Genomic DNA, 56338 nt, shown 5'->3' with positions numbered 1-56338 from the left:
GATCCGACCCGTTCGAACCCCGTGCCGACCGTCTGTCCCGCCGAAAAGCGGGCGTGGATGCCCTCCGCGATGACAGCGAGCTTGAAACAGCCCAGTGCCTGGTAATACGGCAGGGCGCCGATGTCCCGTCCGGACTTCTCGGCGTATCGCTCGGCCAGGTCGCGCCCCGATCCGAAACCGGGGTTGGCCGTCGGCACGTGCCGCGCCCCGAGGACCGGTTCGCAGGTCCGGTCCCAGTACATGAGCAGCATTCCGAGGTCGGCGAGGGGATCACCGAGCGTGGCCATCTCCCAGTCGAGGACCGCGGCGATCCGTCCGAAGCCGGCGGGTGCCAGGATGACGTTGTCCAGACGGTAGTCGCCGTGCACGATGGTCGGGGCGCCGCTCGCGGGCAGCGAGCGGGCCAGTCTGCCGTGCAGTTCGTCGAGGTCGGGCAGGTTCCGCGTGGCGACCTTGTCCCACTGCCCGCGCCAGCGCCGCACCTGGCGCTCCAGATAGCCGTCGGGCCGGCCGAAGTCGCCGTGCCCGACGGCGGCGGCGTCCACCGAATGCAGCGTGACCAGGGTGTCCACCAGTGTGTCAGCGGCGCGCCGCGCGTCCTCCGGCGAGAGTACGGCGGCCTCGTCGCCGTCGCGCAGCACCGTGCCCTCCACGAAGTCGACGACGCAGAACGGCGCTCCGATCACCTCCGGGTCCGTGCACGACAGCACGGCCCGGGCGACCGGTACCCCGGTACCGGCGAGCGCGGCGACGACGCGGTATTCGCGGTCCATGTCGTGCGCGGTCGGTGTCAGCACCCCCAGCGGCGGGCGGCGCAGCACCCACCGGTGTGTCCCATCGGTCACCGCGTAGGTGAGGTTGGAGCGCCCGCCCTCCAGGAGCGTGACCTCGAGCGGGCCCGCGCACTCGGGCACGTGGCGTGCGAAATAGCGCTCCAGCGCGGCCACGTCGACCCCGGCCGGCGTCGTCCCGGGGAGGGTCACCGGGCGGCCCCCCGCTCCCGCGCCGCCCGTACCGCGCGCTTGGCGATGGCCCAGCGATGGGTCTCGGAAGGGCCGTCGTAGATACGGAACGGACGCACCTCCCGGTACAGCCGTGACAGCGGGGCGTCCCCCGAGATGCCGAGCGCACCGCATATCTGGACGGCCCGGTCGACCACCCGGTGCACCGCCTCGGAGACGTACGTCTTGGCGATGGAGGTGTGCTGGGCGGCCGGGCGGCCCTGGTCCAGCTCCCAGCAGGCCCGCCACAGCACCGCCCGGCTGGTCTCGATGTCGATCTCGGAGTCGGCCAGCATCTGCTGCACCATGCCCAGTTCGGCCAGCGGCTTGCCGAAGGCCGAACGGTCCGCCGCCCGTTCCAGGGCGATGTCCTGCGCACGCCGGGCCACTCCGAGCCAGCGCATGCAGTGGGTCATGCGGGCGGGCCCCAGGCGTACCTGGGCGTACGCGAAGCCCTGGTCCACCTCGCCCAGCACGGCCTCGTCCGCGACCTCGCAGCCTTCGAAGGCGATTTCGCTGTGGCCGCCGAAGAGGCCCCGGTCCAGCGTGTCGATATTCCGGACGATCTTCATGCCGGGGTTGTCGGCGGCGACGAGGAACATCGTCGCGCCGCCCGGGTCGCCGGGGCCGCCGCTGGTGCGGGCCATGCAGATGGCGAAGGCCGCCCCGTCGGCGCCGCTGATGAACCACTTGCGGCCGTCGATCCGCCAGCCGCCGTCGATCCTCGTCGCGGTCGTGGTGAGGGCGCGCGGATCGGAGCCGGCGCCCGGCGCCGGCTCGGTCATCGCGAAACACGAGCGTGTCTCACCGGCCGCCAGCGGGCGCAGGTACCGCTCCTTCTGCTCCTTCGTGGCCACCACCTCGAGCAGGTGGGTGTTGCCCTCGTCGGGTGCCGCGCAGTTGAGCGCGAGCGGTCCCAGCAGCGAGTACCCGGCCGCTTCGAACACCACCGCCTGCCCGCGCAGGTCCAGTCCGAGTCCGCCCCATTCGGCGTCGACATGCGGGGCGAACACCCCCGCCTCGCGGGCCGCCTCCTGAAGCCGGCGGCGCAGCGGTTCCGGCCCGGCGTGGACATCGCCGTCACACGCCCGTTCCTCGGGTATCACCACGTCCCGTATGAACTCGGTGGTGAGCCGCGCGATCTCCGCGACTCTTTCCTCGATCTCGAACCCGATGGGCACGTTGCACTCCCGAGCTTGGCTACTGCCTGCCTGTAGGTCTGAAGCGTGGACGCCGCACGCGGCCCGCCCGCTCCTATGAGTAAACCGAATCCAATTCAGATCCTCAACCGATCGGGTGTGGGTAGCTGTGGCGATCGCCCCGCGCGGCGCTCCGTCGTCGTCAGAGCCGCAGGTCGGACACCCTATGTACAGGGCCCTTCCGGTCTGCGCGGCTCATCGTGCCCACGGTGTCCGCCGGGTTCCCGGAGAAAACTCCTGTTCGATGGCTAGCTGTACTGAGTTCAGTTCTGTAGCGTCCCGGACGTCGGCAGGGGACCGGACCATGCCGCCAGGAAGGGAGCCGGATCATGAGCACCACACACCAGCCCGCGCCGCCGGGGGAGGAGTCGGCGTCGTACGATCCACGTACGGTGCGCCGTGCGATGCTCGCCGGGAGCATCGGCACGCTGATCGAGTACTACGACTTCAGCGTCTACGGCTATCTCGCCGTGGCGATCGCTCCGCAGTTCTTCCCGGGCGACGATCCAGCGGCCTCGACGCTGGCGGCGCTCGCGGTGTTCGCCACGGGCCTCGTGGTGCGGCCGGTCGGCGGTGTCTTCTTCGGATGGATCGGTGATCGCTGGGGGCGCCGCAAGGCGCTGGTCTCCTCGGTGCTGTGCATGGGGGTGGCCAGCAGCCTCACCGGACTGTTGCCGACCTTCAGCCAGATCGGCGTGTTCGCCGCGGTGCTCCTGTTCATCACCCGGCTGGCGCAGGGTGTCTCCTCGGGCGGTGAGTCGGTCGGCGCCTACACCTACATCTACGAGTCGGCGCCGCCCGAGCGCAGGGCGTTCCTCGGTTCCGTCACGCCCATCGGGTCCAATCTCGGGTTCATGTTCGCGGCGGCCACGGCCGGGGCGATCTCGGCCCTCACCACCAAGGACCAGATGGCCGACTGGGGCTGGCGGCTGCCCTTCCTGATGGCCGTGCCGCTCACCATCCTCTGCCTGTGGGCCCGGCTGCGGATCGAGGACACCCCGGAGTTCAAGAAGGCCGCACAGCGTGCCGACATCCCCACGGCTCCGATCCGAGAGGTCCTGGCCACTCACCGTACGGCGCTGCTCCAGTCCGTCGGCCTGGCCATGGCACAGGGCGGCGCCATCTTCCTCGGGCTGACGTACATCGGCATCTATCTGACCAGCAACCTGGGATACGACACCACGCTGGTGTACTGGCTGTCCGCGGGTGTCGTGCTCGTCACCGTGCTGCTCATGGTGCCTGCCGGTCGGCTCGCCGCCCGATTCGGCTGCCGGCGCGTCCTGATGGGCGGGCTGCTGGGCTTCCTGGTGACCGCCTACCCCGCGATGCTGCTGATGGGCCAGGACAGCCTGGCGCTGGCCGGCCTGGCGTATCTGCTCCTGATGCTGAGCAGTGCGTTCGTGCAGGTCCCGGCGGCGAGTTTGTGGCCGCATCTGTTCGAACGCCGGGTCCGCTACACCGGCATGGCGATCGGGTACAACGTCGGCACGGTCCTCGCGGGCGGCACGGCTCCGTACATCGCGGCCTTCCTCGTGGACAAGACCGGGAACCTGCTCTCCCCGGCGTTCTTCGTCATGCTGGTCTGCCTGATCGGAATCGGTTCCCTGCTGACCGTCCGTAAGGATGTATAGGGGGGTGTCGGCGTGGTGGCCGTAGGCCTCCACGCCGCGCTCTAGTCCGCGGCGGAGTGGCCGCCGAGACCGATGGTCTGGCCACCGTCGATGAGGAACTCCCCGCCAGTGGTGTAGGAGGCGTCGCCGCTCGCGAGGAAGAGCACCATGCGGGTGACCTCCTCGGGCTCCCCGATGCGCGTCACCGGCTGATGGGCGAAGAGTTCGGGTGAGGCGGTCTCACCCATGGGCGTACGGATGACCCCGGGGTGGACGGAGTTGATACGCACCCCACTGCCCGCCATGTCCAGTGCGGCGGCCTTGGTCATCCCGCGCACCCCCCACTTGCTCGCCACATAACCGATGCCATTGGCGAAACCCGTCATCCCGGCGGCCGAGGAGACGTTGACGACGGCCCCGCCACCGCGCTCGCGCATACCGGGCAGGACGGTGTGCATGCCGAGGAAGGCACCCACCAGATTGACGTCGATGATCCGGCGGAAGTGCTCGGGCGACTGCTCCTCCACACCGCCGTAAGTCATGATCCCCGCGTTGTTGACCAGGACGTCCACGGGACCGAGGGTGTCCTCGACCGTGCGGACGACGGAGCGCCACTGCGCCTCGTCGGTGACGTCGAGGTGGCAGTAGCGCGCGTGGCGGAGTTCCCCGGCCAGGGCCTCCCCCTCGTCGTCCAGCAGGTCGCAGACGGCGACCCGGGCGCCCTCCGCGACCAGCCCCCGTACATGCGTGGCACCCATGCCCCGGGCGCCGCCGGTGACGATCGCCACCTTTCCGTCGAAGCGCATGCTGGACTTCCCTTCCGCATCCATGGGCCCGGCATCCATGAGCCGGTGCCATCGGTTCACCGCGAATGTGATCAGTCGGGGACGAGCACGGTCCGGCCCCGAGCCGCGCCCCGGCGAAGCCGGTCGATCGCCTCCGGAGCGGCGGACAGCGGGAAGCGTTCCGTCTCGACGCGCAGCGCTCCCGAACGTGCCAGCGTGACGACCCCGGCCAATTCGTGGCGAGTTCCCCAGAAGGGCAGCGAGAGCCGGAAGCCGGCCGGGAGGACCCCGGGCTTGGACACCGTCAGGCTGCCGCCCCCGCTCCCGACGACGGCGAGTTCGCCACCGGGGCGCAGGACGCTGATCGCGAGCTCCAGCGTCTGTGCGGTGCCGACGAAGTCGAGCACGGCGTCCGCGCCCACGCCGCCGCTTCGCGCCCGCAGCGCGCGGGCGGTGTCCGGCCGCATCAGGGTGGCGAAGTCCGCGCCGGAGCGGTCCGCGAGGGCCAGCGCGTCCTCCCGGACGTCGACCGCCAGCACCCGGCTCTCGGTGGTGGCGCGGAGGATTTGGACGGCCAGGTGGCCGAGCCCGCCGACACCGATGACGACGGCGGTGGTGCCCTCGCCGAGTGCGGGCCGGAGCCCGGACACGGCGTGGTAGGAGGTCAGGCCCGCGTCGGAGAGCGGGGCGGCCTGGTCGGCCGGCAGGTCGCCGATCGGCACCAGGGGGCGGGCGGACGGGACGAGCAGATATTCGGCCATTCCGCCGTCCCGGCCCAGTCCCGCCCCGTGCCAGGCGAGGGTGTCACGCCGGTCGCAGTAGTTGTCGGAGCCCGCGGCGCAACGTGCGCAGGAGCCGCAGCCCCACGGCCCGTAGACCACCACGCGGTCACCCACCGCCACCCCGGCGGCGTCCGGCCCCAGGGCCGTGACCCACCCGGCGACCTCATGGCCGAGGGTGAACGGAAGCCGGTAGGGGAGCGCTCCCGGAGGAGCGTCGATGACGTGCAGATCGGAGCGGCACAGCCCGGCGGCTTCGACCCGTACCAGCACCTCGGTGCCGTGGGGGACGGGCCGCTCGGCCTCAGCCGGCGCCGGAGCCTCACCCCAGGCCGTCAGCCGCAGTGCCCTCATCTTCACCGTCTCGGGTCTTGTCAGTGCCACGGCTGCCACGGTAACAGAGGTGAAGTCGGTTCAATAGATGTCCTGGGCAACTGAAGGGAGCCGATATGGCGCGCGAGGATGTACCTACCGGGAGGTTCGCCGGCCAGGTCGCGATGGTGACGGGGGCCGCCTCCGGCATGGGTGCGGCGGTCGCCCGGCAGCTGGCCGCGGAAGGGGCGGAGGCCGTCGTCCTGGCGGACGTGAACGGCGAGGGCGCCGCGGCGGTCGCCGAGGAGCTGCCCGGCGCCACGGCGATCGCGCTCGACGTGGCGGACGCGGCGGCCGTCGACGGCGCCTTCCGGGACGTACCGCGCCGGTACGGGCGGCTCGACGTCCTGGTGCACGCGGCGGGGGTCGACGATCCGGAGGCGAAGCGGCGCATCGCGGACGCGACGGCCGAAGGGCGGCCGGTCGAGGTGACCGACTCCCTCGACGACGCCTCCTGGCGGCGGGTCATGGGCGTGAACCTGGACGGGACCTTCCATGTGCTGCGCGCCGCGGTGCGGGTCATGCGGCCCGCCGGGTCCGGGGCGATCGCGGTGATCGGATCGTCGTCGGCCTTCGACACGCCCGTCGGCTATCCCCATTACGCGGCCTCCAAGGCGGGTGTGCACGCGCTGGCCCAGGCCGTGGCCAAGGAGGTCATCGCGTCCGGGATCCGCGTGAACGTGGTGGCGCCGGGGCCGACCGAGACGGGGATGGCGGCCCGCACCCCCGCGGCGCTGCGGGCCGGATTCGCCGACCCGCGGGTGCGCCCGTACGCGACGGCCGAGGAGATCTCCGAGATCGCCCTCTTTCTGGTGAGCGACGCCGCGGCGAACCTGGTCGGGGCGGTGCTGCTCGCCAACGGCGGCCGGTTCACCGCCTGAGCGGGTCCGTGCGGAGCGGCGCGGGGTGCGGGTCTTGCCCGCCCGGGGTTCGGTGTCTACCGTCTTGAACTGAGTTCAATTCTTGTGTTTTCCGCCACCGCCCGCCATACGAGCACGATGGAGATCCCATGCACTCTCGCCGCCCCGAGATCGACCCCCAGCTGCTGTCCGAAACGGACGAACAGCGACAGCTGCGCACCGTCCTGCGGGACCTCTACGCCGAGGCGAGTGGCGTCGAGGACGTACGCGAACACCTGGCCGGCCCGCGCGGATACGACGAAGCGCTCTGGGCGCGGCTCGCGGGCGAGATCGGAGTCCATGGACTGGCCGTTCCGGAGGAGTACGGCGGGTCTGGTTTCACCTTCGCCGAACTGGCCGTGGCCCTGGAGGAATCCGGGCGCGCCCTGTACTGCGCGCCACTGCTGCCCACGGTGGTCCTGGCCGCCCACGCGCTGCTGCTCAGCGGTGACCGTACGGCATGCGAGCGCTATCTGCCCCGGATCGCCGACGGCACGCTCACCGCCACCGTGGCCGGTTTCGACGCCGACGAGCCCGGCGTCGTCGCGGAACGGGAGAACCGCGACGGCTGGGTACTGCGCGGACCCGCGGACTTCGTGCTCGACGGGGCCGGTGCGGATCTGCTCCTGGTGCGGGCCGGAACGCCCGCCGGGCCCCGGCTCTTCGCCTGCGAGCCCGCCCCCGACACCACCTGGCGTACTCCGCGCCGCGTCCTGGACGAGACGCGGCGCCAGGCGCTGGTGGAGTTCCGGGGCGCCCCGGCCACCGCCGTGGGGACGGCGGAGGAGGCCGAGAGCACGGTTTCGGCGACGTTGGACACGGGACGGGCCGCGCTGGCGGCCGAACAGCTCGGCGGCAGCGGGCACGCGCTCGACGCGACGGTTGAATTCGTGGCGCAGCGCCACCAGTTCGGGCGTCCCATCGGGTCCTTCCAGGCCGTCAAGCACCGGCTGGCCGATGCGCTGGTGGCGCTGGAGGCGGCGCGCTCTGCGTCCGCGTACGCGACCGCCTGCGTGGCCGTCGCCTCGCCGCAGCTGCCGGTGGCCGCCTGTGCCGCCGCTGTGGTCTGCTCCGAGACCTTCCGCCTGGCGACGGCCGAGTACGTCCAGCTGCACGGCGGCATCGGCTTCACCTGGGAGCACCCGGCCCATCTGTACGTACGCCGGGCGCGCGCCGCCGAGGTGCTGTTCGGCACGGCGGACCAGCACCGGGCCCGGCTCGCCGAACGCGTCGGCCTCGCCTCCCGTGGCGCTGCCTGAGCGCGGCTCAGGGGCCTTGGCCGATTCGGCGACGGCCACAGGACTGAATCAGATTCGATTGGCTCGATCAAGGGGTTGACAGGGAGGAGGCGATCTTCCAGAGTTGCAGTGAATTCAGTTCAGTTTGGAAGGGGCGAGGGATGACAACGGAAGACGAGATCCAGTTCGAGCGCGACGGCCACGTCGCCCGGGTGTGGCTCAACCGACCGTGGAAGAAGAACTGCGTCACCGTGCCGATCCTGGACCGGCTCGACGAGATCATCACCGAGGTGGACGAGGACCCCGAGCTGCGGGTCCTGGTCGTGCGCGGGCGTGGCGGCACCTTCTGCTCGGGGTTCGACCTCGACAGTCTGAAGGCCGACTACGTGGGCAAGTCGAACGCGATCGACGTCGCGGTGAAGTCCGCGAAGGTGTGCGACCGGCTGTACTCGATGAAAACCCCCTCGGTCGCGGTCCTGGAGGGCTACGTCACCGCCGGCGGCTTCGAGATCATGATTTCCTGCGACTTCGCCATCGCCGCGGACGACGCCAAGATCGGGGACTTCCACATCCGCCGCGCGCTGTTCGGCGGGGCCGGCCCGATCTACCGGGTGCCGCGCATGATCGGCATCCGTAAGACCAAGGAGCTGATGCTCACCGGCAAGCTGCTCTCCGGCGTCGAGGCCACCGAGTTCGGGCTCATCAACAAGTCCGCCCCGGCCGACGAGCTGGACGCGACGGTCGAGGACTTCATCGGGGACCTCACCGACAAGAGCCCCTTCATGATGTGGCTCACGAAGATGACGATCGACCGCAGCCTGGACGCCGACACCCAGTCGCTGATGGTGATGGAGCACCTCGCCGTGGGCGTCGCGCTCAACTCCGAGGACGCCAACGAGGGCGTCTCGGCCTTCCTGGAGAAGCGCGAACCCAAGTGGCAGGGGCGCTGATCCCGATGACCACGGATCCGCGGAGCCAGGCCACCGCCGGGCTCCAGGGCGCACGCTGCTCCGGCTGCTCGGTGACGGTCTACCCCGCGGAGGACGCCTGCCCGCGCTGCGGAGGGCCCGCCGATCCGGTGGCCCTCCAGGGCACGGGCACGCTGTGGACCTGGACGGTGCAGCGGTACGCCCCCAAGTCGCCGCCGTACGAGCCCCCGCCCGGAGGCTTCGTGCCGTTCGCCCTCGGCTACGTCGAACTGGCGGAGGACGTGCGGGTGGCCGCCGTCCTGGACCTCGACGACCTCGACGACATCCGCATCGGCATGCCCCTCTCCGTGACCGCGGGCCCCGGGGTGCCCCGGGCCAGGCCCACCACCCCGGCTGAGGAGCGCTCATGAGCAGTGCCGACGTCCTGATCTGCGGTGCCGGGCGCACCCCGTTCGGGCGGTGGTCGGAGACGACCGGCCGGCAGTTGGCCGTCTCGGCCGTGAACGCCGCGCTGGCGGACGCCGGGATCCCGTGGTCGCGGGTGGGGGCCGCGTTCGGCGGCAGCGACAGCGCGGGCCTCGCGGACACCCTGGTGGCCCAACTCGGCCTCACCGGCCTGCCGTTCGTCAATGTGAAGAACGGCTGTGCCACTGGTGGCAGTGCGCTGGTCTCGGCCGTGAACGCCATCCGCTCCGGCATGGCCGACGTCGTCCTCGCCGTCGGCTTCGACAAACACCCGCGTGGCGCCTTCGACCCGAGGCCCGAGGACTGGGGCCTGGGAGCGGAGTACGGCAGCGACGGGCTGATGGTGACCACGCAGTTCTTCGGCATGAAGATCCAGCGCTATATGCACGACCACGGCATCACCCCGCGGACCCTCGCCCTGGTGGCCGAGAAGGCGTACCGCAACGGCGCTCTGACCCCCGAGGCATGGCGCCGAAAGCCGATGTCCGCCGAGGAGATCCTGGAGTCCGGCATGGTCAGCGACCCGCTGACCCGATACATGTTCTGCTCCCCGGGAGCCGGCGCGGCGGCGCTGGTCCTCTGTTCGCCCAAAGCCGCCCGCGCGCTGAACGGCCCGCCGGTCACCCTGCGCTCGGCGGTCGTACGCACCCGGCGCTTCGGCTCGTTCGAGGTCTTCAGCCCGTGGATCCCCGGGGGCGAGCTGACCAGCGTCAGCCGTGCCGCCTCGGCCGCCGCCTTCGAGGAGGCGGGGCTCGGCCCCGGCGACGTGGACGTCTGCCAGTTGCAGGACACCGAGAGCGGTGCCGAGGTGATGCACATGGCCGAGTGCGGCTTCTGCGCGGACGGCGAACAGGAGCGGCTGGTCGCCTCCGGTGCCACCGGGATCGGCGGAACGCTGCCGGTCAACACCGACGGCGGCTGCATCGCCAACGGCGAACCCATCGGCGCCTCGGGGCTGCGCCAGGTCTACGAGATCGTCCGTCAGCTGCGCGGACAGGCAGGCGAGCGCCAGGTCCCGGACGAGCCCAGGATCGGCTTCACCCATGTGTACGGCGCCCCCGGCGTGAGCGCCTGCACGGTCCTGTCCCGCTGAGACATCCGCTGAAAGGAGGTGGCAGGGAAGATGAGCGGTGTCCCGGAACCCGAGGAGTTCCGCGCCGCGGCCCGGCGGTGGCTCACCGGAGCCGCCCGGCCCCGCGCCGCCGACGGGGAGTGGGGCAGTGGCTCCGACTCCGTCGCCGTGTTCGACAACTGGACCGAGGAGCAGGAGCGCGACCACACCGCCCGCGTCCAGGGGTGGGAACGCACCCGCTACGACCAGGGCTGGTCCGCGTTCAACTGGCCGCGGGAGTACGGAGGGCGGGGGTTGCCCGCGTACTACGAGCAGCTCTACCGCGCCGAGGAGGCGGCCTTCGACATACCCCACCGCCCCGAGATCTTCCCCGTGACACAGGCACTCGTCGCCCCCGCGATCGGCCTGTGGGGCACCGAGGAGCAGAAGCGGCGCTGGCTGGTGCCCCTGCTGCGCACCGACGAGCTGGCCTGCCAGCTGTTCTCGGAGACCGAGGCGGGCTCCGACCTCGCCGCGGTACGCACCAGAGCGGTGCGCGAGGGCGAGGGCTGGGTGCTGACCGGGCACAAGGTGTGGACCTCCGGTGCCCGCGTCGCGACCTGGGGCGTGGCGGTGTGCCGCACCGACGGGACCGTCCGCAAACACGCCGGTATCACGGTCTTCATGGTGCGCATGGACGCGCCGGGCGTCACCGTACGGCCCATCCGGCAGATGACCGGTGGCACCAGCTTCAACGAGGTCTACCTCGACGGTGTGCGGGTGCCGGACACCGACCGGCTCGGGCCGGTCGGCGAGGGCTGGCGGGTCACGCTCAGCGTGCTGGCCGCCGAACGGCTCGACTCCGGCGGCCTCGGCCTGGACAACGCCGACCGGGCGCTGGACCTGGCCGGGCACCTGCCGCGCCCCCTCACCGGCGCCGAGCGGCAGCGCGCCGCCGACCTCCACATCCGCACCCTCGTCCAGCGGCTCATGGGGCTGCGGGTGACCGCCGCCCTCGTCGCGGGGCGCGAGCCCGGCGCGGAGGCGTCGGTCGGCAAGCTGTACGCCACCGAGACCATGCGGCGCACCAGCGACCTGGTGTCCGAGCTGCTGGGGCCGAGCCTGGTGGCGGACACCGGGGAGTGGGGCACGTACGCCTGGACCGAGCATCTGCTGGGCGCCCCCGGCTACAGCATCGCGGGCGGCACCGACGAGATCCAGCGCACCATCCTCGCCGAACGCGTCCTCGGCCTGCCCAAGGAGCCCGTCCGATGAACATGGCCACCGAGGTATCGGAGCTGGCCGCCCGGGTCCGCGACCGGCTCGCCCGCCACCACCCGGGCGCGGCCATCGGCGAGCTGGCGGTGCTGCCGGGCGGCCACTCCGGGCTGACGTACGAGGTCACGGCGGGCGACGCCCGGTATGTCGTCAAGGCCGTGCCACCGGGGCAGCGGCCCGTCGGACGCAACGACGTGCTGCGCCAGGCACGGGTGCTGGGCGCGCTGGCCGGGTCCGCGGTGCCGGTACCGGGCGTGGTGGCCGTCGACGAGACCCAACCCGCCTGGTTCGCCATGGAGTTCGCCGACGGGGAGGCCGTCGAGCCGGTGCTGGACGACCACGAGCTGCCCGCCACCACGGCCCGCGCCCGGATGCTGGAGATCGCGTCCGTCCTGCGGCGGCTGCACGGCACCGATGTGCGCACGCCCGGGCTCGACGCGCCCGCACCGCTCGACCCCTCCGGCGAGCTGGACCGCTGGAGCCGCACCCTGCGTGCCGTTCCCCCCGAACTGCGGCCCGGCGGTGAGGAGTTGCTGGTACGCCTCGCCGATGGCGTACCGCGCGGCCTGCCGCCGGTGCTGCTGCACGGGGACTTCCGGCTCGGCAATGTGCTGTGCGCGGACGAGCGGGCGGTGGCCGTCGTGGACTGGGAGATCTGGAGCGTCGGCGATCCCCGCATCGACCTGGGCTGGTTCCTGCTCTTCGCCGACCACCGCAACTTCCCCCGGCTGGGACACGCGGTGCCCGGCCTGCCCGGCGAGGCGGAACTGCTGGACGGCTACGGCGACGGCGGGCCCGCGCTGCCCGCGATGGACTGGTTCCGGGCGCTCGGCCGCATGAAGATGGCCGCGATCATGGGCCACAACCTGCGCCGCCACCGCGAGGGCAAACACCACGACCCGGATCAGGAGCGCCTGCCGCCCACCATCGCCGCGATGATCCGCACCGCCCGCGACATCCTCGGCTGACCCGGCAGCGGTCCGACCCCCACCGAACAGGAGCACTCGTGGATTTCGGATACTCGCCACGGGCGAGTGAACTCCAAGACCGCATGCGGTCGTTCATGGACGAGCACGTCTTCCCCGCGGAAGCGGTGTACGACCGGCAGCTGGCCGAAGGGGACGACCCGCACGCCCTGCCGCCGGTCATGGCCGAACTGAAGGAGAAGGCCCGCGCCGAGGGTCTGTGGAACCTCTTCATGGCGCACGGCGACTGGGGCGCGGGGCTCAGCAACCTCGAGTACGCGCCGCTGATGGAGCTGGCGGGCCGCTCCATCATCGGCCCCGAGGTGTTCAACTGCTCGGCGCCCGACACCGGCAACATGGAGCTGCTCGCGCTGTACGGCACGCCCGAGCAGCGGGAACGCTGGCTGCGCCCCCTGCTCGACGCGGAGATCCGCTCGTGTTTCGCCATGACCGAGCCGGAGGTCGCCAGCTCCGACGCCCGCAACATCCGCACCCGCATCACCCGCGACGGCGACACCTACGTCGTCAATGGCCGCAAGTGGTACACCTCCGGGATCCTCGACCCCGACTGCCGGCTCATCATCCTGATGGGCAAGACCGACCCGGAGGCGCCCACCTACCGGCAGCAGTCCATGCTGCTCGTCCCCAGGAACACTCCGGGCATCACCATCCTGCGTGACCTGCCGATGTTCGGCTACAGCGACCGGCTCGGACACGGCGATGTGCTCTTCGAGAACGTCCGCGTACCGGTGGCGAACATCCTCGGTGGCGAGGGCCAGGGCTTCGCGCTCGCCCAGGGACGGCTCGGCCCGGGGCGGATGCACTACGCGATGCGCGCCATCGGATTCGCCGAGCGCGCCCTGCGACTGATGTGCGAACGCGTCACCGAACGCACCGCCTTCGGCGGACCCCTCGCCGACCAGGGCGTGGTCCGGGAGTGGATCGCCCGCAGCCGCATCGAGATCGAGCAGGTGCGCCTCCTCGTCCTCAAATCGGCCTGGCTGATGGACACCGTCGGCAACGCCGCCGCCCGTATGGAGGTCGCCGCCATCAAGGTCGCCGCGTTGGAGGTCGCCCACAAGGTGGTCGACCGCGCGGTGCAGGCCCACGGCGCGGCGGGGGTCAGCGACGACACCGTACTGGGCCGGCTGTACGCCATCACCCGGGCGCTGCGCATCGCCGACGGCCCCGACGAAGTCCATCTGCGGACGGTGGCCCGCCAGGAACTCGCCCCATACAAGAAGAAGACCGACCCGACAACGGGGGCAGCGTGAACGCCAACGGCCTCGACGGCAAGGTGGCCGTCATCACGGGCGGATCCCGCGGCATCGGCCTCGGCATCGCCACCGCCTACCGGGCGGCCGGTGCCCATGTGGTGATCGCGGCCCGCAAACCGGCCGGACTCGCCGAGGCGCGCGAGGAGTTGCTGCGCGTCAAGGGCGACGGCGAAGTGCACACGGTGGTGGCGAACGCCGGTGAGCCGGAGCAGGCCGAGCGGTGCGTCGAGGAGACCATGGACCGCTTCGGCCGGGTCGACGTCCTCGTCAACAACGCGGCGACCAACCCGTACCACGGCGATCTGCTCGACCTGGACCTGCCGCGCGCTGAGAAGACCGCCCGGGTCAACCAGTACGGCATGATCGCCTGGACCCGGTGCGCCTGGCGGGCCTGGATGGCCGAGCACGGGGGAGCGGTGGTCAACATCGCCTCCGTCGGCGGGCTCGTCGTCGATCCGCACATCGGCTACTACAACGCCACCAAGGCCGCCATGCTGCACATGACCCGTCAGCTCGCCTACGAACTCGGGCCGCGCGCCCGCGTCAACGCCATCGCCCCCGGACTCATCAAGACCGAGCTGGCACGGGCGGTGTGGGAGGTCCGGGAGCCGATCCTCACCGCCAAGCTGCCACTGCGGCGCCTCGGCACGGTCGAGGACGTGGCACATGCGGCGCTGTTCCTGGCCACCGACGCCTCCTCCTGGATGACCGGCCAGACCCTGGTCCTCGACGGCGGCGCGACCGCCCTGCCGATCGGGGTGGAGGGATGACCGCGGGTGGAGAGATGACCGAGACACCCAACGTGCCCCGGCCCGCCGCCGAGCTGTTCTCGCTCCGGGGCAGGACGGCCCTGGTCACCGGCGCCTCCGCGGGGCTCGGCGCACGCTTCGCGGCCGTCCTCGCACAGGCCGGGGCCACCGTGTTCGCCGCCGCCCGGCGGATCGAGAAGCTGCACGAACTCGCCGACTCCGACACCCGCATCCACCCGGTCGCCTGCGATGTCTCGCTCGCCGCCGACCGCGCGCGGCTGGCCGGGACGGCGCGCGCCGCCACCGGCCGCATCGACATCCTGGTCAACAACGCGGCCACATCCGGCGAGACCCGCGCCGAGGACGAATCCCCGGACGCCTTCGCCGACGTCCTCGGCGTCAACCTCACCGCCCCCTTCCACCTGGCGCGCCTGGTGGCGGAGGCACCCGCCGTGGACGGCGACCCGCCCCGCAGCGTCATCAACGTCTCCTCCATCCTCGGCCTGGTCACCGCCGCCCCGCTGGGCGGCGCGAGCTACGCGGCGTCCAAGGCCGGGCTGATCGGGCTGACCCGGGAGCTGGCCGGGCAGTGGGGCGGGAGCGGAACCCGCGTCAACGCGCTCGCCCCGGGCTGGTTCCGCACCGAGATGACCGCGGACCTCTTCGGCGACGAGCGCTCCAGCCGCTGGGTCGAGCGCAACACCCTGCTGCGGCGCGGCGGCGGCGCCCATGAACTCGACGGCGCGCTGCTGTTCCTCGCCTCGGACGCCTCCTCGTACTGCACCGGCCAGGTGCTGACCGTCGACGGCGGATGGACCGCGCGATGAGCGTCGGCATCGAGATCGACGACGGCCTGGCCCGCGTCACCCTGCGCCGGGGCGCGGCGGGCAACGCCATCGGCCTGGACATGGCGCGCGGACTGCTGGACGCGGCGCGGACCTGCGCCGACGAGTCCGTCCGGGCCGTGCTGCTGACCGGCGAGGGGAAGTCCTTCTGCGTCGGCGGCGACCTCGGGGAGTTCTCCCGGCTCTCCGGAGAGCCACTGGAGCGGCACCTCATCGCGGTGACCGGCGCGCTCCACGACGCGCTGCGCACGTTCGCGGCGGGCGACGCGCCCGTGGTGGCCGCCGTGCAGGGAGCCGTGGCCGGTGCGGGAATCGGCCTGGCGGCGTCCGCCGATGTGACTCTCGCCGCCGACGACGCCTCGTTCACCACCGCGTACACCCGGATCGGCTACTCACCGGACGCCGGAGTGAGCTGGTTCCTGCCCCGGCTCGTCGGCCCCAAGCGGGCCCTTGACCTGCTGCTGACCAACCGCCGTATCGCGGCGGCGGAAGCCGAGGACATCGGACTGGTGAGCCGGGTCGTCGCCGCCGACCGGCTGGCCGCCGAGGCGCTGCGCACGGCCGAGGCCCTGCGCGACGGGCCCACCGCCGCCTTCGGCGCCACCCGGCGTCTCGTCGCCGCCGGACAGACCGCCGACCTCGGTACGCACCTGGACCGCGAGGCCCGTGCGATCGCCGCAGCGGCCGCCTCCGCCGGGGGCCGTGAGGGCGTCGCCGCCTTCCTGGACAAACGGACGCCCGACTTCACACCCGCCGCCCCCAGCCCCTGACTCCTCCCCGAAACCCTGGAGCCCCACCGTGTCGGAAGCATTCATCGTCGGAGCCGTCCGCACCCCCGTCGGCCGCCGCAAGGGCGCGCTCAGCGGCGTCCACCCCGCCGATCTCGGCGCTCACGCACTGCGCGCCCTGCTGGAGCGCACCGGGGCCGACCCGGGCGCCGTCGACGACGTGTACTTCGGCTGCGTCAGCCAACTCGGCGCGCAGACCGGCAACGTCGCCCGTACCGCATGGCTGTCCGCCGGGCTGCCCCAGCACGTCCCCGGCACCACCATCGACCGCCAGTGCGGCTCATCCCAGCAGGCCGTGCACTTCGCCGCCCAGGCGGTCGGCTCCGGGGCCGCCGATCTGGTGGTCGCCGGCGGGGTTGAGGTGATGAGCCTGGTGCCCATCGCCAGCCCCATGTACGTCGGAGAACAGGCCGGCATGGGCAGCCCGTACGCGGGGGACGGCTGGCGCGAGCGCTTCGGGGACCAGGAGGTCTCCCAGTTCCGAGGGGCCGAGCTGATCGCCGAGAAATGGGGCATCTCCCGCTCGGAGATGGAGGAGTTCGCGCTCACCAGCCACCAGCGGGCCCTCGCCGCCCAGGCCGACGCCGCCTTCGACGACGAGATCACCCCGGCCTTCGGGCTCACCGCCGACGAGGGGCCTCGCGCCGACACCACGCTGGAGAAGATGGCCGGGTTGAAGAGCCTCACCGAGGACGGCCGGCTGACCGCCGCCGTCTCCAGCCAGATCTCCGACGGCGCCGCCGCCCTGCTGATCGCCTCCGAGGAGGCGGTGCGCCGCCACGGACTGACCCCGCTCGCGCGGGTGCACACCATGGCCGTCGTCGGCTCCGATCCGATCCACATGCTGACCGGTCCGATCCCCGCCACCGAGAAGGTCCTGGACAGGGCCGGGCTGGCGATCGGCGACATCGATCTGGTGGAGATCAACGAGGCGTTCGCCTCCGTCGTCCTTGCCTGGCAGAAGGAGATCGGCGCCGACCCGGAGCGGGTCAACGCCTTCGGCGGTGCCATCGCGCTCGGACACCCGCTCGGCGCCACCGGCGCCCGGCTCATGACCACGCTCGTCCACCAACTGCGCAGGACCGGCGGACGCTACGGTCTACAGACGATGTGCGAGGGCGGCGGCATGGCGAACGCGACGGTTTTGGAACGCCTTTGAGCACGGCCCATTCACGTCGATTGGCAACTGAGTTCAGCTTGGGGCTACTCTCGGGTACGGACAAGGTGGACTTCGGCCAGGAGACGAGGCATGGCGACGAGAATCGTTGAACCGGAAGCGGGACCGAGGTCCAAGCGCGCCGCCATCCTGGCGGCCGCCGTCGACTGCTTCGGCGAGACGGGGTTCGAGGCCACCAAGTGGTCCACCGTGGCTGAGCGGGTCGGCATCGGGCAGACGGCGCTGTACCACTACTTCGAGTCCAAGACGCACTGCCTGCTCACCATCATGCGGCTGGAGCTCCAGCGCTCCCACGACAAGTTCACGGAGGCGACCGAGGGCGTCGAGGAGCCGACCGAGGCGCTCCGGGCGGCCGTCCGCGCGGCCTACGACGTCTCGGACCACGAGGTCCTCCAGATGCGGATCCTCCACAATCACATGGACCTGCTCTCCGGCACGCGCAAGTCCAAGCGGGAGGAGGCCGAGCGCGTCGAGGCCCGCAAGCTGGTCCAGCTGGTCGAACGGGACTGGACGAACCTGCTGGTGCGGGGCATGTCCATGGGGGTGTTCCCGCTCCGGGACGCGCAGCTGCTGGGTTCCAGTGTGCTCGGCCTGATCGTCAGCGTCTGGCGGTGGTACCGGCCGTCGGGGCCGACGCCGCTGTCGGAGGTCAGTGAACTGATCGAGGGCGCGTGCGTGCGTATGGTCGCCACGTGATCCCCTGAGCGGCCCCCTGTCGCTTCCGGCCCCCGGCGGATATCCGCCGGGGGCCGTTTCGCGTGCTACGGGCTCTTGTCAGCCATGTTTCCCCGGGATTAGCATCCACACTGAATTGAACTGAACTCAGGTTGATCCGGGGGTCCGCTGAGGCGGCCCCGGGTCCCGGGGCGCTCGGCCGCCGATCGAAAGGGCGCAGTCATGTCGTTGCGCACGTATATGGCCAGTATGGACAGCGACCGTCCGGAACGGACGCTGGACCTGCTCGAACCCGACTTCCGCTTCCTCATCGCCCTGCCGGGCAGTGAGGTCACCGGTGAGTCCAGGGAGGACTTCGCCGCCTACATCGCCGGCCGGAATCCCAAGGACCGGTCCCATGAGATCCTGCGCCACAGCCGGGACGGCGACGTCGAGACCGTGTACGGGGTGGTGACGGAGGGCGGGCGGTACACCGGCTCCTTCCTCTCGGCCGCGGTGATCTCGCCCGGCGGGCTCATCGCGCGCTACCAGTCCTTCTTCACCACCTCGTTCGAACTGGTCGACTGGGCCCGGCAGGGCGCCGAACAGGGCGACGGGAGCCGGGCATGACGGACACCCCGGCCGCGGCCCCGTTCCTCACCGCGTGGTTCGAGATCCTCGACGGCGACGAGCCGTCCCGTATCCTCGACCTGATCAGCGACGACTTCTCGCTCTCCATCCTGTTCTCCACCGGCGACGGCAACGCCACCGACTTCGCCGGTGACCGCGCCGCCCTGGTGGGCTATCTCGAACAGCGGGAGAAGGGCACCCGCACCCACCATCTGCTCTCGGCGACCACGCTCGGCCAGGACGAGCTCTTCCTGGGCGAGGTACGGCGCTCGGGTGTCCCCGAGGCCACCTTCGTCGCCGCCGGGCGGGTGAACGGCGAAGGCCGGCTTCAGCGCCTGCTGATCGGGCGCTCGTCCGAGATCCGCTTCACCTGACCTCGACCCCATGGAGAACACCGTCATGTACAACCTGGTCCTGCTGGCAGCCCGGCCTCCGGAGTGGACGCACGAGCAGTTCATCACCTGGTGGCGCGGCGACCACGCGGAGCTGACCTACCGCCTGCCCGGGCTGCGGGCCTGGCGCCACACCGACATCGACACCGCTCTGGAGCCGCGCTCCGAGGGCTGGGACGGGATCTCCGTGCTCAGCTTCGACTCCCCGGAGGACCTGAAGAAGGCCCTCGCGAGCCCCGAGTGGGCCGAGGCCGTCGCCCAGGTCGGCGACATGAAGGGCCGCCGGATCGCGGTCATGGGGCACGAGGCGGAGATGTTCGCCGCCTGAGGTTTCGGGCCGCCCGGCCCGGTCCAGCGGCAGGGCGAGCACCACAGAGTTCGGCAAACGGAGTTCGGCACAGCGCAACGAGGGGCAGGATGCGACAGGTAGCGCGGGAGTTCCAGCAGAAGGCGGTCGAAGCCGACTTCATCGCCGTGATCGACGACGCCGGCAGCCATACGGCCAGGGAGCTGCTCGACGAGGCCGTACGGCTGGCCGAGGCACTGTCCGCCGGGGAGTCGGTGGGCACCGTCCTGGTCCAGGCCGACAACTCATGGCGTACCGTCGCCGCCACGCTCGCCGTGGGCCTGCGGGGCGGGGTTCTCGCGGTGGTCAACCGGCACACCACACCCGTCGAGTTCGCCGCCGCATGGGAGGACATCCGGCCCGACGCGGTCATCGCCGAGCCCTCGGCGATGGACGAGTGGGCCGTCCACACCCGGCTCCCCGGCCCGGCTCGGACCGTCCTCGACGGCTGGACCTGCCGGTCCGCACCCCACGAGCGCGAGGTGGACCGGTGGTCGGGCGGCGTCCTCATCGGCCTGACCTCCGGCTCCACCGGGCGGCCCAAGGGCGTCGTACAGTCCGAGCGGGCCCTGCGGTACGCCGCCACGAGCACCATCGCCGCCAACGGCCTGGCGCCGGGTGACGCCATCGCCGCGATCGTGCCGCTGTCGTCCACGGCGGCGTACTGCTTCGGGGTCTATCTCTCCCTCGTGCTGCGCGGGCCGCTCGTCCTCACGGGCAAGTGGGACCGGGCGGTCGCACTGCGGCGGATGGCCGACGCGGGCGTCCGCTGGACCATGTGCGTACCGACCATGGCGTTGCAGATGGGCGCGGAAGCGGCCGGATCCGGCATCCTCCGGGGCGTCCGGTCGATCACCGTGGGCGGCGGGCCCATGGACCGTGGGGCGCTGGCCCGCGCCGAGCGGTCGCTGGGCACGAGGATCCTCCGCGTCTTCGGGATGTCCGAGTGCCTGGGCCACACCACGCCGAGCCCCGACGACCCCGAGGAGATCCGGCTCGGCAGGGACGGCCGCCCCTTCCCGGGTACGGACGTGCGCGCACTGACCGCCGAAGGGGAGGTGGCCGGTCCAGGGGTGGTCGGCCGGGCCCAGGTCCGCGGCCCTTCCCTCTTCCTCGGCTACGCCCGCGAGGGCAGAACCGATCCACCGGCGCTGACGGAGGACGGCTACCTGCCCACAGGCGACCTGCTGGTGGCTCACGAGGACGGCACCATCAGCATCATGGGCCGCGAGAAGGACATCATCATCCGGGGCGGCCGCAACATCGACATCACCGAGATAGAGCGCGCGGTCGCCAGTCACCCGCGCGTGGCCAGGGCCTGTGTCACGCCGGTCCCCGACGACGTCCTCGGCGAACGCGTGGCGCTGCTCGTCGTCGCCGAGGACGGTGGCGGCGTCGAACTGGCCGAGGTGACCGGCCATCTGGAGAGCGTGGGTCTGTCCAAGACCAAGTGGCCCGAGTACGTCTACGACGTCGAGGAACTGCCCCAGACGAAGGTCGGCAAGCTGGACCGGAGCGGGGCCCGGGACCTGGCCGTCAGGCTGCACACCCGCGAAGGAGGATCATGACAGCGCGGTTCGACCAGGCTCCATGGGCGACGGCCGGAATCCAGACCGTACAGCCCGGGGTGCACCGCGTGCCGCTGCCGCTGCCCAACGACGGCCTGCACGCCGTGAATGTCTACCTCCTGGAGGATCTGGACGACGACGGTGGCATCGTCATGATCGACGGGGGCTGGGCGATCCCCGAGGCGCGCAAGGCGCTCGAGGAGGCCCTGGCCGCCATCGACCGGGACCCCGGCGACATCAGCCACATCCTGGTCACCCATATCCACCGCGACCACTACACACAGGCGGTGGAGCTGCGCCGGCTGCTCGGCTCGCGCGTCTACCTCGGCGCGGGGGAGCGCCCGGGCCTGGAGATGCTCGACCGACTCCGCAGCGACCGGCCCGTGGGTTCGCTGCGGACCTTGCGCGCGGCGGGCGCCGGGGAACTGGCCGACCGCATCGAGACGATGGAGCACGGCGGCTACGACCCGAGTGTCTGGGAGGCCCCCGATCACTGGCTCGGCGCGGAGACGCTGCGCTTCGGCGAGCGCGAGCTGCGGGTCGTGCCCACTCCCGGACACACCAAGGGCCACGTGGTCTTCCTGGACGAACGGCGGAGGCTGGTGTTCTCCGGGGACCACGTCCTGCCGCACATCACCCCGTCCATCGGCTTCGAACTCGCCGAGCCCGGCGGCCACCCACTCGCCGACTACCTGGACTCGCTGCGGCTGATGACCCGCTACGCCGACGCCCGCCTGCTGCCCGCCCACGGACCGGTCGCCGACTCCACCCACACCCGGGTCGGCGAACTGCTCGCCCACCACGACGACCGGCTGGGCAGGAGTCTGGCCGCGCTGGGCGAGGACACGCTCGACGCCCACGCGGTGGCGCGAAAGCTCGCCTGGACACGCCGGGCGGTGCCGTTCGGGGAGTTGAGCGCCTTCAACCAGATGCTGGCGATCAACGAGACGGCCGCGCACCTGGATGTCCTCGTGCTGCGGGGCCGGGTGACGGTGGCCCGCGCCGACGGTGTGCATCGGTACACGCGGGTGCGCTGACGACACCGTACCTACGCCCATTGAATAGATCCGATGACAGTGAGGTAGCGAGCGGCTAATCCCCGGCAGTTTGGCGTTCTCTCTCGACAGTCGGACTGGAATTGCGTATCAATTCATCCGACCACTGAACCGTCGAGAGAAGGAAAGCCGCATCATGCAGAGACCGGGCTTATCCGCACGCGCCCTCGGCCTCCTGGCCGCGACCGCCGCCGCCCTCGGGGCCTTCGTGGCCACCGGAACCGAGTCCTACGCCGCCCAGTCCGCCGCCCAGCCCACGCCACCTCCCGCCCCGCGCTCCTCCGTCGTCACCTGGGCCTCCAGCGCGTACCCGGCGGGAACCGCCGCCCAGGACCTGACCTACCGGTTCGTCGTCCACACCAGCGTCGGCGGCCGGGACCTGCGCATCCGGCTCTCCAACGCCTACGGCGACCAGCCGGTGACCTTCGGCCACGCCTACGCCGGCGTACGCGATTCCGGGGCGGCGGTCGTGCCCGGGAGCAACGGACGGCTGACCTTCCGCGGCGCGTCGTCGGTGACCGTACCGGCGGGCGGCGTCGTCTACAGCGATCCGCTGCCGGGCCGCGTCCAGCCCCAGTCGGACCTCGCGATCAGCCTCTATGTGCGCAGCGCGGGCACCCTCGCGACCGGCCACAAGGGGGCCCGTGCGACCCAGTACGTCGCACCGGCCGGCGACCACGCCGCGGAGGAGGGCGCCGCCGCCTACTCGCAAGCGATCACCTCCTGGTACTACCTGGACGCCGCCGTCGTACGGCCCCCGCGCGGCACCGGCGCCGTCGTCGCCTTCGGCGACTCGATCACCGATGGCTCCGCCTCCACCCAGGACACCAACCGCCGCTGGCCGGACTTCCTCGCCGGACGGCTGCTCGCCGACCCCCGATCCCGGCTCAAGGGCGTCGCCAACGAAGGAATCTCCGGCAACAGGGTCCTCGCCGACGGCTCGGCCGAGAGCGCGCTGAAGCGACTCGACCGCGATGTGCTCTCCCAGGCCGGAGTGCGCACGACGATCCTGCTGGAGGGCATCAACGACATCAAGGCCACGCCGGGCCCCACCGCCGACGACCTCATCGCCGGCTACCGGGAGATCATCGCCAGGTCCCACGCGCGCGGCACCTGCGTGGTCGGGGCGACCGTCATGCCGTACGAGGGCTGGCGGGAGTACGAGGCCGTCGACGAGGCGGTCCGCCAACAGGTCAACGCCTTCATCCGCACCAGCGGCGAATTCGACGCGGTCGTCGATTTCGACAAGGCCGTCCGGGACCCCGCGGCGCCCACCCGGATGCTCCCCGCCTACGACGGCGGCGACCACCTCCACCCCAATGACACCGGTATGCGCGTGATGAGCGACGCCATCCCCCTTCGCGCCCTCAACTGCGACCGCTGACCGCCTGCCCCTCACCACCCCGGGCCGTGGCCTTGCGGTACCGGCCCGGGGTGGTACCGAACTCCCGCTGGAAGGCGTGGGAGAGTGCGTACGGGCTGCCGTAGCCGACCCGGCCGGCGATGGCGGCCAGGGTGTCCGAGGTGTCCCGGAGCAGGGTGGCGGTGAGAATGACGCGCCACCAGGTGAGGTACGCCATCGGGGGGCGCCCGACCAGGGTGGTGAACCGGCGCGCCAGGGTGGGGCGGGAGACGTTCACCTCCGCGGCCAGGCGCTCGATGGTCCACGGGGCGGCCGGATCCGAGTGCAGGGCCCGCAGCGCGGCGGCCGTCACCGGATCGCCCAGGACGCGGGGCCAGGCTCCGCTGGTGGCCTCGGCCATCCAGGAGCGGATCATGTAGACGAGGAGCAGGTCGAGCAGGTTCGGCAGCGCCACGCAGGAACCGGGCCGGGTCTCGTCCAGTTCACCGGCGAGCAGGTCGATCGCGGCGCGCAGCTCGAGGTGGCCGCCCACCCGGCTGGGCAGGTGGACGACCCGGGGCAGCTCCGCGAGAAGCGGGTGGATGCGGCTACAGTCGAGCCGGTACTGGCCGCAGAGGATCTCCGTATCGCCCGGGGAGTCGGCGAGCACATGGCCCGTGCCATGGGGGAGCAGCACCGCGTCACCCACGCCGAGGGACACCGGGTCACCGTCGTCGGGCAGCAGCCGGCAACCGCCCTTGAGCACCACATGGAAGCCCGCGCCCCCGAACGGATGAAGCCGCGTGCGTTCAACGCCGTCCATCCGCAACCGGTGGGACGAGGGGTGCCCCAGCCGCATGGCGGAGATCGCGTCGCTCACCACATCCACCCATGCAGGGTATCTTGCGTATGACGCATGAGACGGACGCGTATCCCAGTGAGCCGGATGCGCATTGAGAGGCTCTTGCGGCCTTCCTAGGGTCGAGTGCATGACGAACGAGAGTGTGCACCGCTTCGTGCTGGGCGATGTCGAGGTCATCCGGGTCGTGGAATGGCAGGGCCCGTTCGTGCCGGTCTCCGGCCTGGTCGCGGAGACCGCCGGCGAGGTGTGGAAGGACCATGAGGACTGGCTGGTGCCGGACCACTGGGAACCGGATACCGACCGGCTGGTGATCGCGTTGCAGACCTGGGTGCTGCGCAGCGGCGGGCGGACCGTCCTGGTCGACACCGGAGTGGGCAAGGGGCGCGAACGGCCGGGCTCGCCGCCGTTCCACCACTGGCAGGGCGATCTTCTCGGCTGCCTGGCGAAGGCGGGTGTCCGCCCGCGGGACGTCGACGTCGTCGTCAACACCCATCTGCACATCGACCATGTCGGCGGGAACACCGTCGAGGCGGACGGGGAGTGGATACCGGCGTTCCCCAATGCCCAGTACCTCATCCCGGCCGCCGACGACTTCCACTTCGGTCCGGACGGCGGATACGGCGACGGCTCGCAGGCGGACGGCCGCCTGATCTACGAGGACAGCGTCGCGCCCGTCCACCGGGCCGGACAGGCCGTGCGGTGGGACGGCCGCCACCGCATCGACGAGCACCTCACCCTGGAGTCCGCGCCCGGCCACACCCCCGGCTCGTCCGTGCTGCGGCTCGCCTCCGGCGGCGACCGGGCCGTCTTCGTCGGAGATCTGCTGCACAGCCCGGTGCAGATCCTCCAGCCCTGCTGCAACAGCAACGCCTGCCTGGACTCGGAACAAGCGGTGGCGAGCCGACTGCGCGTTCTCCACCGCGCGGCCGATCAAAGGGAGTTGCTCGTTCCTGCGCACTTCGCCGGTGCCACGGGCGCCGTGGAGGTCCGGCGGGGAGGCGGCGGGTTCACCTTGAACCCTCGACCGACTGGCTGAGATCTCCATGCGGGCGCTGTGAGATCGCAATTGCGCTAAGGTGGCAGCGTGAAGTACCTGCCGGCCATCCTCAGCGAAGATCATCCGAGCCTCAGCGCCACCGAGCGCGCATACGCCACCATCAAGCGCCAGATCATCGAGCTCGAACTGGAGCCTGGCGCCCATGTCACCAAGTCGACTCTCGCGCGCCGGGCCGGCGCCAGTACGATGCCCGCCCGGGAGGCCCTGACCCGGCTCCAGAGGGACGGTCTGGTGCAGGCGCTGCCCCGCTCGGGCTACCGCATCCTGCCGGTCACCCTCAAGGGAACCCGTGATCTCTGTGCCTTCCGCCGGCTGCTGGAGGTCGAGGCGGCGGGTCTCGCGGCGGAGATCGGCTGCCCCGAGCGCGATCTCGCCCGGATGGCGGAACTCCTGTCGGTCACGTACGAGACGGGGGATCCGGCCAGCCTCGACGCGTTCCTCCGCGCCAACCTCGAGTTCGACGCGATCATCGCCAACCGGTGCGGCAATGACATGCTGGCCCAGGCGGTCATCCGGGTCTTCGACGAGCTGGAGCGAGTCCTGCGGATCACGCTCAAGTCCCTGCCCTTCTCGGAGCCGGCCGCGCATGAGCGGCGGGAGATCCTCGAGGCCATCCGGGACCGTGACCCGGCCGCGGCCCGCGCGGCCATGGACGCCAGAACGCGAACCGCCCAGGAGCAGATCATCGACCAGCTCGTGTCCCACGCGTCGCTCGCCGAGGTCAGCATCAGCGTCACCTGATCCCAGGGACCGGGTTCCTTTTCGCGTTCCCCAGGGGTTGAAGTGGTTTTCCGGGCAGCTGTAAGATCTCAGTAGAGATATCTAAGATCCTAGATGGGGGGTGGAATTCCAGACTCCCGCCCACCGCCACATCGAGATGATCACTATGAACGCCACAGCGCTCTGCCGGACCGACCGGACATTCTCTCTGCCGCCTTCCGCCGCCGATGTGCCCGGGGTCCGGAGTGCCCTGGTGGAGACCCTCCTCGAGTGGGGAGTCCCCGAGGACGGTGAGCTGGTCCACACCGTCGGCCTCATCGCCTCGGAGCTGGTGACCAACGCCGTGAACCACGCCGGCGTGTTCACGCCGTGCATCGTCGTCACTCTCCGGATCGGCGAGGACGGAACGCTGGAACTCGGTGTCCGCGACAACTCGCGCGACGTTCCGAGGCCGACGGCCGCCTCGCCGGAGGCCACCCATGGCCGTGGAACGGCGATCGTCGACGCACTGCTCACCGAATTCGGCGGGGGTCTCACGGCCGAACGGCATCCCGATGGCAAGACCGTCTGGGCCCGGCTGCCCGGCCGCCCGGCGCACCAAGATCCGTGAAGGGAACCTGATGAAGCTGGAACGTCTGCCGGCTCTCGAACTCGCCGACCGTGCCCGGACGGTGCCGCCGAACCATGCGGCCATGGTCCCCTTCCGCGGTGTGCCGGTGCTGCCCATGCCGGAACACGTCGTGGAGGCGGTGCGGACCGCCGCGGGTGAGGTGTTCCCCCGGAGCAGCCGCGGTTCCGAAGAGCTCCGCCAGGCGATCGCTTCGCGGCTGGAGGCCGCGTACGGGCTCGCCGTGGACCCGGGGCGCGAACTGCTGATCACCCACGGCGCCCAGCACGGGATGAGCGTGGCGCTGAGAGCTCTGCTGTCCCCGGGCGACGACGTCGTGATCCCCGCTCCGAGCTATTTCTTCGAGGGCATGATCCGCCTGGCGGGAGCCCGGCCGGTGTACGTACCGTCCGACGAGAGCCGCGGCTGGGACCACGTCCCGGCGGCCGTCGAGGCCGCGATCACTCCGGCCACCCGGGCGCTGCTGATCTGCAACCCCAACAACCCGACCGGTTATGTGCCCAGCCGGGAGCGGCTTGGCCAGCTTCTGGACATCGCCGCGCGCCGCGGTCTGACCGTCTTCTCCGACGAGTCCTACGAGCGGTACGTATGGGACGGGCCCGGCTATGTGCCGCAAATGCTGCTGCGCGATCACCATCCGGACCTGGTCACCGTGACCAGCCTCAGCAAGAACTACGCCTTCACCAGCTGGCGGGTCGGCTATGTGCACGCCCCCGCCCACCTGCTGGAGCCGATACACCACGCCTTCGAATGGGACGCCATCAACGTCGGCGACGTGGCCCAGGCCGCGGCGTACGCCGTCATGACCGGCCCGCAACACTGGATCGAACAAGAGTTCGCCACCATGCGGGCCCGGCGTGACATTCTCCGCGGCGGACTGGAGGGCGCCGGCCTCGCTTCGGTCCGGCCCGACGCGGGCGTCTTCGTCTTCGTCGACTGCGCCCCACTCGGATGCCGTGGGCGACGGTTGGAGCGGCTGCTGCTGGATCACGGCATGACGGCCATCGCGGGGGACGCCTTCGCGGGGCCGGATACCCATGTCCGCATGGTGTACGGGGGATCCGCCGCCGACCTCGAGGAAGTGGGGCGGCGGCTGGGGGAGTTGAGGCGGGGGAGCGGGGCCCGCCTGTCTGTCGCGGAGTGACGGGAACGGAAGCCGACGCACGCGGTACGACGAGGTGCCGCGCAGGCAATGAAGAGATCCTACGTGCTCATTGCTGAGATCTCAGATCTGCCTTATGGTCATCGCAACTGCCGGAGGGGTGGCACGAGGGAGCCCCTCCAGGGCCGCCTTCCAAGGAGCCGAACATGCCAGGACCCGCTTTGACCGATGCCGACGGAAGCTGGCGCGTCGCCGCCGACATCGGTGGGACCTTCACCGATGTCATCGCCCTGGGCCCGGAGGGCCGGGTCGTCCCCGTGAAGGTCCTCTCCACACCGCCGGACTTCGGCAGCGGCGTCCTCGGCGGAACCCGGGCCGCGCTCTCCGCGGCGGACGCGCTCCCGCGCCAGGTCACGGCGATGCTGCACGCCACCACGGTGGCCACCAACGCCATCCTGGAGATGCGGGGAGCACGTACCGCCCTGGTGACCACGCGGGGATTCCGGGACGTACTGGAACTCGGGCGACTGCGCCGCCCCCTGCTGTACGACCTCTCCTGGCAGCGGCCGACCCCGCTCGTTCCCCGGCGCCACCGCTACGAGATCAACCAGCGCATCACCGCCGACGGCCACCTCGAACCCCCGGCGGACTCCGCCGAACTGGCCCGGGTGGCAGGCGAGATCCGGGCCGCGGGCATCGAGGCGGTGGCGGTGTGTCTGATCAACTCCTATGTCTGTCCCGAGGAGGAGCGCCGAGTCGCCGCCGAACTGCGCGCCCTCCTGCCCGGCACCTATGTGACCGCCTCCGTCGACATCACGCCTCAGATGCAGGAGTACGAGCGCACCAGCACCGCGGTCGTCAACAGCTATGTGGGCCCCCAGGTCCATGACTACGTCACGGCGCTCGGCGAGGGGCTGCGGGAAGCGGGCGTCTCGGCGCCCTTGATGATCATGCAGTCCAGCGGAGGCCTCCTCGACGCCCCCTCGGTGGTGGGGCGCCCGGTGCAGATCATCGAATCGGGGCCCGCCGCCGGCGTCATCGCCGTGCGGAAACTCTCCCAGCTCATGGGGATCGACTCGGTGGTCGCCTTCGACATGGGCGGCACCACGGCCAAGGCGTCCCTCATCGAGCACGGGGAACCGTTCGTCGCCGGTGACTACGAGGTCGGCGGGGGCATGAACATCACCCGTGGCATGGGCAAGGGGGCGGGATACGCGCTGCGCGTGCCCTCCATCGACATCGCCGAAGTGGGTGCGGGCGGGGGCAGCGTCATCTCCACCGACGTCGCCGGATCCCTGCGGGTCGGACCGGAGAGCGCCGGCTCCCGGCCCGGTCCCGCCTGCTACGGCAACGGAGGGACCAGCCCCACGCTGACCGATGCCAACGTGGCCCTGGGCTACCTCAGCTCGCAGGCCCTGGCGGGCGGGCGGGTGGCCATCAAACCGGACCTCGCCCGGCAGGCCATCGCCCCGGTGGCCCAGGACCTGGGCGTCGACATTCCGGCGGCCGCGCGCGGAGCCTACGAAGTCGCCGTGTCCAGCATGACCAAGGCCGTCAAGGCCGTCACCAGCGAACGCGGCCGCGATCCGCGGGACGCGGTCATGGTGGCCTTCGGCGGTGCCGGGCCCCTCTACGGCGCGGCCATCGCCCGGGAGCTCGGTATCGACACCGTCATCGTCCCCGTGCACACCGGGCTGTTCAGCAGTCTGGGGCTCCTCGTCGCCGACACCGAACGGCAGGCGGTGGTGCCCCACCGGGCGGACCTCGACGCCCTCGACCTGCTCGGCGCGGAGTTCGACCGCATGGCCAAGGAGGTCACCGAGGCCCTGCGGGAGGCAGCTCCCTCGGCACCCGCCGAGGTACAGCGGATCTTCGACATGCGCTACCGCGGTCAGCGATTCGAGCTGTCCGTCACCGTCCCCGACGGGACGCTGGACTCCGGCCTGATGGCCTCCGTACGGCAGCGGTTCCACACCGAGCACCACCGCACCTACGGCCGGGCCGGCACCGACGAGCTCGTGGAGATCGTCAACCTCCGCGTCCGCGGGCGGGTGCGCAACCCCGTCGGCGTCGAGCGACTCCTGAGCCTGCCGCCGTCGGCGCCCGGGGCCGAAACGACCCGGGAGTGCCGGTTCGACCGGACCGAGCCGACCCCGGTCATCCCCCGCGCCGCACTGTCACCGGAGCCCCGGCAAGGCCCCCTCGTCATCGAGGACATGGACTCCACCACCCTCGTACCGCCGGCGGCCACCGCCCACCGCGACCGCTTCAACAACATCGTCATCAGCTGGACCACTGTCCCGGAGGCAACCTCATGAGCCCGCGCCCGATCAGCGACGCCGCCACGTTCGAGGTCTACCGGAACGCGGTGACCGGACTCGCGGACGAAATGGCGATCACCATTCTGCGCACCGCGCACTCCCAGATCGTCGCCTCCAGCATGGACTTCTCGGCCGCGCTGTGCGACGCCTCGGGACGGGTGATCGCGCAGGCCAACACCTGTCCGGTGCACCTCGGCTCCATTCCCGAAGCCATGAGCGCCGTGCTCACGGCCTTCGGCGACTCCGTCCGCCCGGGCGACGTCTACCTGCTCAACGATCCCGACCTGGGCGGTATGCACCTGCCCGACATCTTCGCGATCGCCCCGGTGTTCACCGCCGGGACCGCCGGGCAGGAGCCGCTCGGCTACTCGGTCACCGTCGTCAACCACGTGGACGTGGGAGGCTGGGCCGCGGGATCCATGGCGGTGCAGTCCACCAGCATCTTCGCGGAGGGCGTGCAGATACCGCCGTCCCGGCTGTACGACGCGGGCACGCTCAACGAGACCTTCCTCGCACTCGTCCTCCGCAACGTACGCGAGCCGGAACTGCTCCGTGGCGACCTGGAAGCACAGCTCGCCGCCTGCCACGCGGGCGGGGAAGGGCTGAAGGAACTGGCCGAACGCCACGGCCCCGACGGGCTGGCCGCACTCAACGAGGAACTCCTCGCCTACTCCGAGACCCTGCTGCGCGCGGCGCTCGCCGAGGCACCCGACGGTGCCTACGCGTTCGAGGACTTCATCGACGACGACGGCATGGGCTCACCGCCCATCCCCTTCCGCGTCACCGTCACCATCACCGGGGACACCCTGCACGTGGACTTCACCGGGTCCTCCCCCCAGGTCGCCTCGGCCCTCAACGCCACCGAGTCCTTCACCCGGTCCGCCTCCTACGCGGCCATCCAGGGCGCCCTGGGGTCCGACATCCCGGCCAACAGCGGCTTCTACCGGCCCCTCACCTTCACGATCCCCGAGGCCTCCATCCTCAACGGCCGAAGGCCCGCGGCCCGCGGCGCCCGAGGCCTGGTCGCCTACCGCATCATCGACACCGTCCTCGGAGCGCTGGCTCCCGTCTTCCCCGACCGGGTCCCGGCCGCGGGCGACGGCGGCCCGGACTCCGTGGCCATCGGCATCACCGGGGAGAACGGGACCACCAACGTCCTGTGGGACATCCTGTGCGGGGCCTGGGGAGCCCGTCCCGATCGCGACGGTGTGGACGGCGTCAGCCCGCTCGGCGCCAACCTGGCCAACGTACCGGTGGAGGAACTCGAGCAGTCCGGCCATGTGCGCATCGACGGCTACGGCTATCTGCCCGACACCGGCGGCCCCGGCCGGTGGCGCGGCGGCCTGTCGACCTTCCGCGACATGACGGTTCTCGCCCCCGCGGTCTCGGTGCAGATCCGCTCCGACCGGCGCACCCACCTGCCCTACGGCCTCCAGGGCGGAGCCCAGGGCACGCCGTCGTCCAACATCCTCAACCCCGGCACCCCAGGGGAGCGGACACTCCCCGCCAAGGTCGTCCAGCTCCTCGCCGCTGGTGAACGCCACCGGCACGTCACCGCCGGCGGAGGTGGCCACGGGGACCCCTTCACCCGGGATCCCGACCGTGTCCTGCGAGACGTACTCGACGGGAAGGTCACCGCCTCCGGCGCGATCCGCGACTACGGGGTCGTCGTCACCCCCGACGGCGCGGTCGACACGGCGGCGACACGGCGACGGCGCGCCACCGGGCCCCGCTAGCACCGCCCCCGCCCCCGACGCACGCCCCTGCCCAACTCACCATCCTCGGACCCCGCTCACCGAGAGGACCCCGTCATGGCCGAGGTCACCGCCCCGACAAAGACAGACGATGACATGCGCCGTGTATGGCGCAAAGTCGGTGTCCGCATCATCCCGCTCATCGGCCTCGCCTACGTGATGAGCTACATCGACCGTGCCAATCTCGGCTACGTGGCACGGTCGCTCAACAAGAGCCTCGGCATCACCGCCGGACAGCTGGGCCTGGCGTCCGGCCTGTTCTTCATCGGCTACATTCTCGTGGAAATCCCCAGCAATATGCTGCTGCGCCGGTTCGGAGCGCGGAAATGGATCACCCGAATCCTGGTCTCCTGGGGCCTCGTCACCATGGGCACCGCGGCCGTGCAGAGCGTTGCCCAGCTCTACGTCATGCGCGTCCTGCTCGGTTTCGCGGAGGCCGGGCTGGCCGCCGGAATCCTGCTGTACATGACCTTCTGGTTCCCCAGGAGACAGCGGGCATGGGCCATGTCCATCTTCTTCATCATGATTCCGCTGTCCGGCATCGTCGGATCGCCCCTCGCCGCCGCCATGCTGTCCTGGGGCGAACAGCTCACCGGGTACGCCGGGTGGCGGTCGTTGTTCTTCACCGAGGGCCTCGTCACCATCCTGTCCGGAACCCTGATCTACGGCCTGCTGCCGGACCGGCCCGCCGACGCGAAGTGGCTGACACCCCAGGAGAAGGACGCCATCCAGCGACGACTCACCCTGGAAACCGCCCAGCAGAACGCGCACGGCGCGCTCACCGGGATGCGTCAGGCGCTTTCCAGCGGACGCGTGTGGATGCTCTCCCTCGCCTTCTTCGCTATCGTCTTCGGCCTGTACCCCATCGCGTTCTTCCTCCCGACGATGATCTCGGCTCTCACCGGGAACGCGTCCACGACCTCGGATGTCAGCAGCGTGCTGCTGGCCGGTATCCCATCGGCCATCGCCATCGTCGCCATGCTCGCCTGGGCCAGGGTGGCGGCGCGCCGGTCCGTGGTGTTCTCCACGGCGGTACCCCTGGCCTTCGGTGCCGTGGGCCTGCTGCTGGCCACCTTCACCCACGACGACGTCCTGTTCATCGGGGCGTTCTGCGTCAGCGTCTCCGGCGTCTTCACCGCCATGCCGCAGTTCTGGCGACTGCCGCCGCTGTGCCTGACCGGTGCCGCCGCCGCCTCGGGCATCGCGCTGATCAACTCGGTGAGCAACGTCAGTGGCTTCATCGGCCCCTATATGACCGGCGCCATCGCGGACGCGACCGGCGACTTCACCTACGCACTCCTGGCCATCGCCCTCATGCTCGCCGCCGGATTGGTGATCCTGCTGACGGCCGGGCGAAAGGCGGAACAATCGACCGCGCAGGATCCACTGCCCCAGTCCCACGACACGGAGAAGATCGGATGACCAGCCGCACCGACACCGCACTCATCATCGGCGATATGCAGACGGGCATCCTGGCCAACTATCCGTTCAGCCGAGCACCCGTTTCCCCGATGCGGGAGTTGGTACGCGCGGCTCGCGCGCACGGCGTCCTCGTCGTCCTCGTGCGCACGGAGCTGCGGGCATCGGGAGTCGATGTCTCCGAGAACAACACCGTGCTCACCGCGTTTCACCAAGCCGGGTCACTGTTTCACGAGGGGGCCGGGGGGACGGACATCATTCCGGAACTGGCGCCGCGACCCGAGGACGTCGTCATCACCAAGCGCCGCACCAGCGCATTCGTCGGAACGGAACTCGAATTGGTGCTGCGTGCCCACCGTGTGGAATCGATCGCGCTGACAGGCGTGGCGACCGGCGCGATGGTCGCGGCAACGCTCTACGACGCCCTGGACCGCGACTACAGGGTCACCGTCCTGAGCGACGCCTGCGCGGACGCCGAGACGGACGTCCATGACTTCTTCGTGGAGCGGGTCTTCCCCGGACGAGGCGCGCGGATCATGACGGCGGAGTCCTGGCTCGGAGAACTGTGAACCGCTTCCACGCTCATCGTCGGACGCCGGGGGCCACTCGCCCCCGGCGCACGACGCCGAGGGGCTACGACACGACAACGCCACCGGCGGGCTGCTCGTTGCTCTCCGGCTCCTGTGGCGGATGGCTGAGCTGTTCGCGCACGTAGTTCCAGGCCACCGCGATCAGCGCGGCCACCGGTACGGCGAGCAGGCTGCCCACGATCCCGGCCAGGCTGCTGCCCAGTGTCACCGCCAGCAGGACGACCGCCGCGTGCAGGCCCAGTCCGCGGCTCTGGATCATGGGCTGGAACACATTGCCCTCGAGCTGCTGCACCACGATGATGATCGCCAGCGCGATCAGCGCGTCCGTCGGACCGTTGAACACCAGCGCGATGAGCACCGCGACCACACCCGCGAACAAGGCCCCCACGACGGGAATGAACGCGGAGATGAAGGTCAGGACCGCCAGCGGCAGCACCAGCGGCACTCCCAGGGCCCACAGTCCGAGCCCGATCAGGACGGCGTCGAGCAGGCCCACCAGCGCCTGGGAACGCACGAAGGCGCCGAGGGTGTCCCAACTGCGCTCGGCCACGGCGGGGATGTCGATGGCGAGCCGGCCGGGGAGCTGACGGGCGAGCCACGGCAGGAACCGCGGGCCGTCCTTGAGGAAGAAGAACATCAAGAAGAGCGCCAGGACAGCGGTGATCACACCGTCGACCACAGTGCTCACTCCCGCGACGACGGCGCTGACCAGGCTGCCCGCACTGCTCTGCAACCGGGCGGCCGCGCTGTCGGTGGCCTGCGCGATCTGCGCATCGTCGATGTTCAGCGGCGGCCCGGCGGCCCATTCACGCACCCGTTGGATGCCTTCGGTCACCCCGTCGGCCAGTTCACCGGACTGGGACGCCACCGGCACCGCGATCAGCGCCACGATACCCGTGGCGACCAGGAGGAACAGCAGGGTCACGACCGAGGCGGCCAGCGCGGGAGGCCACCCCCACCCGCGCAGAAGGCGGGCCAGGGGCCAGGTCAGCGTCGTGAGGAGCAGGCCGACCACGAGCGGCCAGATGACCGACCACATCTGGCCCAGGGCCCACAGGACCGCCGCCGCCATGACGAGGATCAAAAGCAATTCGAGGGAGATACGCGACGATACGCGGAGCGCGGCGCGGGTTTTCGTTGAACTCAACGTGCGAGACATGGGGCCACCGGTACCTCATGAGTGCTTCCCGGCGCTGCTTTTCAGCCGCACCCTAGCCAAAGTCCCAGTGTCCTCGCCCTTTCCGCGGGTTGCGGCGGCGGCCGAAGCGAGAACTCCCGGCGCTCGAAGCTCCGCCGCCCCCGCCCTTGACTGCCCGGCCAGGAGGGCTGGTTCAGGTTCCGGCCGCCTCGAAGTGGGCCGCGGCGAGCACCAGGTCTTCCCAGGCCATGCCTACGCTCTTGAAGAAGCGCGGTCGGTCCGGGGGGATCTGGTGTCCGCCCGATACGACATCGGCCAGGCCCACCAGCTCGCCGGGGTCGACGGCGCCCGCCTGGACCGCCTGGATCACGTCGCCGGCTTCGCGCAGCGCGGCGGAGACCGCTTCGACGATCACTGTGGACCGGGCGACCGCCGTTTCGTCCACCTCCCGGGCGTCGGGCTCGTGCGAGCCGACGGCCACGATGGTCGCCGACGCCGGTAGCAGGGCGCCGTCGAACAGCGGGGTGCGTGCCGTCGTGCAGCACGCGACGATATCCGCGTGCGCGATGTCGTCCACGGTGCCGACGCGCGCTCCGACCTCGGCCGCGAAGGCGCGGGCGGCTTCGGGGTTCCGGCCGACGACTACGACGTCCTGGATCGGGCGGATGCGGCTGAGGGCCTCCAGGTGGGACCGGGCCTGCGGTCCCGTTCCGAACAGGACGAGTCGGCTCGCGTCCGGCCCGGCCAGCGCGTCGGCGGCCACCGCCGACACGGCGGCGGTGCGTACGGATGTGAGGGCGATCCCGTCCAGCAGGGCCAGCGGGGTGAGGGTCTCGCCGTCCAGGAGCAGGTAGTTGCCCTGGATGCGGGGGAGGCCACGGGCCGCGTTGCCCGGTGCCGCGGTCACCATCTTCACCCCGGCGTAGCTCCCCCAGTGCGCGGGCATGAGCAGGAGCTGGCCGGTTGGCACCGGGACGACGGAGCGCGGTGGCCCGGACTCCGGGTCCAGTCCGTCGAGCAGGCTCTTGCGCAGGACATCGATGGCGGCCGCCATGGGCGGGGCGCCTTCCAGAACGGGGATCACAGGTAGCAGCCCTCCGGGAACGGGTCCTCCGGATCGAGGAAGAACTGCGCGGTTCCGGTCAACCACGCACGATCGGTGATCGTAGTGATGACGGCAGGGAGCGGGGCAACAGCCGTGACGGGCTCCTGGGCCCGGGAACGGGCCCAGGAGCGGTGGCGGCCTACCGGGACGCGTCGGGGTACGCGGCGGTCGCGCGGATCTCGACGAGGAGTCCCGGGCTGGCGAGACCGCTGACCCCGATGATCGTCCAGGTCGGGTAGGGCGCCTTGACGAGGCGCTGTTTGGCCTCGATGAAGCCGGGCAAGTGCCGGCGGATGTCGACGTGGTAGCTGGTGACGTCGACGAGGGCGGACAGGTCGAGGTGCTCCAGTCGAAGGATCTCCTCGATCTTCCGGATGGCGATCTCGGTCTGTTCCTCGATGGTGTCCGGGATGGTTCCGTCGGCGCGGCGACCGATCGTTCCGGCGATGAACAGGAGGCCGTGCGCGCGAACCGCGGCGGAATAGCCGAAGCCCGCGAAGGCGCTGGTGGTTTGCCCGAAGACTGCGTTGTCCTCGGGGACCTCGACGGTGTGGACGGTCATTGCGGTGCTTCCTTTTCCTTGGTGAGGGGGTCGTGGTGTGCCGTGGGGTCAGTTGGGGTCAGTGGGGTCAGTTGGAGTCAGTTGCCCCAGCGGGACGAACGGCAGGCGTGCTCCAGCCGGGTCCGGCCGAAGGTCTCGCGTTCGCGGAGGAATTCGCCGGGGATCGCGTACCGGGGTGCGTTCGCCGGGTTCTTCGCGGCCTGCGCCACGATCGCGTCGGTGAGCGAGCGGATCATGTCCAGCCGTGGATACGCGGCGTGCACGGCGTCGGCCTGCTCATCGGTGACGGCGTCGATGTGGCCGGCACCCAGTGCGCCGCCGAAGTCGAGGCCGACGCCTTCGCGGACGAGTACGCACAGCGTGCCGCGGCGTTCCGCGATCCCCGGGGAGGTGTGCAGGGCGATGGCCTGCCAGACCTGGTCGGCGTCGGCCGCGGTCACTCCGCGGTCGAGGAGGAACTCGGCGGCCCGGTCGGCGCCTTCGACCTCGAACCGCTGGTTGTGCGGGCCGTCCGACGCCACGCCGAGGTCGTGCATCGCGCACGCGGCGAACAACAGGTCGTCCTGGTAGTCGTGGCCGACGGCCAGGCCGAGGCGGTCGGCCACCAGCCGGGCGAACAGATAGCTGCGGATGCTGTGGTTGAACACGGACGGCGTTTCCACCGGCCGGATGAGATCCATGACGGCGTCGGCAAGCGGTGTGCCGGGCAGCGTGATCAGGTCGGCGGTCGCCTCGCGGGTAGGTCCGGTCATGTCTTCAGCCTGGCCGCGACCGCCCTGACCTGGCGAGAGGCAAAATTCCCCCACTTCGATAGAATCTTGCCATGGCAGTGCATCGAGTCGCGGTCCTGGCGCTGGACGGGGTCACCCCGCTCGACCTGGCGATCCCGACGCAGATCTTCACCAGCCGGCCGGAAACCCCCTACGAGATGACCCTGTGCGCGCTGGACGCGAAGGTGGCCACCACCGCGGGTTTCGCCCTGGTCGCCGCCGGGGGCCTGGAGCAGGTGCGCGGCGCCGACACCGTGATCGTGCCGGGATTCGAACCGATCCTCCAGCTGCCGGACGCCGTGCTCGGCACGCTGGCCGAGGCCCGCGACCGAGGCAAACGTGTGGTGTCGATCTGCACGGGCGCCTTCGCGCTGGCCGCGGCGGGTGTGCTGGACGGGCTGCACGCCACGACCCACTGGAAGCACATCGACGAGTTCGAGCGGGACTTCCCGGCCGTCATGATCGACCGCGATGTGCTCTATGTCGACGAGGGCGACGTGCTCACCTCGGCCGGGGTGTGCTGCGGCATCGACCTGTGTCTGCACCTCGTACGCCGCGACCTGGGGTCGGCGGTGGCCAACGAGATCGCCCGCGGTCTGGTGGCCGCCCCGCACCGGGACGGCGGGCAGGCCCAGTACGTGCCGGCTCCCGTCGCCGTGGCCGGTGAGGCGTCGCTGTCCGGTACCCGCGGATGGGCGCTGGAACGGCTCGGCGAGCCACTCACGCTGCGGGTGCTCGCCCGGCACGCGGGTCTCTCACAGCGCACTTTCATGCGCCGGTTCACCGAGGAGACGGGCACGACCCCGTTGCAGTGGTTGCTCAACGCCCGCCTCGGCAGGGCGCGGGAGCTGCTGGAAACCACGGACCACTCGGTGGATCGGGTGGCGCGGGACTGCGGACTGGGCACACCGGCCAACCTGCGGCTGCACTTCCGGCGCGCACTGGACACCACCCCCACCGCCTACCGCCGCGCCTTCGGACGCTCGACCTCGCCCGGTGCGGCCCGTTCACAAGCAGGCCCGCGCTCGGGCTGAATGTGGCCACCACGACGCCGCGGTCGGCCCGCGGGCGGGCCGGCCGCTGTGCGCCCAGGTCGCGGTGCCGGGGCAGGCACCGCGACCTGATGGCACACCGCCGGCAGGTCGTCCTGATGACCCCCGAACTCGCCGTCGGCCTGCTCCGCGGGTGCCGGCACCGGGTCAGGCGCCCAGACCTCCCGCACAGGCTGCGGCGACGTAGCCCTTGCGACCGTTGTAGTTCACGGCGACGTAGTACCTGTCCTGGGGCTCGCCCACGGCGCACCGATAGGTCCCGCCGAGTTCTTCGCCGCACCTGTCCCACACGGGCAGACGGGTGCCGGTGTACTTCTTGATCAGGCCTGCCGTGGCGGACTTGGCCGTCCGCACGTTGTAGTAACCGCGGCTGTCATCTACGTAGAGGTAGCAGGCCACGGCGGTCCTTTGGGGCGCGGCGGGGTGTGCGGGCGCGGTCGTAGTCGCGCTGGCCGCCGGAGCAATGGCGCCGGTTGCTGCTGCCGCGAGCGCCGCAGTAGTGATCGCTGCTCGGCGAAGTTTCATTGGTCCCCCTTGGGATCGGCGAGATCTCTCCGCCGGAGCTGCTGCTCCGGCTCAGCGAAATCTTGGCGGCATGGACGGATCAGGGGAACGGATATTTTCTGTCCCGGACAGCCCGGATCATGTCCAGCCTGGTCAGCCCCTTGTCCGGAGCTGTCCGGGACACCGCCTGTCGCCGTGCGCTGGAAGGCGTACTCACCACCCGCACCTACTCGCCGCGGGCCCTGGGGGCGGCCGTGCCGGCTACCGGAGCTCGCCTACGGTAATGGGGAAGCGCTGTTCCATCTGCCGGGCCGGCTCGGCCCCGCAAGCACGGGCCGGTCATCGAGCTGATCGAGCGGGCCGGCCAGGGCGGCTGACCACCCACCGCACGTATTGGCCTCGGATCATGGGCCAGCGGCCCGGTCGCGCGCGGGAGGGGTGAGAGAGACGGCCGTCAAGTCGAGGGTGCGGCTGGTGAGGGCCTGGGCGGTCTCGGTCAGGCGGACTTGGTGCCGTTCCGCGTAGGCGCGCAGACGGCGGGCCGCCTCGCCGATGGAGACGCCCGCGTGCTGCGCGACCATGCCCTTGGCGGTCTCCAGGACGGCCTTGGCCGCGAGGGCGCTCTGGACCCGGGTGACGAGCTCGTCATTGCCGGTGGGCTCCTTGGACCAGTGCATGAGGGCGAGCGCGGCCACGTCCGCCAGCGCCTGCGCCACCTGCTCCTCATCGCTCGAGAGCTCGCCCACGCCGTGCCGGAAGAGGTTGACGGCGCCGATCACCCGCTCGTGGAGACGCAGCGGCACGGTGAGCAACGAGTGATAGCCGGCCTTGAGAGCCGGGCGCACGAACGCGGGCCAGCGCGCCTCCTCACGGGAGAGGTCGCGGGCCTTCATGGCCTGACCGCTGTGGAAGCTGTCCACGCACGGTCCCGATCCGCTCTGTAGCTGGAGCAGTTCGAGGAACGTGGCGTCCTCGCTGGAGGAGGCCATGATCCGCAGCCCGCCGCGGGCGTCGGCCATCATCACCGCCGCGGCGTCCGCGTCCAGGAAGGTGACGCAGTCGCCGACCAGGCGGTGGAACAGCGTCAAGGGGTCGAAGTCGTCCGAGAGGGTGTCCGACAAGCTCACGAACGCCCTGGCCAACTGCTGTTCGCGGCTCATGGTCGCCTCCTCGGCGGTGCTGTCGGAGCCCGCCCGCGCTTCAGTCATGATCGGTGATGTCCAGAGTCCGGTTGACGACGGCGCGGGCCACCTCGGTCGCGGTCCTGCCCTCCACGAACGCGCGTGCACGCAGGCGGGCCAGGGCCTCCTCGGCGTCCACGCTCAGCCGCACCATGATCATTCCAATCGCCTGATGGACCTCGTCCCGGTCCGCTTCGGCCCCCTCCAGCCACGCTACGACTTTGTCGGAGTCCTGTGTTCTGCCGTCCAGTGTCCCGATGGCCGTATTGACCGCGTCGGCGGTGAGAAGGGCGACGCGTACGTCGCGGGACGACAGCGAACCGGGTGCCCGGCGATAGAGGTCCATCGTGCCGAGCGGCGCCACCGGGCTCCCGAGCGGCAGGGAGAAGACGGCCTGCGCCCCCGCGCGTACCGCTTGGGCGGCGAACACCGGCCACCGGCGCACCTCCGGGCCGCGCAGCAGATCGGCGGCGAAGACCGGCGCGTGCAGCGTATGCGCCTGGAGCCGGGGCCCCTCGCCCAGGGTGTACTGGATCTCGGCGAGCTGAGCTGCGACCTTGTCGCTCGCGCACAGCAGCGCCTCCATGCCCGGCCCGGCCGCCTGCACCGACAGGGACATGCCGGTGACAGGCAGCAATCGCAAGCACACCTCACACAGCCGGGAGGGAAGCTCTTCGAGCGGGACACCTCGAATCGCGCCTGTCAGCTCATCGGCGATCCGCCGCTGCTCCTCGGCCGCCCCGTCCCGACCGCTGTCGGACGGGCCGTCGTCCTCGATCACGATGCTCTCCAGCGAGCCCGGTCGGCATTACCCCCACTTGATGCTATCCCAGGTGTCCCAGACGCTTCCCGCCCCACCGGGACGCACATTCGCGGTGCTTCCTTCGGCTATTCGCCGCGTCCGGTCACCAGATCACGGGCTCGGTCGACCAGTCCCGCGCCCGGAGCCAGGAGCTTGTTACCGGGGGGAGTGTCCGGTGCGCTGGGGTGCGGCCTGGTGGGCGCGATCTTCTTCGCCCGTCGCACGCTCTCCCCCAGCTTGTGCAGATCCGCCTCGTCGCAGGCCCGACGCAGCTGCGGGAAGAGGTTGGTTTCCTCGTCGTGGACGTGGGCCGTGACCTCGGTCTTGAGCTTGAGCACCAGGTCGTTGAAGTCGGCGGCGTCCGCGTCCAGCCCCTCCAGCGTCTTGAGGAGCCGTTCCACCTGGGAGTGGTCGGCGATCTCCTTGTCCGCGATCGCGTCGCCGTCCGTCAGGCGGCGGCGGACGGTCGGATAGAGGTACTGCTCCTCGGCCACCGAGTGCCGTACGAGCTCGATGGTCACCTGGTCCATCAGACGCTTCCGCTCGGGGTTCCCCGGCGCGGTGGCCTGGATCTTCTCGAAGAGGTCGTCGACCTCACGGTGGTCGGTGGTCAGCTCATCGATGACGTCTCCGCCATGGCCCACAACGATCACAACCCTTCTGGTTCACGGCGCTGACGGTCGCGAGCGCCACACTCCGTGTCCCCTTGATTCGCGCCTTATAACTGGTCGGCGAGGCGGTGGACGACGCCGCGGGCGGCAAGGGTGTCGGCGTGGCCCCGGGCGGCGATGTCTCGTCCAGGTCGATCGGCTGGTCCACATACCGCCGCACGGTGCGCCCTTCATCGCGAATACAGGACCGATTCTGTCCACTATCTCTCCTAGCCTGCGTCGTGCACGCCTTCAGTACAGCCAAGGAGATTCCCATGGACTTCGTCTCGATCCGCATCATCACCAGCGACGTAGCGCGCCTCGTCGAGTTCTACGAGCGAGCCACGGGAGCGTCGGCGACGTGGGCCACCGAGGACTTCGCCGAACTCAAGACCGCGGGCGCCACCCTTGCGATCGCCGGCACCCGCACCGTCCCGGTGTTCGCCCCGGGCTCTGCCCGCCCGGCGGACAACCACAGCGTGATCACCGAGTTCCTCGTCGACGACGTGGACCGCGTTTACCAGAACCTCACCGGCTTCGTCACCGACTTCGTCACCGAGCCCACCACGATGCCCTGGGGCAACCGGTCGCTGCTGTTCCGCGACCCCGACGGCAACCTCGTCAACTTCTTCACCCCCGTCACCCCAGCGGCCATCGAAAAGTTCGCACGCTGACGCCACGCACAGCCGCCCACGCTCTCCGGCGTTCACGCGACGGCGGGCGCTCGGCAAGGGTGGTGATCACAAGGCTGCCCGGTCCGCTGCCCATCTTTCAGCGTGCATAGCGAGCGGACGGAGCGGCTGGGCACCCGGCCGGCGGCCTGATCATCGATGTCTGGCACACCGAGCGCGCGGGGACGCCACCGGGCGACCTCGCGAAGGTGCCCCCGGGCCGCATCGTGGGCGTGGAGCTCGACGACGCCGAAACCGACGTCGTGGGCACCCTCTTCGAGGACACCGTGCGGCGCCGTCGCCTGTGCGGTGAGGGCTCCTTCGACCTCCCCGCCATCGTCGCGGCGCTCCGTACCGCCGGCTGGACGGGCCCTTGGGGAGTGGAGATCCTTTCCGACGCACACCGCGCGCTTCCCGTGCGTACCGCTGCCGACGTGGCTTACCGGACGGCAGCCGCGGTGCTGACGTGACACCTGCCGCAACCCTCTCCGCCGGCCCTCCGCCGGCTTCTCGACCAAGAGATGCCGAGTTCTGCGGAAAGCCGTGTCGGCGACTTGGACGTTAGCCCAGGTCAGAGGAGCTGAGCAAGCCTTCTAGGCGTGCCGTGGTCTGCATGAGGGAGACGGTGAAAGGGTGTTCCGGCGCGGTCAGTACGCGTGGGGCCGTCCCCTGCTCGACGAGCTCTCCGGCGTCGAGGACCGCGATGTGGTGGGCGAGGGCCGCGATGTCCAGGTCATGGGTGATGAGGACCAGCGAAAGGTCGTCGCGGTCACGGAGCAGCTGGGCGAGAAGTCCCAGGAGGCCACGGCGGTTGACGGTGTCGAGGCCGGAGGTGATCTCGTCGCAGATGAGGACGCGAGGCCGGGCGAGCAGGGCGCGGGCGAGGGCGGCGCGCTGGAGTTCGCCGCCGGAGAGCTGACCGGGATGCCTGTCGGCCAGCTCCTCGGGCAGGCCGAGTCGGGTCAGGGTGGTCAGGGCCTCCTGCCGTGCCGTGTCCTTGTCGGTGCCGCGCAGGCGTATCGCGGTGCGGGCGACCTGGTGCAGGACGGGCCGGTGCTCGTCGAAGGCGGCGCGTGAGTCCTGGAAGACGTACTGCACGGCCGCCAGTTGTGCGCGGTCGCGGGTGCGCAGCGTGCGGGGCAGGGCGGTGCCGTCGAGGATGATCTCCCCGTCGTGGTCCCGGTGGAGCCCGGCCAGGCAGCGGGCGAGCGTGGTCTTTCCGCTGCCCGAGCGGCCGACGACGGCCAGGCACGAGCCGGGGTGCAGGGCGAGTTCTGGGACGCGCAGCACCGTGGTCGGGCGGCCGCGGGTGCCGCCGTCGCGGTGTCGGGCGATGAGGTCGCGTATGCGCAGGACCGGCTCCCCGCTGTCGGCTGACGGAGCGGGGGGTGTGAAATCCGCGTGCGCGGTGAGCAGTTCGCGGGTCCATGGGTGGCGGGGTGCGGTCCACAGGCGTTCGGCGGGGCCCGATTCCACGATCCTTCCGGCGCGCATGACCAGGACGTCGTCGGCGAGGGCGCGGACCACGTCCAGGTCGTGGCTGAGCAGCACGACGGCGATGCCCCGCGCGGCGACGGCCGCCAGCTGGTCGACGATGCGGCTCTTGGTCAGGGCGTCCTGGCCGGTGGTGGGTTCGTCGGCGACGATGACGCGGGCGCCGAGCAGGAGCGCCTGGGCGAGGACGACGCGCTGCTGCTGGCCGCCGGAGAGCTGGTGCGGGTAGCGCCGCAGCAGGGTCTCGCCGTCCGGGAGCTGGGCTTCCGCCAGGGCGCGAAGGACGCGTTCGCGGGCCGCTGCCCGGCGCCGGCCGCGGGGGAGGTGACGTACCTGGGAGCGGGCGATGTCGGTCAGGAGAGCGCAGACGCGGCGGGCGGGATTGAGGACGGCCGCCGGGTGCTGGGAGATGTAGCCGACCAGGCCCTCGGCGGCCACGCGGACGTCGCCGCCGATCCGCGCCCCGGGTGGGTACTCACCGAGCAGGGCGAGGCCGGTGGTGGTCTTGCCGCTGCCGGAAGCGCCCACCAGCGCGGTGACCCTGCCGGGCCGGGCCTCGAGGTTCACGCCGTCGACGATCGCCCTGCCGCCGATCTCCACGCGAAGGTCACGGATCTCGGCGACGGGCGCGGCGTCGGGGCCCACGTCCCCGGCGTCGAGGCCGAGGGGCCCGGCAGGGCCTTCGAGGCCGAGGGGTGCGGCGGGGTCTGTGATGTGCTTCTCGTGGTTCACGGACGTGGCTCTCCTGCCCGGTTCCGGTTGATCCCGCTCCTCGCGCCCCGGCCCCGTGCGGGCAGTCGGCCGCCCGTGAGCGCGGCGTCGAAGAGGAGGTTGGTGCCCATCGTCAGGGCGACGATCAGTACGGCGGGGACGACCACGGCCCAGGGCTGGACGAACAGGCCGGTGCGGTTGCGGTCGACCATGACCGCCCAGTCGGCGGCGTCCGGCGCGACCCCGACGCCGAGGAACGCGGCCGTGGCGACCAGGTACAGCACACCGGTCAGCCGGGTGCCGGCGTCGGCGGCCAGGGTGCGCAGCATGGAGCGCCCGACGTAGCCGACGGCCATGCGCCACCAGGTCTCGCCCTGCATGCGCAGTGCCTCGACCGCTGGGCGGGCGGCGGCCTCGGCGGCGGTGGCCCGCACGATACGGGCCGCGTCGGGCGCGTTGACCAGCGCGACCAGCAGGGCGAGGCCGACGGGGCCGGGGGAGAACACCGAGGCGACGAGCAGGATCAGCAGCAGCGACGGCACGGCGAGCAGGACGTCCAGGGGGCGGATCAGCAGCTCCTCCAGCCAGCGTCGGTGGGTGAGCGCGCAGACCAGGCCCACCGGGAGGGCGACGAGATAGGACAGGGCGGTGGCGGCGAGCGCGGTCAGCACGACCGGACGCCCGCCGTGCAGCACCTGCCGCCACACGTCCCGCCCCACGAAGTCGGTGCCGAGCCAGTGGCCGCCCCCGAGGGTGAAGGACGCGGTCCGCGGGCCCGGTGCGCCCGCGAACACCGGCCCGAGCAGGGCGAGCACGAGAGGTACGGAGACGATGGCGACGCCGAGCGCGAAGCGGCCCGTGCGCCCCTTCGCCGTACGCCCTTTCGCCGCACGGCCGGGCGTCGGCATCGGGCGGCCACCTTCGCTCGGAGCGCGCTCCGCGACGGGTGGGAGGTTCACGCGGCCACCCCCGCCCGGGGCGCCAGCCGATGGGTCACCAGGTCCGCGCCCAGGTTGAGGAGGACGGTCAGGATGCCGAAGACGACAGCGAGGCCCTGGACCACGGGCACGTCCCGCTCGGCGACGGCGTTCAGCAGGACGGTCCCGAGCCCTGGGATCACATACAGGGCCTCCACGACGACGACGCCGCACAGCAACCAGTCGATGGTGCGGGCCAACTGCTGGGCGGCGGGGGCGAGGGCGGCCGGCAGGGCGTGGGCGTAACGGACCTTGGCCCCGGAGACGCCGTAGCGCCGGGCCTGCGCCACGTACGGGGAGGCGAGCGCGTCGACCATGCCGGCGCGCACCAGCCGGGACAGCGAGCACACCGGCCGGGACAGCAGGACGAGCACGGGCAGTACGAGCGCGGCCGGGTGGCCGAGCAGGTCGGTGCCGTAGCCGACGGCGGTGGGCGGCAGCCAGTCCAGCCGGAGCGCGAGGACGGTCACCAGCAGACTTCCGAGGGCGAATTCGGGCACCGCGTACACGGCGAGCGTCACCGAGCTGACCAGCCGGTCGACCAGGCGGCCTTCGTACCGTGCGGCCAGCACCCCGAGGCCGAAGCCGGCCGGGACGAGCAGCGCCACGGTGAGCGCGGCCAGCAGCAGGGTCGGCCCGAAGCCGTCGGCGAGGTACGTACTGACCGGGCGGCCCGAGGCGAGCGAGGTCCCGAGGTCGCCGTGGAGCAGGCCGACGGCCCAGTCGGCCAGCCGCTCGTGGGCGGGCCGGTCCAGGTGGAGGGCCTCGCGGATGGCCGCGATGCGCGCGGGGTCGGGCTGGTCGCCGGCCAGGGTGACCGCGGCGTCGCCCGGCAGCGCCTCGGTGAGCGCGAAGACCAGCAGCACCACGGCCACGGTCTGCGCGACGCCGAGCAGCAGCCGCCGGGCGACGAAGGAGCGCGGTGCGCTCATGCGAGCCACACCTTGTCGAAGCGTGCCCAGTCGAGGGTGTTGGCGGGCGCCTTGGACTCAACCCCCCTGACATTGCGCGCGGTTCCGAGGATCCAGTCGGCGAAGCCCCAGACCAGGAAGCCGCCTTCGGAGTACAGGCGGCGCTGCATGCGCTCGTAGACGGCGGCGCGCTCGCCCTTGTCCCTGGTGGACTGGGCCCGCTGGTAGAGCGCGTCGAAGTCCTTGTGGTGCCATTTGGTGGCGTTCGTGGTGGAGTCGGTGAGCAGCCGCTGGGAGATGTGGGCCTCGATGGGCATGGCACCGGAGCGGTAGGAGCACAGCGTGCCGCCGTCCAGGATGTCGCTCCAGTACGAGTCCTTGCTGCCCATCTTCATGTCGATCGTGACGCCCGCCCTCGCGGCCTGGTCGCGGAAGATGCTCGCGGACTCGGTGAATCCGGCGGCCACCGACGAGGTGTCGAGGGTGACCTTCAGCTTCTCGGCGCCGGCCGCCTTTAGCAGGGCGCGGGCCCGGTCGAGGTCCTGCTCGCGCTGCGGGAGGCCGTCGGCGTAGTACTCGTAGCCCTTGCCGTACAGATCGTTGCCGATCACCCCCGCGCCCGACAGGGCGCCGTCGAGGAGTTCCTTGCGGTCGGCGATGAGGAAGAACGCCTGGCGCACCCGCTTGTCGTCGAAGGGGGGCCGGTCGGTCTTCATCGCGAACCCCTGCATGTCGCTGCCCCGGAGCCGGACGATGGTGATCTGCCCCTTGCCCTCGTGGGCCCGGGCGGTGGTGGGGTGGAGTTCGTGGGCGTATTCGACCTGTCCGCCCAGCAGTGCGTTGACCCGGGCGGACTCCTCGTTGGCGACGACGAACTCGAGCTCGTCGAGGTGCGGGGCGCCGTCCCAGTAGTCCTCGTTGCGGCGGAAGACGGCGGAGCGGCCGGGGGCGAAGGAGACGAAGCGGAACGGGCCGGAGCCGATCGGCTTCTTGTCGAAGTCGGTGGCGTCCTCGGGCACGATGTACGCGCCGAACGCGGCCAGGACGTTGGGGAATTCGGCGGTGGGCCGCTTGAGGACGAACTCGATGCCCCGGTCGCCGGTCGCGCGGCTCGCGTCGAGGTCGATGGGTTCCAGGGACGCCTTGGCGCGGAACGCCTTCTTGGGATCGGCGATCCGGCGGTAGCTGTGCAGCACGTCCTTGGCGGTGACCGGCCTGCCGTCGTGGAACGTGGCCCTGCGCAGGGTGATCTGCCACCGGTCCAGGGTCTTGTTCGGCTCCCACTTCTCGGCGAGGCGGGGCCGGGCGGACAGGTCGGCGCCGTAGTCGGCGAGCTTGTCGTAGAGGGCCTTCGCGCGGGCGGCGTCGGCGAAGAGGTTGGCCAGGTGAGGGTCGAGGGTCTCGCTCGCACCGCCGCCGGCGAACGCGGCGCGCAGCCGTCCGCCGCGCCGGGGGGTACCGTCGCCGCCGCCCCCTCCCGCGGTGTCGTCGCCGCCACCGCATCCGGTGAGGGCGAAGGCGCCGAGTGAGGCGGCGCCGGTGGCGGCGAGGAAGCCGCGGCGGCGCAGGCCGGGGAAGTGGCGCTCGTCCGGGTGATCGCCCACGGGGGGAAGGTGGCGGGCGGGTTCGTCATGCATGCGGGTGTCCTCGGGGTGTGGGAAGTGCCGGTGGGATACGGGGCGGGCGTCGGGCCCGGCCCTCAGGGCGTCGAGGGGGCGGCGGGTTCGGTGCGGCGGGCCACCACGTGCAGCCGGTCGGCGTCGGCCGTACGGCCGGGGGAGTGGCCCTCGCACCAGGGCGGCTCGGTGCGCGGACCCGGTCCGTCGTGCAGCTCCAGGACCTCGAAGCCGTGCGCGCCCAGGAGGTGGCGCAGCTCCTGCGGGAACAGCAGCCGCCACGCGGAGCGCTGTTCCACCGGCGCGGATCCGTCGTCAGCCGTCCATACGCGGGTACGGCGCAGGAGCTGGGCCGTGCGGTCCACCGTGAGCGTGGTGGTGGACCGGTGGGTGGTGCCCCGCCAGGTGAACTCACCGACCGTGGGCGCGTCGAGCAGGTCCGTACGGCCGATGAAGTAGGCGCCGTTGCGCATCTCCGCGACGAGCAGCCCGCCGGGGACGAGGGCGCGCCGGCAGGACGACAGGAAGCCGTCGAGCTGGGCGTTGGTGTGGCAGTACAGCAGCGCGCTGTCCAGGCACACCACGGCGTCGGACACGCCCCGGCCCAGGTCGAACGCGTGCAGGTCGGCGCGGACGTACTCGGGGCCGGGGTGGTGCTCGCGGGCGTGTGCGAGCATCGCCTCGGAGAGGTCGGCCCCGGTCACCTCGCGGCCCGCGCCGTGGAGGTGGGCGGCGTCGCGGCCGGTGCCGCAGCCCAGGTCCAGGACGCGCGGTCCGGCGCCGTGCCGGCGCAGGCAGTCCTCCGTCCAGCGGCCGGCCAGCCGTTCGGGGTCGGGAAACCTGGCCTCGTACAGCTCGGGGTTGTCGGTGAGCAGATTGTGCGCGTCCGCGCCCGCCGTGGTGGTCGTCATATCGTCCCCCTTGTCTCCCTCGTCTCCCTCGTCTCCCTCGTCTCCCTCGTCTCCCTCGTCGCGCCGCGTCCGGTGTGGCCGGACACCGCGGCCGGTGTGGCGGGCTCCGTCGCGTCCGGTGTGGCGGGCTTCGGCGTCGTCGGCAGTGAGCCCAGCCGGCGCAGCCAGGCCACGCCGAGTGCGGAGGCGAGCCCGAACAGCGCGCAGCACGCCCAGGGCAGCCAGTCCGCGTCGCCCCGCTCGCCGGCGTCCATGGCCCAGCCGACGACGGTGTTGCCGAGGGCGGCGGCGATGCCCGAGACCACGTAGAAGATGCCGAAGTAGGTGCCCGTCAGTTCGGGCCGGCCGAAGCCGGGGACGAGTTCCATCACGAACGGCTGGGCGACCATCACCCCGAGGTAGAGCAGCAGGGCCCCGATCAGCACGGGCAGGGCGCGCAGTACCGCGTCGGCGGTGCCGTCCGGGCCACCGGATCCGCCCGCCACCAGCGCGGGCGGCACGAACGCCAGCGCCATCAGACCGAGCCCCACGGCGATCCAGCGCGCCCGGTCACCGCTCACCTTCAGGGCGCTGGTGATGCGCAGCTGGAGCGCGAGGTTGGCGAGGGTGCCGACGAGGAAGACGAGTCCGGCGGCGCCGTCCCAGCCGGTGGCCCGGCGTGCTCCGGCGGGCAGCAGCAGATAGAGCTGGTTCTCCAGGGTGAACATGCCGACCATGGCGAGGGCGAACGCCAGGAAGGCGCGGTGGCCGAGCACCTCGCGCCAGTCCGCGAGCACGGTGCCCTTGCTCGGCTCCACCTCGCGCGCGGGCAGCACCAGGGCCTGCGCCACGGTGAGGACCGCGAAGATTCCGGCGGCGGTGAGGGCCGAGGTGCGGAAGTCCACCAGGAGCAGCGCGCTGCCGAGCAGCGGACCGATCAACGCCCCCGTCGTGGCGAACACGTTGAACAGGGCGAACGCCTCGGCCTTGCGCTCTCCCGCCTCCTGCGCGATATAGGCGCGCACGGCCGGGTTGAACAGCGCCCCGGCGAACCCGCTGAGCACGGACGCGGCGATCAGGACGGCGAGGCTGTCGCCGAGCGCGAACAGCCCGAACCCGACCGTGCGCAGGGCGCATCCGGCGATGATGACGCCGCGTGCGCCGAGCCGGTCGGCGGCCGAGCCGCCGATGATGAACAGGCCCTGCTGGCTCAGGTTGCGCACGCCGAGGACGATGCCGACGACGGCGGCCGACATGCCCAGGTTCTCGTCGAGGTGGGTGGCGAGGTAGGGGATGAGCAGGTAGAAGCCGGTGTTGACGCCGAGCTGGTTGATCAGCAGCAGCTGGATCGCCAGCGGGAAGCGGCGCATCTCATGCCACGTCTTCACGGCTCACCTCCCGGGGCCGAACTCCCAGTCCGGGAAGGGTGTTCGCACGGACGAAGCCGTCGGCGCCGCCGATGCCCGACCACGGGTCGTGGGCCAGCAGCAGGTGTCCGTCGAGGTCGGCCCAGCGGGCGCGGTCGGCGAGGTGGACGGCGGGTGCCAGGCCGAGGCTGCTGGCGGTCAGACAGCCGAGCATCAGCGCGGTGCCGCTGCCCTCGATCGCCTCGGCGATGCGCAGGGCGGCGTGCACCCCGCCGCACTTGGCGAGCTTGACGTTGACGCCCTGGACGCGTCCGGCCAGACGGCGTACGTCCTCCAGTCCCACGGCGTCCTCGTCGGCGATGACCGGCACGGGTGAGCGCTCGGCCAGGGCCCCCAGCGCGTCCGGGTGGCCGGGCGCGAGGGGCTGTTCGACGGCCTCCACGCCGAGTTCGGCGAACCGCGGCAGCAGGGCCATGGCCTGCGCCACGGTCCAGGCGCCGTTGGGGTCGAGGAGCAGCCGGACGCCGGGTGCCGCGTCGCGGATGACGCGTACGCGCTCCACGTCGTCCTCGGGGTCGGGAGTTCCCACCTTGACCTTGAGGACCTCGAAGCCGCGGGCGGCCAGACGGCGGGCCTCGGCCGCGGCACGGCGCGGCGAGGTGATGCCGATGGTGCGGGCGGTGGCGGCGACGGGAGGTTCCGGGGTGCCGAGGAGGCGGTGTACGGGTGTGCCCGCGCGCTTGCCGACGAGGTCGAGGAGCGCCGCGTCCAGGGCGGCGGTCACGGCCGGGGGAGTGTCCGCACCGGTCAACTCGCCCGTCCGCAGGGCTTCCAGGGCGCTCTCGGGGTCGCGATGGCGGACGAGATCCGTACCGGCGGCCGCGAGGAGGCGTCGCAGGGTGGCGGCGTCGAGACCGTAGTAGACGCTGGTGACGGCCTCGCCGTGGCCGCTGGCCCCGTCGTGTTCGACGCTCAGCCACACCGCGTCGCGGGCGGCCATCGTCGAGCGGGAGATGCGCAGCGGCTCGGCGAGTTCCAGGTGGATGGTGCGCTGACTGGCTTTCACAGGCTTTCTTCCGGGTGGTGGGGAACGGCGCCCAGGGGGACGGACGTGAGCAGATCGGCCCGCAGGGGGTCGGTGACCCTCGTACATCGCGTCCAGCCGGTGGCCTCGGCCGCGCCGGGGTGCGGGATCTCCACGGGCCGGGTGGCCGCCGCGGCCGGGTCGAGGCCGTGGGCGGCGGCGAAGTCGTCGTCGTAGACGCTGCCGAGGTAGCGGTGCGGGCCGTCGGGGAAGACGGTGGCGACGACCGCTCCGGGATGGACGCGGGCGGCCCAGGCGGCGACCAGCGCGACCGCGCCGGTGCTCCAGCCGCCGCTGACGAAACTCCCCCGGGCGAGCCGGCGGCAGCTGTCCACGGCCTCCGCCGGACCGACCCAGTGGACCTCGTCGAAGGCGTCGTAGGCGACGTTGCGCGGGTGGATGCTGCTGCCCAGGCCGCGCATCAGCCGGGGCCGCGCGGGCTGGCCGAAGATCGTGGAGCCGGTGGCGTCGACGCCGATCAGCCGTAGCGCGGGCCAGTGCCGCCGCAGCGGACCGATGATCCCCGCGCTGTGGCCGCCGGTGCCCACGCTGCACACCAGGATGTCCAGGTGGTCGAGCTGGGCGGCGAGTTCGGCGGCCAGTGAGGCGTAACCGGCGGTGTTGTCGGGGTTGTTGTACTGGTCGGGCCAGTACGCGCCGGGCAGTTCGGCGAGCAACTCCCGCAGCCGGGCGAGGCGGGCTGCCTGCCAGCCACCCCTCTCCGCCGGACGGTCCGCCAGCTCCAGCCGCACTCCGTGGGCGCGCAGCAACTGCCGCATGGACGGCTCCAGTTCACTGTCGCCGACCAGCACGACGGGGTGCCCGAGGGCCTGTCCGGCGAAGGCGAGCCCGATGCCCAGCGTGCCGGAGGTGGACTCCACCACCGGTGCGCCGGGCCGCAGTTCCCCGCGCTCGCGGGCGCCCAGCAGCATCGACACGGCGGCCCGCGCCTTCATACCGCCCGCCGCGAGTCCTTCGAGCTTGGCCCAGAAGCCGGGGTGCGGCCCCGGCAGATCGGCGGTGATGCGGACCACGGGGGTGCGGCCGAGCAGGGCGAGCAGTTCCCGGCGGGCGGTGGGACGGACGGCTGTCGTGGTCACCGGGCACCTCCGGGGCGGTCGGCGCGGTAGTGGTGGACGGTGCCGGGGCCGCCGTCCAGCCAGAAGAACGGGTACGGTTCGGCGCACACCGCGCTCACCCCGTGCCCCAGGAGCCGGGGCAGTACGGCGCTGCCGGTCTGCGCGAACAGCACCAGCCGCTTGCCGTGCCGCAGCGCGTGCTCCCGCAGCGGCTCGAAGGTCCCGTTGCCCAGGGTCATCCCGGAGACGAGCAGCGCGTCGCAGCGGGCGGCCGCGGCGAGCGCGTCGGTGACGACCGGCTCGTCCCACTCCGTCACCCCGCCCTTGAGGTCGCACGGCACATAGCCGATTCCGTGCGAACGAAGCGCCTCCAGAAGGGAGTTGACGACGCCGACCACGAGCACCGTCGCCCCGGGCGGCAGGTCGAGCAGTTCGACGACGGCCCGCGCCCGTGCCCGGGACTTCTCCAGCGACGTCCCGGCGGGGAGCGGGACCGGACGGGCCCCGTGCTCCGGGGTGTGCGGGGTGACGTGCATCAGGTAGGCGTCCAGCGCTGCCACGCGCACCGGGAGCAGTGGATGGTCCAGCAGCTCGGCCACGTTCGCGCCGACACACTCCTCCACGGCGCTGTCGGACAGGGCACCGGGCTCCACCGCGCACGAGCCGACGGCTCCGGCGAGCCGCAGGCTGAGCACCTCGTTGCGGTAGCCGGTGCCGCGCCCGTCGTGCCGTACGGCCTGCCGGGTGGTGAACGCCACGGCGATCCGCCGGGTGCGCGGGTCGGGCCCGAGTTCACCGGCCCGGACACACGCCACGAGGTCGTCGTACGTCCTCACACGGGCCGCGGAAGGGGCCCAGGCGGCCTTGCCCGCGGATATGTCGGAGGTGGCGGCGGTCATCGGATCACCAGTCCGGACCGCACCTCGGCGAGCAGCGCCTCGACCCGGTCCCGGGCTCCGGCCCCCTCCGGGTCCCCGGCCATCACATGCCCGAGGTACTCGTTGTTGCTGTCCGCCGCCTTCACCTGCCTGCCGGGCTCCGCGAGTTGGGCCTCCAGCACACCGGGAGCGTCCCGCAGCCCCGCGCCGTCCAGCGAGTCGAGCGTGCCCGTGCGCTCCGGCACGAGGAAGCCGATGGCGGCGCTGCGCAGCCCGGTGTCCGTGCGCCGCAGACCGGGGGCGCGCCCCAGGGCCACGTCCACGCAGGCGGCGGCGAGATCGATGCCGGTGACGTGGCGGACGAGTTCGGTGATGCGGTTCCCGGCAGGCCGCGGGTTGACCTCGACCACGCGCGGCCCGGCGGAGGTCAGCTTGATCTCGGTGTGCGCCACCACGCCGTCCACCAGCCCGAGCGCCTTGAGCGCACCCAGCGCGGTCTGCTCGGCGGCCTCCGTGTCGCCGGCCGTCAGCGCGGCGGGGAACATATGCCCGGTCTCGATGAACGCGGGCGCCCCGCCGACGCTCTTGTCGGTCACGCCCACCACATGGACCGCGCCCCCGTGCGACACCGTCTCGACGCTCACCTCGGGGCCGTCCAGCAGCTCTTCGAGCAGGACCGCGGGCGTGCGCCGCTGGCCGCGCGCGTTGACCGGGAAGTCGGCCAACGCGCTGTACGCATCTGCGAGTTGGGTCTCGTCGTCCACGCGCCGCACGTACATGCCCGCGCACAGGTCGACGGGCTTGACGACCAGCGGGTAGCCGATCTCCCGCGCGGCCCGGGCGATGTCGGCCCACTCCTCGTGCACCGCGAAACGGGGCCCGTCCACCCCGGCCTCGGCGAGGACACGGCGCGTGGCGTCCTTGCGGCAGGCGTCCCGGACCGCCTCAGGGGCCGGGCCGGGCAGGCCGAGGTGCCCGGCGATCCGAGCGACGGTCGGCAGGTAGTAGTCGCACGACGTGATCGCCCCGTCGAAGCCGAACACCGCGTGCAGCCGCTCGACCTCCGGCAGCAGCGCCTCGGTGCCATTGGTGTCGGCGGTGATCACGTTGCGCGCCCCGAGCAGCGGGTGTGCCGTGCCCTCGGGGGCGGAGCGCAGGTAGTGGTGCAGGTCGCGGGTGAGGAAGGTGAACTCGTGTCCACTCTCGCGTATCGCCCGTGGCAGCAGTCTGCTCATCGATCCGACCCAGCTCTCTACCACCAACAGATGAGCCACGGCTCCCCTTTTCCAGTCGTGTGGGTTAACGTGGCGGCCACGCTATCGATAATCGTTTTCATTGTCATCTGGCTCCATGCCTGCCGAGGAAGAAATCGTTGTGACCTCACCCACGCACCGCACGGCCCTGCTGTGCGCCCTGGCGGCCATCGCCGCGACCGTCGCCCCCGCCACGCCCGCGCGGTCCGCCGTACGTGTCCACTCCGCCGGTTCGGCATCCGCACTCCGCTTCGGGGCCTGCCCCGAGTCCGTGCCCGAGCCGCCCGCGCCGGAGCGCGTCGAATGCGGGCGGCTGGGCGTGCCGCTGGACTGGAACCGCCCCCGCGGGCCACGCATCGAGATCGCCGTCTCACGCGTCCGTGCCTCGGGGGCACCCGCCGAGCGGCGCGGCATCCTGCTGGTCAACCCCGGTGGGCCGGGCGGCTCCGGGCTCCCCTATGCGGTCACCAAACGGGCCAAACTCCCTGTGAGTGTGCGCCGTTCGTACGACGTCATCGGCTTCGACCCGCGCGGTGTCGGGCAGAGTGCACCCGCCGACTGCGGCCCGATGGGCGGTCTCTTCGCCGCCCCGGGCGCGGACCCCGTGCCCGTCGGCCCGACGGCCGAGCGGGCCCACCTGGCGTCACTGCGCAACCTGGCCGACGACTGCGCGGCGGGCGCCGGCGAAGCGCTGCGGTACCTGTCGACGGAGCAGACCGCACGGGACATGGACGCGATACGCGCCGCACTCGGCGAACGGCGGACGAACTTCCTCGGCGTCTCCTACGGCACCTACCTCGGCGCGGCCTACGCCGCCGCCTTCCCGCACCGCGCGGGCCGGATGGTCCTGGACAGCGTCGTAGGGCCCTGGAACTGGTACGACTTCGATGTGATCCAGGGCCGGGCACTGCTGCGACAGCGGGACACCTTCTTCGCCTGGACCGCCGCCCACGCGGACCGCTTCCGCCTGGGCGACAGCGCGGTGGCCGTACGCCGGGCCTACCTGCGCGTACGCGACGCACTCACCGCCGACCCCGTGGGCGGGTTCGGCCCCGCGGAGTTCGACCGAGCCGTCTACCGCGCCCTCGGCCGCACCGAACGCTGGGCGGGCCTCGCCGACGGGCTGCGAACCTATCTGCGTGACGGCAATCCCGACGGACTCCGTCCCGCCGAGGACTTCGCCGGCCCGGACTCACGCAACTACGAAGCCGCCAACCGCATTGTCAAGTGCGCCGACGGCCCCGGCCCCGCGCCCCGGCGGATCGTGGCCGACATCCGCCGCACCCGACGCCTCGACCCCCAGCCGGTCCTCACCGGCATGGAGGCGTCCACCTGCGCCTACTGGCACCACCACCCCGCCCGCCGCACACCGCTCGGCAGCCCCGACGCCCCGCCCGCTTTGCTGGTGGCATCCGCGCACGACCCCGTCACGCCCATCGAGGGCGCGCGCCAGATGCGCCGCCTGCTTCCCGGCTCGCGCCTGGTGACGCTCGACAACGATTACTCGCACGGGGTGTTCGCCAGCCGGGGCAACGCCTGCGTGGACGACGTCACGGCCGCCTACCTCGTCGACGGGGCCGCGCCAACGGCGGATGTGCGCTGTGCGGGGCCCGGCCTGCCCGCGGTGCCGTGAGACACACCAGCGTTTTTGAAACGCATCTTCAGATGGCTGGTGCGGCGGGACCCGGGCGACGTGACACCGTGCGCTCCATGGGTCCCGGGCCCGGATGGCCGGACGGCAGCGCGGAGGAGCCCAGCCGAAGCAGGGCGTCCGAGGTCGCGCCGTCCGTCGGGTG

Annotated in this window: 55 protein-coding genes and 1 pseudogene (1 of these 56 cut by a window edge); 32 read left to right on the top strand and 24 right to left on the bottom strand. The window is 71.6% G+C overall.

Going from position 1 to position 56338, the window contains the following annotated elements; translation table 11 throughout:
- Both ABD329_RS17725 and ABD329_RS17720 read right to left on the bottom strand, forming a co-directional pair.
- A protein-coding gene (locus ABD329_RS17725; RefSeq protein ID WP_344316612.1) for a phosphotransferase family protein crosses the window boundary here: on the bottom strand, window positions 1-983 show its 5' portion. The gene continues 46 nt to the left of window position 1, outside the view; the window shows 983 of its 1029 coding nt (coding positions 1-983); its start codon is at window positions 981-983; its stop codon lies beyond the left edge, outside the window.
- Window positions 980-2182 carry an acyl-CoA dehydrogenase family protein gene (locus ABD329_RS17720; RefSeq protein WP_198275589.1) on the bottom strand — a complete coding sequence of 401 codons (1203 nt, stop codon included), beginning with the start codon at window positions 2180-2182 and terminating at the stop codon, window positions 980-982. The genes ABD329_RS17725 and ABD329_RS17720 overlap by 4 nt, the downstream gene beginning before the upstream one ends.
- A gap of 347 nt (window positions 2183-2529) precedes the next feature.
- On the opposite strand from ABD329_RS17720, the gene ABD329_RS17715 reads away from it, so the two are divergent.
- A complete protein-coding gene (locus ABD329_RS17715) occupies window positions 2530-3831 on the top strand; it encodes an MFS transporter (protein ID WP_198275590.1) in 1302 nt (433 codons plus the stop codon).
- A 41-nt stretch (window positions 3832-3872) separates the two neighbouring features.
- On the opposite strand, the gene ABD329_RS17710 is transcribed toward ABD329_RS17715, so the two are convergent.
- Both ABD329_RS17710 and ABD329_RS17705 read right to left on the bottom strand, forming a co-directional pair.
- On the bottom strand, window positions 3873-4616 hold the full coding sequence (locus ABD329_RS17710; RefSeq protein ID WP_198275591.1) for an SDR family oxidoreductase: 744 nt from the start codon (window positions 4614-4616) through the stop codon (window positions 3873-3875).
- A gap of 71 nt (window positions 4617-4687) precedes the next feature.
- On the bottom strand, window positions 4688-5728 hold the full coding sequence (locus ABD329_RS17705; protein ID WP_198275606.1) for an NAD(P)-dependent alcohol dehydrogenase: 1041 nt from the start codon (window positions 5726-5728) through the stop codon (window positions 4688-4690).
- 95 nt (window positions 5729-5823) lie between these two features.
- Between ABD329_RS17705 and ABD329_RS17700 the strand changes: the two genes are divergently transcribed.
- From ABD329_RS17700 to ABD329_RS17610, 19 genes are all read left to right on the top strand, one after another.
- Complete coding sequence (locus ABD329_RS17700) at window positions 5824-6627, top strand: SDR family NAD(P)-dependent oxidoreductase (RefSeq protein ID WP_198275592.1); 804 nt, start codon at window positions 5824-5826, stop codon at window positions 6625-6627.
- A 128-nt stretch (window positions 6628-6755) separates the two neighbouring features.
- Complete coding sequence (locus ABD329_RS17695) at window positions 6756-7904, top strand: acyl-CoA dehydrogenase family protein (protein ID WP_198275593.1); 1149 nt, start codon at window positions 6756-6758, stop codon at window positions 7902-7904.
- 140 nt (window positions 7905-8044) lie between these two features.
- A complete protein-coding gene (locus ABD329_RS17690; protein ID WP_198275594.1) occupies window positions 8045-8833 on the top strand; it encodes an enoyl-CoA hydratase/isomerase family protein in 789 nt (262 codons plus the stop codon).
- A gap of 5 nt (window positions 8834-8838) precedes the next feature.
- Window positions 8839-9222, top strand: coding sequence for a Zn-ribbon domain-containing OB-fold protein (locus ABD329_RS17685; RefSeq protein WP_198275595.1), 384 nt, complete (start codon window positions 8839-8841; stop codon window positions 9220-9222).
- Window positions 9219-10370, top strand: coding sequence for a thiolase family protein (locus ABD329_RS17680; RefSeq protein WP_198275596.1), 1152 nt, complete (start codon window positions 9219-9221; stop codon window positions 10368-10370). Before ABD329_RS17685 ends, ABD329_RS17680 begins: the two co-directional genes overlap by 4 nt.
- A 30-nt stretch (window positions 10371-10400) precedes the next feature.
- Complete coding sequence (locus ABD329_RS17675; RefSeq protein ID WP_198275597.1) at window positions 10401-11603, top strand: acyl-CoA dehydrogenase family protein; 1203 nt, start codon at window positions 10401-10403, stop codon at window positions 11601-11603.
- A complete protein-coding gene (locus ABD329_RS17670) occupies window positions 11600-12574 on the top strand; it encodes a phosphotransferase family protein (RefSeq protein ID WP_198275598.1) in 975 nt (324 codons plus the stop codon). Before ABD329_RS17675 ends, ABD329_RS17670 begins: the two co-directional genes overlap by 4 nt.
- 38 nt (window positions 12575-12612) lie before the next feature.
- Complete coding sequence (locus ABD329_RS17665; protein ID WP_198275599.1) at window positions 12613-13845, top strand: acyl-CoA dehydrogenase family protein; 1233 nt, start codon at window positions 12613-12615, stop codon at window positions 13843-13845.
- Complete coding sequence (locus ABD329_RS17660; protein ID WP_198275600.1) at window positions 13842-14618, top strand: SDR family oxidoreductase; 777 nt, start codon at window positions 13842-13844, stop codon at window positions 14616-14618. Before ABD329_RS17665 ends, ABD329_RS17660 begins: the two co-directional genes overlap by 4 nt.
- A 14-nt stretch (window positions 14619-14632) precedes the next feature.
- Window positions 14633-15424: an SDR family NAD(P)-dependent oxidoreductase gene (locus tag ABD329_RS17655; protein WP_198275601.1), complete on the top strand. Its 792-nt coding sequence runs from the start codon at window positions 14633-14635 to the stop codon at window positions 15422-15424.
- Window positions 15421-16212, top strand: a complete 792-nt coding sequence (locus ABD329_RS17650) for an enoyl-CoA hydratase/isomerase family protein (RefSeq protein ID WP_246618220.1) — start codon at window positions 15421-15423, stop codon at window positions 16210-16212. The genes ABD329_RS17655 and ABD329_RS17650 overlap by 4 nt, the downstream gene beginning before the upstream one ends.
- A 28-nt stretch (window positions 16213-16240) precedes the next feature.
- Window positions 16241-17389, top strand: coding sequence for an acetyl-CoA C-acetyltransferase (locus ABD329_RS17645; RefSeq protein ID WP_198279092.1), 1149 nt, complete (start codon window positions 16241-16243; stop codon window positions 17387-17389).
- A 90-nt stretch (window positions 17390-17479) separates the two neighbouring features.
- Window positions 17480-18103, top strand: a complete 624-nt coding sequence (locus ABD329_RS17640) for a TetR/AcrR family transcriptional regulator (protein ID WP_198279091.1) — start codon at window positions 17480-17482, stop codon at window positions 18101-18103.
- A gap of 201 nt (window positions 18104-18304) precedes the next feature.
- The gene (locus ABD329_RS17635; protein ID WP_198279090.1) at window positions 18305-18691 is read left to right on the top strand and encodes a nuclear transport factor 2 family protein; all 387 of its coding nucleotides are present in this window, start codon (window positions 18305-18307) and stop codon (window positions 18689-18691) included.
- Window positions 18688-19065, top strand: coding sequence for a hypothetical protein (locus tag ABD329_RS17630; RefSeq protein ID WP_198279089.1), 378 nt, complete (start codon window positions 18688-18690; stop codon window positions 19063-19065). The genes ABD329_RS17635 and ABD329_RS17630 overlap by 4 nt, the downstream gene beginning before the upstream one ends.
- Window positions 19066-19090: 25 nt before the next feature.
- Window positions 19091-19411, top strand: coding sequence for an EthD domain-containing protein (locus ABD329_RS17625; protein WP_198279093.1), 321 nt, complete (start codon window positions 19091-19093; stop codon window positions 19409-19411).
- An 89-nt stretch (window positions 19412-19500) separates the two neighbouring features.
- Window positions 19501-20997 (top strand): class I adenylate-forming enzyme family protein, encoded by a 1497-nt coding sequence (locus ABD329_RS17620; RefSeq protein ID WP_198279088.1) that lies wholly within the window; start codon window positions 19501-19503, stop codon window positions 20995-20997.
- A complete protein-coding gene (locus ABD329_RS17615) occupies window positions 20994-22034 on the top strand; it encodes an MBL fold metallo-hydrolase (RefSeq protein ID WP_198279087.1) in 1041 nt (346 codons plus the stop codon). The genes ABD329_RS17620 and ABD329_RS17615 overlap by 4 nt, the downstream gene beginning before the upstream one ends.
- Before the next feature lie 154 nt (window positions 22035-22188).
- Window positions 22189-23436, top strand: a complete 1248-nt coding sequence (locus ABD329_RS17610) for an SGNH/GDSL hydrolase family protein (protein ID WP_198279086.1) — start codon at window positions 22189-22191, stop codon at window positions 23434-23436.
- On the opposite strand, the gene ABD329_RS17605 is transcribed toward ABD329_RS17610, so the two are convergent.
- On the bottom strand, window positions 23420-24283 hold the full coding sequence (locus ABD329_RS17605) for an AraC family transcriptional regulator (protein WP_198279085.1): 864 nt from the start codon (window positions 24281-24283) through the stop codon (window positions 23420-23422). The two genes, ABD329_RS17610 and ABD329_RS17605, sit on opposite strands and share 17 nt — an antisense overlap.
- A gap of 100 nt (window positions 24284-24383) precedes the next feature.
- Between ABD329_RS17605 and ABD329_RS17600 the strand changes: the two genes are divergently transcribed.
- The 8 genes from ABD329_RS17600 (at window position 24384) to ABD329_RS17565 (ending at window position 33826) form a co-directional block, all read left to right on the top strand.
- On the top strand, window positions 24384-25292 hold the full coding sequence (locus ABD329_RS17600; RefSeq protein ID WP_198279084.1) for an MBL fold metallo-hydrolase: 909 nt from the start codon (window positions 24384-24386) through the stop codon (window positions 25290-25292).
- A gap of 48 nt (window positions 25293-25340) precedes the next feature.
- The gene (locus ABD329_RS17595) at window positions 25341-26054 is read left to right on the top strand and encodes a GntR family transcriptional regulator (RefSeq protein WP_198279083.1); all 714 of its coding nucleotides are present in this window, start codon (window positions 25341-25343) and stop codon (window positions 26052-26054) included.
- A 136-nt stretch (window positions 26055-26190) separates the two neighbouring features.
- Window positions 26191-26643 carry an ATP-binding protein gene (locus tag ABD329_RS17590; RefSeq protein ID WP_306420154.1) on the top strand — a complete coding sequence of 151 codons (453 nt, stop codon included), beginning with the start codon at window positions 26191-26193 and terminating at the stop codon, window positions 26641-26643.
- Between the two features lie 10 nt (window positions 26644-26653).
- Complete coding sequence (locus ABD329_RS17585) at window positions 26654-27805, top strand: pyridoxal phosphate-dependent aminotransferase (RefSeq protein WP_344316607.1); 1152 nt, start codon at window positions 26654-26656, stop codon at window positions 27803-27805.
- Between the two features lie 164 nt (window positions 27806-27969).
- Window positions 27970-30081, top strand: a complete 2112-nt coding sequence (locus ABD329_RS17580; protein WP_198281692.1) for a hydantoinase/oxoprolinase family protein — start codon at window positions 27970-27972, stop codon at window positions 30079-30081.
- Window positions 30078-31820, top strand: a complete 1743-nt coding sequence (locus ABD329_RS17575) for a hydantoinase B/oxoprolinase family protein (RefSeq protein ID WP_198281691.1) — start codon at window positions 30078-30080, stop codon at window positions 31818-31820. The genes ABD329_RS17580 and ABD329_RS17575 overlap by 4 nt, the downstream gene beginning before the upstream one ends.
- A gap of 114 nt (window positions 31821-31934) precedes the next feature.
- A complete protein-coding gene (locus tag ABD329_RS17570; RefSeq protein ID WP_198278040.1) occupies window positions 31935-33260 on the top strand; it encodes an MFS transporter in 1326 nt (441 codons plus the stop codon).
- Window positions 33257-33826 carry a cysteine hydrolase family protein gene (locus ABD329_RS17565; RefSeq protein WP_198278036.1) on the top strand — a complete coding sequence of 190 codons (570 nt, stop codon included), beginning with the start codon at window positions 33257-33259 and terminating at the stop codon, window positions 33824-33826. Before ABD329_RS17570 ends, ABD329_RS17565 begins: the two co-directional genes overlap by 4 nt.
- A gap of 64 nt (window positions 33827-33890) precedes the next feature.
- Here the strand turns inward: ABD329_RS17565 and ABD329_RS17560 are convergent, their stop codons facing one another.
- The 5 genes from ABD329_RS17560 to ABD329_RS17540 form a co-directional block, all read right to left on the bottom strand.
- Window positions 33891-35006, bottom strand: a complete 1116-nt coding sequence (locus ABD329_RS17560; RefSeq protein ID WP_198278035.1) for an AI-2E family transporter — start codon at window positions 35004-35006, stop codon at window positions 33891-33893.
- Between the two features lie 172 nt (window positions 35007-35178).
- Complete coding sequence (locus tag ABD329_RS17555; RefSeq protein WP_198278034.1) at window positions 35179-36039, bottom strand: ornithine cyclodeaminase family protein; 861 nt, start codon at window positions 36037-36039, stop codon at window positions 35179-35181.
- 26 nt (window positions 36040-36065) lie between these two features.
- Window positions 36066-36149 carry a hypothetical protein gene (locus ABD329_RS17550; RefSeq protein WP_425574348.1) on the bottom strand — a complete coding sequence of 28 codons (84 nt, stop codon included), beginning with the start codon at window positions 36147-36149 and terminating at the stop codon, window positions 36066-36068.
- An 80-nt stretch (window positions 36150-36229) separates the two neighbouring features.
- On the bottom strand, window positions 36230-36652 hold the full coding sequence (locus tag ABD329_RS17545) for a RidA family protein (protein WP_198278033.1): 423 nt from the start codon (window positions 36650-36652) through the stop codon (window positions 36230-36232).
- Between the two features lie 77 nt (window positions 36653-36729).
- Window positions 36730-37404 (bottom strand): HD domain-containing protein, encoded by a 675-nt coding sequence (locus tag ABD329_RS17540; RefSeq protein WP_198278032.1) that lies wholly within the window; start codon window positions 37402-37404, stop codon window positions 36730-36732.
- Window positions 37405-37475: 71 nt separating this feature from the next.
- Between ABD329_RS17540 and ABD329_RS17535 the strand changes: the two genes are divergently transcribed.
- A complete protein-coding gene (locus ABD329_RS17535) occupies window positions 37476-38456 on the top strand; it encodes a GlxA family transcriptional regulator (RefSeq protein ID WP_198278031.1) in 981 nt (326 codons plus the stop codon).
- Window positions 38457-38621: 165 nt separating this feature from the next.
- On the opposite strand, the gene ABD329_RS17530 is transcribed toward ABD329_RS17535, so the two are convergent.
- From ABD329_RS17530 to ABD329_RS17515, 4 genes are all read right to left on the bottom strand, one after another.
- Window positions 38622-38999: a hypothetical protein gene (locus ABD329_RS17530; protein WP_344316604.1), complete on the bottom strand. Its 378-nt coding sequence runs from the start codon at window positions 38997-38999 to the stop codon at window positions 38622-38624.
- 383 nt (window positions 39000-39382) lie between these two features.
- Window positions 39383-40186 carry a GAF and ANTAR domain-containing protein gene (locus ABD329_RS17525; protein WP_198278029.1) on the bottom strand — a complete coding sequence of 268 codons (804 nt, stop codon included), beginning with the start codon at window positions 40184-40186 and terminating at the stop codon, window positions 39383-39385.
- The gene (locus tag ABD329_RS17520) at window positions 40179-40940 is read right to left on the bottom strand and encodes a GAF and ANTAR domain-containing protein (protein ID WP_309142759.1); all 762 of its coding nucleotides are present in this window, start codon (window positions 40938-40940) and stop codon (window positions 40179-40181) included. Before ABD329_RS17520 ends, ABD329_RS17525 begins: the two co-directional genes overlap by 8 nt.
- Before the next feature lie 107 nt (window positions 40941-41047).
- Window positions 41048-41605: a hemerythrin domain-containing protein gene (locus ABD329_RS17515; protein WP_198278028.1), complete on the bottom strand. Its 558-nt coding sequence runs from the start codon at window positions 41603-41605 to the stop codon at window positions 41048-41050.
- A 281-nt stretch (window positions 41606-41886) separates the two neighbouring features.
- Between ABD329_RS17515 and ABD329_RS17510 the strand changes: the two genes are divergently transcribed.
- Window positions 41887-42285 (top strand): VOC family protein, encoded by a 399-nt coding sequence (locus tag ABD329_RS17510; RefSeq protein ID WP_198278027.1) that lies wholly within the window; start codon window positions 41887-41889, stop codon window positions 42283-42285.
- A gap of 140 nt (window positions 42286-42425) precedes the next feature.
- Window positions 42426-42752, top strand: a pseudogene (locus tag ABD329_RS17505) (sugar phosphate isomerase/epimerase family protein); the annotation flags it as partial.
- 91 nt (window positions 42753-42843) lie between these two features.
- Here the strand turns inward: ABD329_RS17505 and ABD329_RS17500 are convergent.
- The 10 genes from ABD329_RS17500 to ABD329_RS17455 form a co-directional block, all read right to left on the bottom strand.
- Window positions 42844-44421 (bottom strand): ABC transporter ATP-binding protein, encoded by a 1578-nt coding sequence (locus ABD329_RS17500; protein WP_198278037.1) that lies wholly within the window; start codon window positions 44419-44421, stop codon window positions 42844-42846.
- Window positions 44422-44504: 83 nt separating this feature from the next.
- Window positions 44505-45395 (bottom strand): ABC transporter permease, encoded by an 891-nt coding sequence (locus ABD329_RS17495; RefSeq protein WP_198278025.1) that lies wholly within the window; start codon window positions 45393-45395, stop codon window positions 44505-44507.
- A gap of 47 nt (window positions 45396-45442) precedes the next feature.
- A complete protein-coding gene (locus tag ABD329_RS17490) occupies window positions 45443-46396 on the bottom strand; it encodes an ABC transporter permease (protein ID WP_198278024.1) in 954 nt (317 codons plus the stop codon).
- On the bottom strand, window positions 46393-48012 hold the full coding sequence (locus ABD329_RS17485; RefSeq protein ID WP_198278023.1) for an ABC transporter substrate-binding protein: 1620 nt from the start codon (window positions 48010-48012) through the stop codon (window positions 46393-46395). The genes ABD329_RS17490 and ABD329_RS17485 overlap by 4 nt, the downstream gene beginning before the upstream one ends.
- 62 nt (window positions 48013-48074) lie before the next feature.
- Window positions 48075-48902 (bottom strand): class I SAM-dependent DNA methyltransferase, encoded by an 828-nt coding sequence (locus tag ABD329_RS17480; protein WP_198280456.1) that lies wholly within the window; start codon window positions 48900-48902, stop codon window positions 48075-48077.
- The gene (locus tag ABD329_RS17475) at window positions 48899-50269 is read right to left on the bottom strand and encodes an MFS transporter (RefSeq protein WP_198280455.1); all 1371 of its coding nucleotides are present in this window, start codon (window positions 50267-50269) and stop codon (window positions 48899-48901) included. The genes ABD329_RS17480 and ABD329_RS17475 overlap by 4 nt, the downstream gene beginning before the upstream one ends.
- Window positions 50253-51314 (bottom strand): enolase C-terminal domain-like protein, encoded by a 1062-nt coding sequence (locus tag ABD329_RS17470; protein WP_198280454.1) that lies wholly within the window; start codon window positions 51312-51314, stop codon window positions 50253-50255. The genes ABD329_RS17475 and ABD329_RS17470 overlap by 17 nt, the downstream gene beginning before the upstream one ends.
- A complete protein-coding gene (locus ABD329_RS17465; protein ID WP_198280453.1) occupies window positions 51311-52432 on the bottom strand; it encodes a PLP-dependent cysteine synthase family protein in 1122 nt (373 codons plus the stop codon). Before ABD329_RS17465 ends, ABD329_RS17470 begins: the two co-directional genes overlap by 4 nt.
- The gene (locus ABD329_RS17460; protein ID WP_198280452.1) at window positions 52429-53310 is read right to left on the bottom strand and encodes a Rossmann-like domain-containing protein; all 882 of its coding nucleotides are present in this window, start codon (window positions 53308-53310) and stop codon (window positions 52429-52431) included. The genes ABD329_RS17465 and ABD329_RS17460 overlap by 4 nt, the downstream gene beginning before the upstream one ends.
- Window positions 53307-54563: an ATP-grasp domain-containing protein gene (locus ABD329_RS17455; RefSeq protein ID WP_198280451.1), complete on the bottom strand. Its 1257-nt coding sequence runs from the start codon at window positions 54561-54563 to the stop codon at window positions 53307-53309. The genes ABD329_RS17460 and ABD329_RS17455 overlap by 4 nt, the downstream gene beginning before the upstream one ends.
- A 100-nt stretch (window positions 54564-54663) precedes the next feature.
- On the opposite strand from ABD329_RS17455, the gene ABD329_RS17450 reads away from it, so the two are divergent.
- Window positions 54664-56175 carry an alpha/beta fold hydrolase gene (locus ABD329_RS17450; RefSeq protein WP_344316602.1) on the top strand — a complete coding sequence of 504 codons (1512 nt, stop codon included), beginning with the start codon at window positions 54664-54666 and terminating at the stop codon, window positions 56173-56175.
- The last annotated feature ends 163 nt before the right edge of the window (window positions 56176-56338 follow it).

It is taken from the genome of Streptomyces javensis, assembly GCF_039525925.1.
Classification (GTDB): domain Bacteria; phylum Actinomycetota; class Actinomycetes; order Streptomycetales; family Streptomycetaceae; genus Streptomyces; species Streptomyces asiaticus.
This window is presented reverse-complemented; position numbering and strand designations above follow the sequence as displayed.

Excerpts from the sequence above, each read along its gene's own strand:
- ABD329_RS17715 (WP_198275590.1), top strand. The coding sequence starts at position 2,530 with ATGAGCACCACACACCAGCCCGCGCCGCCGGGGGAGGAGTCGGCGTCG.
- ABD329_RS17710 (WP_198275591.1), bottom strand. The coding sequence starts at position 4,616 with ATGCGCTTCGACGGAAAGGTGGCGATCGTCACCGGCGGCGCCCGGGGC.
- ABD329_RS17705 (WP_198275606.1), bottom strand. The coding sequence starts at position 5,728 with ATGAGGGCACTGCGGCTGACGGCCTGGGGTGAGGCTCCGGCGCCGGCT.
- ABD329_RS17700 (WP_198275592.1), top strand. The coding sequence starts at position 5,824 with ATGGCGCGCGAGGATGTACCTACCGGGAGGTTCGCCGGCCAGGTCGCG.
- ABD329_RS17695 (WP_198275593.1), top strand. The coding sequence starts at position 6,756 with ATGCACTCTCGCCGCCCCGAGATCGACCCCCAGCTGCTGTCCGAAACG.
- ABD329_RS17690 (WP_198275594.1), top strand. The coding sequence starts at position 8,045 with ATGACAACGGAAGACGAGATCCAGTTCGAGCGCGACGGCCACGTCGCC.
- ABD329_RS17685 (WP_198275595.1), top strand. The coding sequence starts at position 8,839 with ATGACCACGGATCCGCGGAGCCAGGCCACCGCCGGGCTCCAGGGCGCA.
- ABD329_RS17680 (WP_198275596.1), top strand. The coding sequence starts at position 9,219 with ATGAGCAGTGCCGACGTCCTGATCTGCGGTGCCGGGCGCACCCCGTTC.
- ABD329_RS17675 (WP_198275597.1), top strand. The coding sequence starts at position 10,401 with ATGAGCGGTGTCCCGGAACCCGAGGAGTTCCGCGCCGCGGCCCGGCGG.
- ABD329_RS17670 (WP_198275598.1), top strand. The coding sequence starts at position 11,600 with ATGAACATGGCCACCGAGGTATCGGAGCTGGCCGCCCGGGTCCGCGAC.
- ABD329_RS17655 (WP_198275601.1), top strand. The coding sequence starts at position 14,633 with ATGACCGAGACACCCAACGTGCCCCGGCCCGCCGCCGAGCTGTTCTCG.
- ABD329_RS17650 (WP_246618220.1), top strand. The coding sequence starts at position 15,421 with ATGAGCGTCGGCATCGAGATCGACGACGGCCTGGCCCGCGTCACCCTG.
- ABD329_RS17640 (WP_198279091.1), top strand. The coding sequence starts at position 17,480 with ATGGCGACGAGAATCGTTGAACCGGAAGCGGGACCGAGGTCCAAGCGC.
- ABD329_RS17635 (WP_198279090.1), top strand. The coding sequence starts at position 18,305 with ATGTCGTTGCGCACGTATATGGCCAGTATGGACAGCGACCGTCCGGAA.
- ABD329_RS17630 (WP_198279089.1), top strand. The coding sequence starts at position 18,688 with ATGACGGACACCCCGGCCGCGGCCCCGTTCCTCACCGCGTGGTTCGAG.
- ABD329_RS17625 (WP_198279093.1), top strand. The coding sequence starts at position 19,091 with ATGTACAACCTGGTCCTGCTGGCAGCCCGGCCTCCGGAGTGGACGCAC.
- ABD329_RS17620 (WP_198279088.1), top strand. The coding sequence starts at position 19,501 with ATGCGACAGGTAGCGCGGGAGTTCCAGCAGAAGGCGGTCGAAGCCGAC.
- ABD329_RS17615 (WP_198279087.1), top strand. The coding sequence starts at position 20,994 with ATGACAGCGCGGTTCGACCAGGCTCCATGGGCGACGGCCGGAATCCAG.
- ABD329_RS17610 (WP_198279086.1), top strand. The coding sequence starts at position 22,189 with ATGCAGAGACCGGGCTTATCCGCACGCGCCCTCGGCCTCCTGGCCGCG.
- ABD329_RS17600 (WP_198279084.1), top strand. The coding sequence starts at position 24,384 with ATGACGAACGAGAGTGTGCACCGCTTCGTGCTGGGCGATGTCGAGGTC.
- ABD329_RS17590 (WP_306420154.1), top strand. The coding sequence starts at position 26,191 with ATGATCACTATGAACGCCACAGCGCTCTGCCGGACCGACCGGACATTC.
- ABD329_RS17585 (WP_344316607.1), top strand. The coding sequence starts at position 26,654 with ATGAAGCTGGAACGTCTGCCGGCTCTCGAACTCGCCGACCGTGCCCGG.
- ABD329_RS17580 (WP_198281692.1), top strand. The coding sequence starts at position 27,970 with ATGCCAGGACCCGCTTTGACCGATGCCGACGGAAGCTGGCGCGTCGCC.
- ABD329_RS17575 (WP_198281691.1), top strand. The coding sequence starts at position 30,078 with ATGAGCCCGCGCCCGATCAGCGACGCCGCCACGTTCGAGGTCTACCGG.
- ABD329_RS17570 (WP_198278040.1), top strand. The coding sequence starts at position 31,935 with ATGCGCCGTGTATGGCGCAAAGTCGGTGTCCGCATCATCCCGCTCATC.
- ABD329_RS17565 (WP_198278036.1), top strand. The coding sequence starts at position 33,257 with ATGACCAGCCGCACCGACACCGCACTCATCATCGGCGATATGCAGACG.
- ABD329_RS17560 (WP_198278035.1), bottom strand. The coding sequence starts at position 35,006 with ATGTCTCGCACGTTGAGTTCAACGAAAACCCGCGCCGCGCTCCGCGTA.
- ABD329_RS17555 (WP_198278034.1), bottom strand. The coding sequence starts at position 36,039 with ATGGCGGCCGCCATCGATGTCCTGCGCAAGAGCCTGCTCGACGGACTG.
- ABD329_RS17545 (WP_198278033.1), bottom strand. The coding sequence starts at position 36,652 with ATGACCGTCCACACCGTCGAGGTCCCCGAGGACAACGCAGTCTTCGGG.
- ABD329_RS17540 (WP_198278032.1), bottom strand. The coding sequence starts at position 37,404 with ATGACCGGACCTACCCGCGAGGCGACCGCCGACCTGATCACGCTGCCC.
- ABD329_RS17535 (WP_198278031.1), top strand. The coding sequence starts at position 37,476 with ATGGCAGTGCATCGAGTCGCGGTCCTGGCGCTGGACGGGGTCACCCCG.
- ABD329_RS17530 (WP_344316604.1), bottom strand. The coding sequence starts at position 38,999 with ATGAAACTTCGCCGAGCAGCGATCACTACTGCGGCGCTCGCGGCAGCA.
- ABD329_RS17525 (WP_198278029.1), bottom strand. The coding sequence starts at position 40,186 with ATGACTGAAGCGCGGGCGGGCTCCGACAGCACCGCCGAGGAGGCGACC.
- ABD329_RS17510 (WP_198278027.1), top strand. The coding sequence starts at position 41,887 with ATGGACTTCGTCTCGATCCGCATCATCACCAGCGACGTAGCGCGCCTC.
- ABD329_RS17495 (WP_198278025.1), bottom strand. The coding sequence starts at position 45,395 with ATGCCGACGCCCGGCCGTGCGGCGAAAGGGCGTACGGCGAAGGGGCGC.
- ABD329_RS17490 (WP_198278024.1), bottom strand. The coding sequence starts at position 46,396 with ATGAGCGCACCGCGCTCCTTCGTCGCCCGGCGGCTGCTGCTCGGCGTC.
- ABD329_RS17485 (WP_198278023.1), bottom strand. The coding sequence starts at position 48,012 with ATGCATGACGAACCCGCCCGCCACCTTCCCCCCGTGGGCGATCACCCG.
- ABD329_RS17480 (WP_198280456.1), bottom strand. The coding sequence starts at position 48,902 with ATGACGACCACCACGGCGGGCGCGGACGCGCACAATCTGCTCACCGAC.
- ABD329_RS17460 (WP_198280452.1), bottom strand. The coding sequence starts at position 53,310 with ATGACCGCCGCCACCTCCGACATATCCGCGGGCAAGGCCGCCTGGGCC.